A 57,671-nucleotide genomic window follows, 5' to 3' on the forward strand; every position below is an offset into this window, starting at 1 on the left:
ACGCCATCTGCCGATCGAAGAACGTCGGCTCCAGCGGGCGCATGTTCAGCAGCTCGGCGGTCTGCCGCGCGAGCTCGGTTACCGCCTCGCGACCTTGCGCAGAAACGGCCAGATTGGCGGTGACATTGACGTATTGCAGATCAATCAGATCGAGCAGCGGCGCGAGCACAACAGCAAGCGTAGTGGCCGACGGGCTCGGGCTGCTGACCTGGAATGGGCTTTTCAGACTGGCGAGGACTTCGGCATTGGCCTCCGGCACCACCTGCGGCGCCTGATCGGCCGGCAAGGCGCCGGACAGGTCGATCAACGAGCAGCCGGCAGCATGGGCGCGTGCCGCATAGCTCAGCGACACAGCGGCGCCGGCGGCGAAGAACACCAGTTTGACCTTGCTGAAATCGAACTCGTCGACCTCGCGCACGCGTACGTTTTTGTTGCGGAACAGCACCGAGCTACCGGCTGATTCACTGCTGGCCAGCAGGTGCAGGTTGCCGACCGGGAAGTCGCGTTCTTCGAGAATCTGTACGAGGGTTTCGCCGACAGTACCGGTGGCGCCGATAACGGCGATATCGAAAGTCTGGGTCATGGAGCTACCTCTGGCAAAACGGGGGAGCGGCACTTTACCGGGTGGGTGGCGCACAGGCAATTTCTGCAGGTTTTGCGGTGTCAGCACCGGCCCCTTCGCGAGCAAGCTCGCTCCCACATTTGAAATGCATTCCCCTGTGGGAGCGAGCTTGCTCGCGAAAAAGGCAGTACAGACACCCGAGAAATCCTTGGCATAAAAAAACCCGCACCTCTTTCAAGGCGCGGGCTCTTTCATCGCGTCAAGCGATCAACGCTCCAGCAGGATCCGCAGCATGCGCCGCAGCGGTTCGGCCGCGCCCCACAGCAGCTGGTCGCCGACGGTGAAGGCACCGACGAATTGCGAACCCATGTTCAACTTGCGCAGACGGCCGACCGGGACATTCAGGGTGCCGGTGACCTTGGTCGGGCTCAGCTCCTGCATGCTGATCTCGCGGTTGTTCGGCACCAGTTTGACCCAAGGGTTGTGCTGGCTGATCAGCCCTTCGATATCGGCGATCGGTACGTCTTTGTTCAGTTTGATGGTCAGCGCCTGGCTGTGGCAACGCATGGCGCCAATGCGCACGCAGATGCCGTCGACTGGGATCGGGCTCTTGAAGCGGCCGAGAATCTTGTTGGTCTCGGCCTGGGCCTTCCACTCTTCGCGGCTCTGGCCGTTCGGCAGTTCCTTGTCGATCCACGGGATCAGGCTGCCGGCCAGCGGTACGCCGAAGTTTTCCGTCGGGTACGCTTCGCTACGCATGGCCTCGGCAACACGACGGTCGATGTCGAGGATCGCGCTGGCCGGGTCGGCCAGTTGATCAGCGACAGCGGCGTGGGTCGCGCCCATTTGCTTGATCAGTTCACGCATGTTCTGCGCGCCGGCACCGGAGGCCGCCTGATAGGTCATGGCGCTCATCCACTCGACCAGACCGGCTTCGAACAGACCGCCCAGGCCCATCAGCATCAGGCTGACGGTGCAGTTGCCGCCGATGTAGTTCTTGGTGCCCGCGTCCAGCTGCTGGTCGATGACCTTGCGGTTGACCGGGTCGAGAATGATCACCGCGTCATCGTTCATGCGCAGGCTCGACGCCGCATCGATCCAGTAGCCCTGCCAGCCGGCTTCGCGCAGCTTCGGGAATACTTCGCTGGTGTAGTCGCCGCCCTGGCAGGTCAGGATCACGTCGAGGGTCTTCAGCTCGTCAATGCTGTAAGCGTCCTTGAGCGGAGCAATGTCCTTGCCCACGGACGGGCCTTGACCACCGACATTGGACGTGGTGAAAAACACCGGCTCGATAAGATCGAAATCCTGCTCTTCCAGCATCCGCTGCATGAGCACGGAACCGACCATCCCGCGCCAACCGATCAGACCTACACGTTTCATCGCAACTACACCTTCTTGAAAAGTGGGCCGCTGCTTTGTATTGAATTTCGCAGCGGGCCCGAGAGATTACAGATTCCGCAGCGCGGCGACTACTGCGTCGCCCATTTCCTGCGTACCGACTTTGGTACAACCGGCCGAGTGGATGTCGCCGGTGCGCAAGCCCTGATCGAGTACGACGCTGACGGCTTTTTCGATGGCATCGGCAGCATCGTGCAGATTGAAGCTGTAACGCAGCATCATCGACACCGACAGGATCGTCGCCAGCGGGTTGGCAATGCCTTGACCGGCAATGTCCGGCGCCGAACCGTGGCAAGGCTCGTACATGCCCTTGTTGTTGGCGTCCAGCGAGGCCGACGGCAGCATGCCGATCGAGCCGGTGAGCATCGACGCTTCGTCGGAGAGGATGTCGCCGAACAGGTTGTCGGTGACGATCACGTCGAACTGCTTCGGCGCACGCACCAGTTGCATGGCGGCGTTGTCGACGTACATGTGGCTCAGTTCGACTTCCGGGTAATCCTTTGCAACCTGCTCTACCACTTCACGCCACAACTGGCTGGACGCCAGGACGTTGGCCTTGTCCACCGAGCAGAGCTTCTTGCCGCGGACCATGGCCATATCGAAACCGACACGGGCGATGCGGCGGATTTCGCTTTCGCTGTACGGCAGGGTGTCGTAGGACTGACGCTCGCCGTTGTCCAGCGTACGGGTGCCACGCGGCGCGCCAAAGTAAATGCCGCCGGTCAGCTCACGGACGATGAGGATGTCCAGGCCGGCAACGATTTCCGGTTTCAGGCTCGACGCGTCGGCCAGTTGTGGATAGAGGATCGCCGGGCGCAGGTTACCGAACAGGCCCAGTTGCGCACGGATCTTCAACAGACCGCGCTCGGGGCGGATGTCACGCTCGATGGTGTCCCATTTCGGACCACCGACCGCGCCCAGCAGCACAGCATCGGCAGCACGGGCGCGTTCCAGGGTTTCGTCGGCCAGCGGCACGCCGTGCTTGTCGATGGCCGCGCCACCGATCACGTCGTGGCTCAGCTCGAAGCCCAGGCTGTACTTGTCGTTGGCCAGTTCCAGCACCTTGACCGCTTCGGCCATGATTTCCGGACCAATGCCGTCACCCGGGAGAATCAGAATCTGCTTGCTCATGCTTTCCTCGTGTCTTCAAGCGGTGCGCCACTGAACGGCGCGCCCGGAAAAATTCTTATCGCTCAGCCATCAGTACGATCACATCGGTACTGAACGAGCCGTCGGCATCAATTTCAAAATACTCACGCACCTCGTTGCCCATCGACTGCTGCAACTGGCGGATCGCCCCGCGCATCACCTCGGGCGTGCGCATGCGCTCGACCCAACTGCGGTACTCCAGACGCAAGCGCTGGCGCGTGGTGCTGCGCACATGCAGACCGGCTTCGCTGACCTGGCGCAGCCACTCGGCGGCGGAGTAGTCGCGGACGTGACTGGTATCGCGCAGTACTTCAACGCTTTGCAGGTAAGTGTCGAACAACGGACTGCCCGGTGACAACACATCGACGAACGCTGCCACCCCGCCCGGCTTGAGCACCCGGCGAACTTCGCGCAAGGCCAGGCCCAGGTCGCTCCAGTGATGCGCCGAATAACGACTGAACACAAAATCAAACTCGCCATCGGCGAACGGCAGGCGCTCGGCAGCGCCATTGACCGTGACGATATTGCTCAAGCCGCGATCGACGGCAGCGCCCGCAACCACATCGAGCATTTGCTGCGACAGGTCGTAGGCCACCACTTCCCTGACCAGCGGCGCCACATGAAAACTGACATGCCCGGCGCCACAGCCCAGATCCAGCACCCGTGCCGCGCCCTGCCCGGCCAGCTCAGCCTGCAGCACTGCGAATTCACTGCCTTGGGCGTGAACGGCGCTGCTCAGGTAAGCGGCGGCCTGTTCGCCGAATTGCTTTTGTACGACCTGAGTGTGTTGGGCGGTGCTGGTCATGGTCACATCCTGGTATCTATGTTGTTTGCGCTGCCGTCTTCGCGAGCAGGCTCGCTCCCACAGGGGAATGCATTCCAAGGTGGGAGCGAGCCTGCTCGCGAAGAGGCCCGCCCTGACTACATCAATCTCGAATCAGGCGTCGCGAAACAACCACGGCTGGCTAACCCGATGTTTCGCCTCGAACGTCGCAATCGCATCACCGTCCTGCAAGGTCAGGCCGATATCGTCCAGACCATTGAGCAGGCAGTGCTTGCGAAACGCGTCGATCTCGAAGCTGTAGACCTTGCCATCCGGGCGGGTCACGGTCTGCGCTTGCAGGTCGATCTGCAATTGATAACCCGGCTCGGCTTCAACCTGCTTAAACAGTTCATCAACTTCTGCATCGCTGAGGATGATCGGCAACAGGCCGTTCTTGAAACTGTTGTTGAAGAAAATGTCGGCGTAGCTCGGCGCGATGATGCTGCGAAAACCATACTCTTCCAGCGCCCACGGCGCGTGTTCACGACTTGAACCGCAGCCGAAGTTCTCGCGGGCGAGCAGCACGCTGGCACCCTGATAACGCTCGGCGTTGAGCACGAAATCCTTGTTCAACGGGCGCTTGGAGTTGTCCTGATACGGCTGGCCAACATCCAGATAACGCCACTCGTCGAACAGGTTCGGACCGAAACCGGTGCGCTTGATCGACTTCAAGAACTGCTTGGGAATGATCTGATCGGTGTCGACGTTGGCACGATCCAGAGGCGCGACAAGACCAGTGTGCTGGGTGAATGCCTTCATCTTTACTGTGCTCCTTGGATCAATTCACGAACGTCGATGAAACGGCCGTTCACCGCTGCTGCTGCCGCCATGGCAGGGCTGACGAGGTGGGTACGGCCACCGGCGCCCTGACGGCCTTCGAAGTTGCGGTTGGAAGTCGAGGCGCAGTGCTCGCCGGACTCCAAACGGTCCGGGTTCATCGCCAGGCACATCGAGCAACCCGGCTCACGCCACTCGAAACCGGCTTCGAGGAAAATCTTGTCGAGGCCTTCGGCCTCCGCCTGCGCCTTGACCAGACCCGAGCCCGGCACGACGATCGCCTGCTTGATGGTCGATGCAACCTTGCGGCCCTTGGCGATCACCGCAGCGGCGCGCAAGTCTTCGATGCGCGAATTGGTGCAGGAACCGATGAACACGCGATCGAGCTGAATGTCGGTGATCGCCTGATTGGCGGTCAAACCCATGTATTTCAGGGCACGGACAATCGAATCGCGCTTGACCAGATCCATTTCCTTCGCCGGGTCCGGTACGTTCTGATCAACAGCCAAAACCATTTCCGGGGAAGTGCCCCAGCTGACTTGCGGCTTGATTTGCGCGGCATCCAGCTCGACCACTGTGTCGAATTTGGCATCGGCGTCGGAGACCAGATCTTTCCAGGCTTCGACGGCCATGTCCCACTGCTCGCCCTTCGGCGCGAATGGACGACCCTTGACGTAGTCGATGGTCTTTTGATCCGCCGCCACCAGGCCTACGCGGGCGCCGGCTTCGATGGACATGTTACAGATGGTCATGCGGCCTTCGACGGACAGATCACGGATCGCGCTGCCGGCAAATTCGATGGCATGGCCGTTACCGCCGGCGGTGCCGATCTTGCCGATCACGGCGAGGACGATGTCCTTGGCGGTCACGCCGAACGGCAATTGGCCTTCGACGCGCACCAGCATGTTCTTCATTTTTTTGGCGACCAGGCACTGCGTGGCGAGCACGTGCTCGACCTCGGATGTGCCGATGCCGTGGGCCAATGCACCGAATGCGCCGTGGGTGGAGGTGTGCGAGTCGCCGCAGACTACCGTCATACCCGGCAAGGTCGCGCCCTGCTCCGGGCTGATGACGTGGACGATGCCTTGGCGAACGTCGTTCATCTTGAACTCGACAATGCCGTATTCATCGCAGTTGTCGTCGAGGGTCTGTACCTGCAAACGCGAAACCTGGTCGGCAATGGCCTCGATGCCGCCCTTGCGCTCCGGGGTGGTCGGTACGTTGTGGTCCGGGGTGGCGATGTTGGCATCGATGCGCCAAGGCTTGCGCCCGGCCAGACGCAGGCCTTCGAAGGCTTGCGGCGAAGTCACTTCGTGGATGATGTGACGATCGATGTAGATCAGCGCAGAGCCATCGTCGCGCTGCTTGACCAAATGCGAATCCCAGAGTTTGTCGTAGAGCGTTTTGCCGGCCATCAGACGGTTCCTCATCAGCTTGTTTCTATGCCCTGGGCTTATCAATAACCCTTTGGCTTGTGAGGCCGATCCTATGGGGTTAGATTAAATAACTCAAATTCATATTTTTTATGCTTTGGATAACCAACTGGAATGCGACATGGATCTGGCTAACCTCAATGCTTTTATTGCCATCGCCGAGACCGGCAGCTTCTCCGGCGCCGGCGAACGCCTTCATCTGACCCAACCGGCGATCAGCAAGCGCATCGCCGGGCTTGAGCAGCAATTAAAGGTGCGCCTGTTCGATCGCTTGGGACGTGAAGTCGGCTTGACCGAGGCTGGGCGCGCCCTGCTGCCACGGGCTTATCAGATTCTCAATGTGCTCGACGACACCCGCCGCGCCCTGACCAACCTGACCGGGGAAGTCAGCGGCCGTCTGACTCTGGCCACCAGTCACCACATCGGCCTGCACCGCTTGCCTCCTCTATTAAGGGAGTTCACTCGCCGCTACCCACAGGTCGCGCTGGATATTCAGTTCCTCGATTCGGAAGTGGCCTACGAGGAAATTCTCCACGGGCGTGCAGAACTGGCAGTCATCACCCTCGCGCCGGAGCCGCACACCCTGGTCAAAGCCACGCCGGTGTGGGACGACCCGCTGGATTTTGTCGTGGCCCCGGAGCACTCGCTGATCAACAACGGCGCCGTCAGTCTGGCGGACATCGCCGGCCATCCGGCAGTTTTCCCCGGCGGTAACACCTTTACCCATCACATCGTCCAGCGTTTGTTCGAAGCCCAGGGCCTGACGCCGAACATCGCCATGAGCACCAACTACCTGGAAACCATCAAGATGATGGTCTCCATCGGCCTGGCCTGGAGCGTGCTGCCGCGCACCATGCTCGATGAGCAAGTGGCAAGCATCGCATTGCCGGGCATACAGCTCACTCGCCAGCTAGGCTATATCTTGCACACCGAACGGACGCTATCGAACGCAGCAAGAGCCTTCATGGCCCTGCTGGATGCACAAATCGATCGGCCAGGGACTCCGGCCTGACTTGTGCTAATCCTATAGAGCCGCCCCCTGTGCCTAACGCCACTCAGCTCAAGGCCCGCTGACAATGCCGAAATCTGTTGACCGAATTCCGCCGATGCCGCGAATCCAGGCTGTTGATCCGCGCCATTCCGAGCAGAGCTGGGAAAGCGCGCCGCAATTGCTCGCCGCGCTCAACGGCGCGCGGCTCGGTGCCTGGTATTGGGACATCGAGCGCGGGCAGATCAGCTGGTCGCGGGGCACTCAGGCGTTGTTCGGGTTTGATCCACGACAGCCGCTGCCCGCCGACCTTGAGTACCTCGACCTGTTGCCGCCGGAAGACCGCGCGAAAACCGTGCGCGCCTTCCACGCGGTGATCGCCGGCGCGCCGCTGGAACAGGCGATGCATCACCGCATCCGCTGGCCCGACGGCAGCCTGCACTGGCTGGAAATCAGTGGCAGCCTATTGCCCGACAAGAACGGCCGGCCCCGAATGATCGGGGTGATTCGCGAAATCACCCACCAACGCCAACGCGAGCAGGCCCTGAGCAGCTCCGAGAAACGTTTCGCTACACTTTTCCACCTGTGCCCTAACATGGTTCTGCTGACCCGTCAGGAGGACGGTCTGATCAGCGAAGCCAATCAGTATTTCGAAAGCCTGTTCGGCTGGCCGGTGCAAAGCGCGATCGGCCGCACCACCTTGGAACTGGGCTTGTGGGTGCATCCGGAGCAACGCGCCGAACTGGTGAAAAAAACCAAGGCCAAAGGCGAGCTGATCAGCATGGAAGTGCAGTTCCGCGCCAGCAACGGCCAGGTCCACGACGGCATCCTCAGCGCGCAGAAAGTCGAGCTCGAGGGCCAGCCCTATCTGCTCAGCACATTTCTCGACACCACCGAACGCAAAGCCGCCGAACTGGCCTTGAAGGACAGCCAGGAACGCCTCGACCTGGCGCTGGATTCGGCACAACTGGGCACCTGGGACTGGCACATCCCCAGCGGCATGCTCTACGGCTCGGCGCGCGCTGCGCAATTGCACGGGCTGGAGCCCATTCCGTTTCACGAGTCTTTCGAGGAGTTTTTCGAAGGCGTCCCAGGCGAAGAACGCGACAGCATGCGCGACGCCTACCGCAGCCTGCGCGAAGGCCCCGCCGGCAATTATCAACTGACCTATCGCGTGCAATTGCCCGACGGCAGCTCGCGTTATCTGGAAAGCCGCGCGCGCCTGTATCGCGACGACAACGGCGCGCCGCTGCGCATGGCCGGCACGTTGCTGGACATCACCGACCAGGTCGAGCGCGAACAGCGTCTGGTGGCCTCGGAAGAGAAATTCGCCACGCTGTTTCAGGTGAGCCCCGATCCGATCTGCGTGACGCGCCAGGAAACCGGGGAGTTCATCGAGATCAATTCAAGCTTCAGCCAGACTTTTGGCTGGAGCGCCGCCGATGTGATTGGCCACACCGCCGAAGAAATCGGCCTGTGGGACGCCTCGGCAAAGAGCCTGCAACGCATCGAACGGGTGATTCGCGAACAAGGCCTGAGCAACGTGGCGATTCTGGTTCAGCACAAGGACGGCCAGTCGCTGACCTGCGTGATTTCCAGCCGGCAGATCAGCGTCGGCGATCAGCCGTGCATCGTCACCACCTTGCGCGACATCACCCAGCAACAGCGCTCGGAAGCGGCGCTGAAGGCCAGTGAAGAAAAGTTCGCCAAGGCATTTCACTCCAGCCCCGACGCCATCACCATCACCGAGCGCGACACCGGACGTTATCTGGAAGTCAACGACGGTTTCTGTCGCCTCACCGGCTACCGCGCCGACGAAGTGGTGGGCAAAACCGTTTATCAAGTGGGGATCTGGGCCGAAGAAAAACAGCGCTCGACGCTACTCGCCGAACTGCAGATCAAGGGCCGCGTGCATCATCAGGAAATGCTCGGGCGCAACAAGCGCGGCGAATTGCTCACCGTGGAAGTCTCGGTCGAGCCGATCACCCTTAACGAAACCGCCTGCCTGCTACTCACCGCGCGCGACGTCAGCCTGTTGAAGAACGCCGAAGCGCAGATCCGTCATTTGGCCTATCACGACCCGCTGACCAACCTGCCCAATCGCGCCTTGCTGATGGATCGCCTGAGTCAGCAGATCGCTCTGCTCAAGCGCCACAATCTGCGCGGCGCCTTGCTGTTTCTCGATCTCGATCACTTCAAGCACATCAACGATTCCCTCGGTCATCCGGTCGGCGACACCGTGCTGAAAATCATCACCGCACGGCTGGAAGCCAGCGTGCGCATGGAAGACACCGTGGCGCGCCTCGGTGGCGATGAGTTCGTGGTATTGCTCAGCGGACTCGAAGGGTCGCGCAGTGAAGTCAGCGAGCAAGTGCGCGCGCTGGCCGACACCATTCGTGAGCTGCTCTCGGAGCCGATGTTCCTCGATGGCCAGCGCCTGCAAGTGACACCGAGCATCGGCGTGGCATTGATTCCTGATCACGGCTCGACCCCGACCGACCTGCTCAAACGCGCTGACATCGCCCTGTACCGCGCCAAGGATTCCGGGCGCAACACCACGCAGATGTATCACAACACCATGCAGAAAGCGGCCAGCGAACGCCTGCGCATGGAGACCGACCTGCGGCTGGCGCTGTCACGCGGCGAGTTCAACGTGCACTTCCAGCCGCAAGTCGATGCCCGCGACAACCGCATCATCGGCGCCGAAGCCCTGGTGCGCTGGAACCATCCCGAACTCGGCGCGCAATCGCCCACCGAGTTCATCAAGGTGCTGGAAGACAGCGGCCTGATCCTTGAAGTCGGCACCTGGATCCTCGATGAAGCCTGCAATGCCTTCAAACAATTGATCGCACTGAAACTCGTCGACCCGCTCAACTTCAGCCTGTGCGTGAACATCAGTCCGCGGCAGTTCCGCCAGAACGATTTCGTCGAACGCATCGAACACAGCATGACCAGCCACGGCCTGCCCTGTTCGCTGCTGAAACTGGAAATCACCGAAGGCATCGTCATCCAGAATCTGGACGACACCATCAGCAAAATGCGCCGCTTGAAAAAGCTCGGCGTGAGCTTCGCCATGGATGATTTCGGCACCGGTTATTCGTCGCTGACTTATTTGAAGCGTCTGCCGGTAGACACCCTGAAGATCGACCAGTCGTTCATCCGCGATGCGACCACCGACTCCAATGTCGCGGAGATCATTCGCGCAATTGTCGCGATGGCCCGCAGCCTTGAGCTGGAAGTCATTGCCGAAGGCGTGGAGACATCGGCCCAACTGGCGTTTTTGCAAGGGCTGGACTGCCATTTGTATCAGGGCTATCTGCACAGCCGGCCGGTGGGGTTGGAAGATCTGAAAATTCTGCTCGAATAGCGGACGCAAAAAAGGGCGCCATCACTGGCGCCCTTTTTCGTTGCCCGGCGTTATTGCAGGACAGGCTGTTGCGCCCCATTGATCGGGATGCGCTTGGCTTTCGCTTCTTCCGGGATCACACGGAGCAGGTCGATGCTCAGCAGGCCGTTGCGCAGGGCAGCGTCCTTGATCTCGATGTGATCGGCCAGACGGAACGACAGCTTGAAGGCTCGCTGAGCGATGCCCTGGTGCAAGAACGTGACGCTCTCGTCGGTGTCGCGCTTGCCGCCACTGATGGTCAGTACACCCTTCTCGACTTGCAGGTCCAGGTCTTCTTCCTGGAAACCGGCGGCCGCGACGACGATACGGTATTGGTCATCACCGTGTTTTTCGACGTTGTAGGGTGGGTAGCTGCTGCCTGGCTCGTTGCGCAGTGCGGTTTCGAACAGGTCGTTGAAACGGTCGAAACCTACCGAGGAACGGAACAGTGGCGCGAGAGAAAATGCAGTACTCATGGTTCAAATCTCCTGAAAACAATCAGCAAGGTTTTGTGTCTCCGCGACCCGAATTCGGCATCGCGTACCCCTTAGATAGGGACCGCTGTTTTGATTTCAAGAGACTGTTTTCAGTTTTTTTACGCGGCCTCGACGAGCGGCAATCCGAGCAAACGCGAGACGTGATCAGGCTCGGTTTCGCGGCGCAGAACGGTGAAAAGCTCGGCGGCTTCCGGGTAGTTGCGCGTCAGCATGGCCAGCCATTGCTTGAGGCGACCGGGCGATTGGCGCGCGGTCATCTGCGCTTTGGCCTGCAGCCAGAAGTCCTGAATCAGCGGCATCAGCTCGGCCCAGGTCATCTCAACGACTTCTTCGCTGGCGCGAGCGGCAGCGATCTGCCGGGCCAGATCCGGGCGAGAAACCAGACCGCGACCGAGCATGATGTCTTCGACGCCACTGATTTCGCGGCAACGGCGCCAGTCTTCGACGCTCCAGATATCACCGTTGGCGAACACCGGCACCTTGACCACGTCTTGTACGCGCGGGATCCACTCCCAATGTGCCGGCGGTTTGTAGCCGTCCATTTTCGTCCGCGCATGTACGACGATGTGCTCCGCCCCGCCTTCGGCCAGCGCCGTGGCGCAGACCAGCGAACCGTCAGGACTGTCGAAACCCAGGCGCATCTTGGCGGTAACCGGGATATGCGCTGGCACGGCGCGACGCACGTGCTCGACGATCTGATTGAGCAGCTCCGGCTCTTTCAGCAGAACGGCGCCGCCACGGGATTTGTTGACGGTCTTGGCCGGGCAGCCGAAGTTGAGGTCGATCACTTCAGAACCGAGTTCGCAGGCCAGCGCGGCGTTTTCCGCCAGGCACACCGGATCGGAACCGAGCAACTGCACGCGCAGCGGCACGCCGGACGCGGTGCGGGCGCCGTTGAGCAGCTCGGGGCCGAACTTGTGAAAGTACGCCGGGGTGAGCAACTGGTCGTTGACCCGAATGAATTCGGTCACGCACCAATCGATGCCGCCAACGCGGGTCAGCACGTCGCGCAGGATGTCGTCGACCAACCCCTCCATGGGCGCCAGAGCAATTTGCATGGGGAAACACTACTTGAGGAAAAACGTGCGGCAGTTTACTGGATATCGCAGAAAACCGCAGATCCCTCGTAGGAGCTGCCGAAGGCTGCGATCTTTTGATCTTGATCTTGATTTGCAAAAAGCAAAATCAAAAGATCGCAGCCTTCGGCAGCTCCTACCGGACCGGGTCAGGCTGGAGTCAGGATCGCCGGGCCATAGCCTTCGATGAACTCGGCCGGCATGCGCTTGGGCTTGCCGGTCGACAGCTCGATGCAGACAAATGTGGTCTGCGCGCGCAACAGGGTGGCGTTGTCGCTGGGGCGTTTGAGCTGGAAATGCCGGGTCATTTTCAGGCGTTGATCCCAGTCGACGATCCAGGTCGCCAGCTGTAGTTCATCGCCTTCATAAGCCGCGGCCAGGTAATCGATTTCGTGGCGGACGACAGCCATCGCCCGATCCAGACGCCGGTACTCGACCAGGTCCAGGCCGAGGCGCTGCGAGTGGCGCCAGGCGCAGCGTTCAAGCCAGGTCACGTACACGGCGTTATTGGCGTGCCCGAGCCCGTCAATGTCCTCGGCGCCTACTTGCAGATCAATGGTAAACGGCGTTGCCCGATCCCAGCCCATGCCCCACTCCCGGTCAAAGTTTTCAACCGGGGCAGTGTAACGGAGCTCAGGCCGATTGGCGCGCCTGAAGGCTACGGCCGGCGAGCAGTGATAACACGCCATCAATCACTCGAGGGTCGGCCAGCACCCGTTGATGGCCACCACTCTCCAGGCGCAGCAGGCGGCTGTCGAACCACGCTTCGTGAATCAGTTGCGATTCCTTGACCGAGACGAAGTTGTCGTCCTCGGCGTGGACGATCAGGCCGGGCATATCCAGTTGATAGTGGGCAACGTCAAGCGTCGCGGCGCGCATGCCGACGTCCTGCTCGACCTGACGAATGAACGCCGAGCGCGCACGCGGCGGCATGCCGACCATGCGCGCGAATCCGCGCAGTACGCCGAGAATACGCGACGGTGCGGCGATGCTGACCAGGGTTTCGGTACGCAACCCCAATTGCACGGCGAGCATCGCGCTGGCGCCGCCCATGGAGTGGCCGATAACCGCTTGCAGCGGTGGCAATTCGGCAGCCGCTTCAAGCATGGCGCGGGCGAATAGCACCACATTGGCTTCTCGCCCAGGGGAGCGACCGTGGGCCGGGCCGTCGAGTGCCACGACTGTATAACCGGCATCGACCAGAGCGTGTATCAACGAAGCGAATTGGGTGGGCCGCCCTTCCCAACCGTGCATCAGCAACACCGTAGGGCCTTGGCCCCAGCGCAGCGCCGACAGGCCGAAGCGCAAGGTGATGCGCTCGGAACTCGCCAGCAGCGGCAGCTCCCAGTCTCGTAGCGGCAGTGCGCGGGGCGTCATGAACGCCAGGCGCATTTTGCTCGCCACCAGTTTCGGTGCAAACCAGCCCAAGGTACCGTTAACGCCACGAACCCACTTCAACGCGTTCATCGCACTCTCCTCAGGCTTGTTGCCTTCAGGTCAACGCACCGCCGACTTGGCAGCGCGCAGCAATCGATCGGATAACTCTCCCGGACCCAGCGCCCTGGCGAGGGCCAGACCACCTACCATCAGCGCGACATCAGCCAGAGCCTTGTCGGTGTCTTCAGGGCTGGCCGCCAGTTGCGCCACCATCAGTTCCAGATGCTCGTTCAGCGCAATGCGGAACGACTCCGGCAAACGCCCAAGCTCACCAATCGAGGCTGGGATCGGGCACGCCGCTTCGCTGGAGTCACGATGCTTGCGCGACAGGTAGAACGCAGCCACCAAGGCGCGACGTTCTTCGCCGGTCAGATCGGCATCCATGTCGGCGATCAGATCGCGACGCCGGCCCAGCAGCTGCTTGAACGCTTCGAGCATCATCGCGTCCTTGCTTTCGAAGTGCGCGTAGAAGCCGCCAACCGTCAGGCCGGCTGCGCCCATCACTTCGCCCACGCTCGGGTCGGCCGGGCCACGCTGGATCAGTGCGGCGCTGGCAGCCTTGAGGATGCGCTCGCGGGTTTGAGCTTTTTTATCGTTCATCGTTGCCTCCGAATATTACGACTAGAATATTATTCGCATAATAATATTCCGCAAGTCATGAATATGACCGCTGGTCTGAAGCACAGTGTAAGGAAAAAGGAGAGTTGGCCAAACGCCGGACAAACAAAAGGGCCATTCAATAATTGAATGACCCTTATAAAATCCCGCAGAGCGGGTAATCGTGGCGTCCCCTAGGGGACTCGAACCCCTGTTACCGCCGTGAAAGGGCGGTGTCCTAGGCCACTAGACGAAGGGGACACAAACCCTTCTATACAACTGATCAGTGCTGAGAGCTGATCGATTCAAGGCCGGTGTGGCCAGACCTTGAACTGTAAAATTGGTGGAGCTAAGCGGGATCGAACCGCTGACCTCCTGCATGCCATGCAGGCGCTCTCCCAGCTGAGCTATAGCCCCGGATTTTTCGCCTCGCGGCGGAGTGATCTCTTGCAACATCACTTCTGTAAAACTGGCGTCCCCTAGGGGACTCGAACCCCTGTTACCGCCGTGAAAGGGCGGTGTCCTAGGCCACTAGACGAAGGGGACGCAAACCCTTCTATACAACTGATCAACGCTGAGTGTTGATCGCTTCAAGGCCGGTGTGGCCAGACCTTGAAGTGTAAATTGGTGGAGCTAGACGGGATCGAACCGTCGACCTCTTGCATGCCATGCAAGCGCTCTCCCAGCTGAGCTATAGCCCCTCATCGCTGAGGACGGGGCGAATCTTAAGGGCGTATCGAAAGCCTGTCAAACTTATTTTTGAAAAATTTCAAAATTTTTTGCCGGGATAACAATCACTTACCGCCCTCCCCCGTAAATTCGGGAGAAACGCCGAAGGCAGGATCAAAAGATCGCAGCCTTCGGCAGCTCCTACAGAGAAGCAAAAGCAATCAAGCGATGGCGCCCAGCAGCTTTTCCCACTCTTTGTTTTCTTTCTTCGACACGCCGCCCAGCAGGTCAATCGCCTGGCGCAAGCGGAAACGGGTCAGGTCCGGGCCCAGGATTTCCATCGCATCAAGCACCGATACCGAACTGGCCTGCCCGGTGATCGCAGCAAACATCAGCGGCATCGCGTCGCGCAGTTTCAACTCAAGGGATTCCACCACCGCCTGAATCGTCGCGGTGATGCTGTCCTTTTCCCACTGACGCAGGCTTTCCAGCTTCCACAGGATCAGCTGCATCAACTGGCGGACCTGATCGCCAGAGAGCTTTTTCGACTCAAACAGCTTGGCATCCGGGTTAACGCCGCCGGCAAAGAAGAATCCCGCCAGCGGTGCGACCTGGCTGAAGGTTTCGACGCGACCCTGCACGTGCGGCGCGATCTTCATCATGTATTCGGAATTGAACGCCCATTTCTGCACGCGTGCGGCAAATTCTTCAACTGGCAGATCACGCAGCCACTGGCCGTTGAGCCAGGACAATTTCTCGATATCGAAGATCGGCCCGCCGAGGGAAACGCGTTTGAGGTCGAAATTGTCGACCATTTCCTGCAGGGAGAACTTCTCGCGCTCGTCCGGCATCGACCAGCCCATTCGGCCGAGATAGTTGAGCATGGCTTCCGGCATGAAGCCCATGCGCTCGTAGAACGTTACCGAGGTCGGGTTCTTGCGCTTGGACAGCTTGCTCTTGTCCGGGTTACGCAGCAGCGGCATGTAGCACAGCTCCGGTTGTTCCCAGCCGAAGTATTCGTACAGCAAAATCAGTTTCGGTGCCGATGGCAGCCATTCTTCGCCACGCAGGACGTGGGTGATGCCCATCAGATGGTCATCGACCACGTTGGCGAGGAAGTACGTCGGCAGGCCGTCGGTCTTCATCAGCACTTGCATGTCCATGCGATCCCACGGGATCTCGACGTCGCCACGGAGCATGTCCGGCACCACGCAGACGCCTTCGCTCGGCACTTTCATGCGGATCACATGCGGTTCGCCAGCGGCCAGGCGCGCCGCGACTTCTTCTTTCGACAGCAGCAGTGCGCGGCCGTCGTAGCGCGGGGTTTCGCCGCGAGCCATTTGCTCGGCGCGCATCTGATCGAGTTCTTCAGCGGTGCAGAAGCACGGGAACGCATGGCCCATGTCGACCAGTTGCTGGCAGTACTTCTGATAAATATCGCCGCGCTCGCTCTGTCGGTATGGGCCGTGCGGACCGCCGACATCCGGGCCTTCGCTCCAGTCGATACCGAGCCAGCGCAGGGCGTCGAAGATCTGCTGTTCGGACTCGCGGGTCGAGCGCAACTGATCGGTGTCTTCGATGCGCAGGATGAATTCACCGCCGTGCTGCTTGGCAAAGCAGTAGTTGAACAATGCGATGTAAGCGGTACCTACGTGGGGGTCCCCGGTAGGCGATGGCGCGATGCGAGTGCGGACGGTGGTCATGGCATGTCTCGAAAAAATGAAGAGCAGAACAATCAAGCGGCGAATGGTAACAGGCGACACCGGCCCCGCTCCAGCGGGCAGGGTATTTAAGCCGGAAACGGGATCTCGCTTATGCCGAGTCGCCCCCATTCGCGAGCAAGCTCGCCCCCACATTGGATTTGCGTACCCTGTGGGAGCGAGCTTGCTCGCGAAGCGGCTGGTCAGGCGACGATGATCAAACGGTCAGCAATCGTTCACGCAGTTTGGCAATCTCGTCGCGCATCTGCGCCGCCGCTTCGAACTCCAGATCCCGGGCCAGCTGATACATCTTCTCTTCCAGCGCGCGGATGCGCTTGGTGATTTCGCTGGGCGAGCGCAGTTCGGCTTCGTACTTGGCGTTCTCTTCGGCGGCCTTGGCCATGCCTTTGCGCTTCTTGCTGCGCGAGCCCGGTACCGTGGCGCCTTCCATGATGTCGGCGACGTCCTTGAACACGCCTTTCGGAGTAATGCCGTTTTCCAGGTTGAAGGCGATCTGCTTCTCGCGACGGCGCTCGGTCTCGCCAATCGCCCGCTCCATCGACCCGGTCATGCGATCAGCGTAGAGAATCGCCCGGCCATTGAGGTTACGCGCCGCGCGGCCGATGGTCTGGATCAGCGAGCGCTCGGAACGCAGGAAGCCTTCCTTGTCGGCATCAAGAATCGCCACCAGCGACACTTCCGGCATGTCGAGGCCTTCACGCAGCAGGTTGATCCCGACCAGTACATCGAACACGCCGAGGCGCAGATCGCGGATGATCTCGACGCGCTCAACGGTATCGATGTCCGAGTGCAGGTAACGCACGCGCACGCCATGGTCGGCGAGGTAATCGGTGAGGTCTTCGGCCATGCGCTTGGTCAGCGTGGTGACCAGCACGCGCTCTTCGATCGCCACACGCTTGGTGATTTCCGAGAGTAAGTCGTCGACTTGGGTCAGTGCCGGCCGCACTTCAACCTGCGGGTCGACCAGACCGGTCGGCCGTACCACCTGCTCGACCACGCGCCCGGCGTGCTCGGCTTCGTAGTTGCCGGGGGTTGCGGAAACGAAAATGGTTTGCGGGCTGACCCCTTCCCATTCGTCGAAACGCATTGGCCGGTTGTCCAGCGCCGATGGCAGGCGGAAACCGTACTCGACCAGAGTTTCCTTGCGCGAACGGTCGCCCTTATACATCGCGCCAACCTGCGGCACGCTGACGTGAGATTCGTCGATTACCAACAGCGCGTCGGCGGGCAAGTAGTCGTAAAGCGTGGGTGGCGCCGCGCCGGATGGCCGCCCGGACAGGTAGCGCGAGTAGTTCTCGATGCCGTTGCAGTAACCCAGTTCGAGGATCATCTCGAGGTCGAAACGGGTGCGCTGCTCCAGACGCTGGGCCTCTACCAGCTTGTTGTTGCTGCGCAGGTATTCGAGACGCTCCTGCAGTTCGACCTTGATGCCTTCGATGGCGTCGAGCAGGGTTTCACGAGGTGTCACGTAGTGACTCTTCGGATAAAAGGTGAAGCGCGGCATCTTGCGGATGACTTCGCCGGTCAGCGGATCGAACGCGGAAATGCTCTCGACCTCATCATCGAACAGCTCGATGCGGATCGCTTCCAGATCGGATTCCGCCGGGAAGATATCGATCACGTCGCCACGCACGCGGAACGTTGCCCGGGCGAAATCCATATCGTTGCGGGTGTATTGCAGATCCGCCAGGCGCCGCAGCAGCGCACGCTGATCGAGCTTGTCGCCGCGATCAACGTGCAAGACCATTTTCAGATAGGTTTCCGGGCTGCCGAGACCATAGATGCACGACACCGTGGTGACGATGATCGCGTCCTTGCGCTCCAGCAGCGCTTTGGTCGCGGACAACCGCATCTGCTCGATGTGGTCGTTGATCGATGCATCCTTCTCGATGAAGGTGTCGGACGACGGCACATACGCTTCGGGCTGATAGTAGTCGTAGTAGGAAACGAAATACTCCACCGCGTTGTTCGGGAAGAACGCCTTGAACTCCCCATATAACTGCGCGGCCAGGGTCTTGTTCGGCGCCAGCACCAGCGTCGGACGCTGTACCTGGGAGATGACGTTGGCGATGCTGAAGGTCTTGCCCGAGCCGGTCACACCGAGCAGTGTCTGGTGCGCCAGCCCGGCATCAATGCCCTCAACCAACTGGCGAATGGCTTCCGGCTGATCGCCGGCAGGCTCGAAGCGGGTGACTAGCTGGAATTCCGACATACACACCTCTGGAATCGTGGCGTTCCGCGTCAGACGGAGCACCACGAGGACGACCGCAAACGACCGATGTCGCGCAAGAAAAAACCTGGATTGTGCTTAATGTGGTGGCGATTGCCTGACCTTTCAAGGCAAACGTCCTACATCCGGTAAAGACTCTGACAAACTCAATCGACTAACGGTCAAGAAATAATCGGAAAAACTTACCGCAAAAGCCGATTCGCCTGTCGCCATCGCGCGGTGATGGCCTCTATACTAGCTCCCCGTTTGTGCACCGCTCTAGTGCATTCGGCTGGAGCGCGACACGTCCCTCCACTCTCCATTCAGAGCCGCCGTAATAATGAGCCTGTTCTCCGCTGTCGAAATGGCACCCCGCGATCCAATCCTGGGCCTCAACGAAGCATTCAACGCCGATACCCGGACCACCAAGGTCAACCTGGGCGTGGGCGTGTACTGCAACGAAGAGGGGCGAATTCCACTGCTGCGCGCGGTGATCGAAGCCGAGACGATTCGCGTCGCCCAACACGCTTCGCGCGGCTACCTGCCGATCGATGGCATCGCTGCCTACGACCAGGCCGTGCAGAAACTGCTGTTCGGCAACGACTCGCCGTTGATCAGCGCCGGTCGCGTCATCACCACTCAGGCTGTCGGCGGGACTGGCGCACTGAAAATCGGTGCCGACTTCCTCAAGCAACTGCTGCCGAACGCTGTCGTGGCGATCAGCGATCCAAGCTGGGAAAACCACCGCGCGCTGTTCGAGACCGCTGGTTTCCCGGTGCAGAACTACCGTTACTACGACGCTGCCACCCATGACGTGAACCGTGCCGGCATGCTTGACGACCTCAACGCCCTGCCGAACGGCTCGATCGTTGTCCTGCACGCCTGCTGCCACAACCCGACTGGCGTCGACCTGACCCCGGCGGACTGGAACAAGGTACTGGAAGTGGTCAAAGCCAAAGGTCACGTGCCATTCCTCGATATGGCTTACCAGGGTTTCGGCGACGGGATCGATGAAGACGCCGCCGCTGTGCGCCTGTTCGCCGAATCCGGTCTGACCTTCTTCGTCTCGAGCTCGTTCTCCAAGTCGTTCTCGCTGTACGGCGAGCGCGTCGGCGCGCTGTCGATCATCAGCGAATCGAAAGAAGAAAGCGCGCGCGTGCTGTCGCAGGTCAAGCGCGTGATCCGCACCAACTATTCCAACCCGCCGACCCACGGCGCCAGCATCGTTGCTGCCGTGCTGAACAGCCCGGAACTGCGCGCGCAGTGGGAAGCCGAACTGGCCGAGATGCGTCTGCGCATTCGCGGCATGCGCGAGCAGATGGTTGCCCTGCTGGCGGAAAAAGCCCCGGGCCGCGATTTCAGCTTCGTCGGTCGTCAGCGCGGCATGTTCTCCTACTCCGGCCTGACCACTGAACAAGTGCATCGCCTGCGCAACGAGTTCGGCATCTACGCCCTGGACACCGGCCGCATCTGCGTGGCTGCCCTGAACCAGAGCAACATCAAGGCTGTGACAGACGCGATCGTTCAGGTCATCTGATTTTCGCGGCGTGATCAAAAAACGGGAAGCCTTGAACGGCTTCCCGTTTTTATTTGTCTCTGGATGATGTCCGCACCCTCTAGACTGCACACAAATCAGAACCGTAGGAGCTCGTAGGAGCTGACGAGTGAAACGAGGCTGCGATCTTTTGATCTTGTTTTTAAGATCAAGATCAAGATCAAAAGATCGCAGCGTTCCGCAGCTCCTACCGGTTTTGTGTACACCCGAGATTTTTGAAGAGAACCCACATGAAAAACGACAACCTGCGCGCCGACCGTGACGATCTGGATGATTTCATCCCGCGCGCTCCGGCCAAGCGTGAAAAGAGCCTGGTGCTGCAAGTCGCCACCGGGGTATTCCTCGGCGGCCTGGCCCTGTGGCTGGTGCAACTGGCGGCGACGGCGGCCTATGCCAAGCTGATGCTCGGCACGATCACCTTCGGCAGTTAAGCCAGTTCGGCCGAGCGCTGAGCGGCGGCGTCGTCGTAAATCACATACAGCGATTCGGCGATCTGGCTCTTGATGGCCTTGCTGCTTTCGAGGCCGAGGACGAAACCTTCGGCCTTGCCGCCCGCGCGATTCAATTCTTCGGCGGTACTGGCCCCGGTGATTGCATCGAAGAGTTTTTCGGCGTGCGGGCCGATGCCTTTGGGCAGGCTGATCTGTGCGGTACTCATGCGAGCACCTCGGTGTAGCGAGTGATTTGAATCATTGGCGCGTACCTTTGCGGCGAATGGCCGGCAGCGCGTGTGACCACTTCCGGGCTGCCATGGTAGACCCCTGAGGCCATTCTGGTAACCGCCAATCGCTGACAAAATGCCGTCCGTCCCGACGAATCGCAAAAGTTGCCAGGCGGCGCTTGACTTCTCTTTTTGAATCAGTAACATACGCACCAATTCCGCAATAGCTCAGTTGGTAGAGCAAGTGACTGTTAATCACTGGGTCCCTGGTTCGAGTCCAGGTTGTGGAGCCAAATAGCAAAGCCCCTGAATCGCAAGGTTCAGGGGCTTTTTTGTGGGCGCCTGAAAAGATCAAAAGATCGCAGCCTTCGGCGGCTCCAACAGGGAAACGCTGATCCCGATGCAGGAGCTGCCGAAGGCTGCGATGTTTTAATCTGCAAACGAAAAGGCCGATCTGTACAACCAGATCGGCCCTTCTGTATTCAGCAGCGGTCAGACATGTTCGCTGCTTTTCACCTGCACCTTCGGCGCGCCATGCCCATGGTCGTGGTCATCCGGCTCGATCACCGGTACCTCCTTGCCATCGCAATCATGCAGCTTGCCATCGCTGAAGTAATCGCCTTCGCGCAGCGCGGCCAGATCGCGATAACGCAGGGTGCGCTCTTCCGCTGCGGCAAACACCGACTGCTGATCCGAGTTGCCAGCCGTGAAGTGATTGAACGCCAGGTTGAGCAGGATCGCCATGATTGCCGACGAACTGATGCCCGAATGGAAAATCGTCGCGAACCAGCTCGGGAAATGATCGTAGAAGTTCGGCGCGGCGATCGGGATCATGCCGAAACCGATCGAGGTGGCAACGATGATCAGGTTGACGTTGTTGCGGTAATCGACCTTCGACAATGTGCGGATGCCGCTCGCGGCCACGGTGCCGAACAGCACGATTCCCGCGCCGCCGAGTACCGACGTCGGCACAGCGGCAATCACCCGGCCCATGAACGGCAGCAACCCGAGCACCACCAGGAACACGCCGCCGGTGGCGACCACGAAACGGCTCTTGATCCCGGTCACCGCCACCAGGCCGACGTTCTGCGCGAAAGCACTTTGCGTGAACGAACCGAAGATCGGCGCAAACATGCTCGACAGCATGTCGGCACGCAGGCCGTTGCCCAAGCGCTTGGAATCCACTTTGGTGCCAATGATTTCACCGACGGCAAGGATGTCCGCCGAGGTTTCCACCAGGGTCACCATGACCACAATGCACATCGACAGAATCGCGGCGAAGTGGAAGGTTGGCATGCCGAAGTGGAACGGCGTCGGGAAGCCGAACATCGGGCCGGTGGTGACACTGGAGAAATCCGCCATGCCGAGGAACACCGCCAGCACCGTGCCGATGACCATGGCCAGCAGAATCGACAGCCGCGAGATAGTCGAGCTGCCGACCTTGCTCAGCAACAACACCAGCACCAGCGTGACCGCCGCCAGACCGATGTTCTGCATGCTGCCGAAGTCCGGCGCGTGGCTGTTGCCGCCCATCGCCCAGCGTGCGGCAACGGGCATCAGCGTCAGGCCGATGGTGGTGATCACGATGCCGGTGACCAGCGGCGGGAAGAACTTGGTGATACGTGAGAACACAGGCGTGATCAGCAAGCCGATCAACGAGGCGGTAATCACCGCGCCCAGCACCGATTGGAAACCGCCCTCCCCGCCGCTGCTGACAATCGCGACCATGGTCGCCACGCCGGAGAACGACACGCCCTGAACCAGCGGCAGCTGACAGCCAAAAAACGGCAGACCCAGGGTTTGCAGCAGTGTCGCCAGCCCCCCCGCAAACAATGAAGCAGCAATCAACAGACCAATGTCCGCCGGCGACAGACCGGCCGCCTGGCCAATGATCAGTGGCACCGCAACGATACCGCCGTACATGGTCAGAACATGTTGCAGGCCGTAAGCCATATTCGCGCCGACCCCGAGGTTTTCGTCCTCGGGCCGTTGGTGTGAAACATGGGGCGTTTTCATGGTGGGGGGTTCCCTGGTTTTTGTTATGCGCACACTGTATTCAATACTCAGGACAAATGTCTATAGAGTTGTATACAACTTGCCAGTCACATAATGGTTAGGTAGCCATCCAACCTCCTAGCCTGCACTTCTCGCCCCAACAAATCCGGCAACACATCCCCGCTGCGTCCGCGCCAGTGCCCACTAGGCTGAAGTGTTCACGGCGACCGACGGTGCAGTCGCGCTCTTTTTTATACATATAAAGTATGCATAATGAAGTCATTCAAGATTCAGTACGACAAAAGCAAGAACGCAGCCAACAAACTCAAGCACAAAGGCATCAGCCTCGCCGAAGCCGAACCCGTTTTTTACGACGAACGCGCACTGACACTTGAGGACAACGACCATGACGAACAACGCTGGATCACGCTCGGCCTGGATGCAAAGGGTCGTGTGCTCGTCGTGGCTTACAGCTACCGCGAAGCCAACGTTGTTCGAATCATTTCTGCACGTCTCGCCACACCCAGCGAACGGCGCGCATATTTACAGGAGGCTTGAACGATGAAAGACGAATATGACTTTTCTGCAGGCAAACGCGGCGCAGTAGCGCCGAGCAAGGGCAAGACGCGCATTACCATCATGCTTGATGACGCGGTGATCGAAGCGGCGCGTACCGCCGCAGAAACCGAGGGATTTGGCTACCAGACCGTGATCAACAACACCTTGCGTCATGCCTTGCTGGAAGGTAACCGCCAGCAGGAACGCGTTGACGATTCAGGTCTGTCAGGCCAGTTCAAGAAAGGCATCACGGCCACCGACCTGAAAAGCCTGGAGAGAAAGCTGTCGGCCGCGATCGGGGAAATTCGCCGCGTGCTGGAGCCTGACGTGAAACCCTAGACCGGTACTGGCGCGATTACCCGGGCCAGCGCTTGCCGCACACCGGGTGAATCAGGCACCTGTAGATCAAACTCATGCCGCAACAACCCCATCAACTCGTCGACGTCCGCCACTTCGCGCCGCTGACTTTCTGCCCCCATAGGGTGAATGGCAAAACTGCCGTTGTTCAGGGTCTTGCGCCAGCCATCGCCGGTACGCGCGACCATCAGGCGCTGGGCGAAAGGTGATTCTGGATGGGTCGAGACGTACCAGTTGCCGACGGTGTAATCGATGTCTTCCTGGCGCTGCAGATCGAACAGGTACATCGGCCGCCACTCTCCTGCGACCTTGGCGCGCAGCAAGTAGCCATCGATCTGCTTGTCGATGCGGTAGGGTTCGTGCGCAGTGGACTGCTCATCTTCGCTGTCGAGCAGCAACGGTGCCGTCGGCACCATGCCGCCGAAGCCGACGTCGGCGATATACCGAGTACCGTCGATGGTGACCAGGCTCAAGCGATGCGTGCGCGCCGTCCAACTGCCTTCCGGTTGATTCATCACCACGCGACCGCTGATGCCGCGCGCTTCAAAACCCAGTTCAAGCAGCAGCGCATAGAACAAATGGTTGAGCTCATAACAGTAGCCGCCCCGCCCATGCCGTAGCACCTTGTCTTCGATAGAGACCAGGTCGATGAGCACCGGCTCTGCACTGATCGTGGCCAGATTTTCGAAAACAAACTCAGCGGTATGGCGCAGCTGCAATTGACGCAACGTGTCCAGCGTCGGTGGTGGCGCTGTGTCGAAACCCAGGCGTTGCAAGTACAGATTGGTATTGGTCAGCCGTGGCGCACTCATTGCTTGGTCCTTATGCATGGGGCCGCAGAACACTGCGTGAATGTTGCCCTGTATACGGGATCAAGCACGGCTTCCGACAATTGATTTCGCCAATCGCTCGATCAGCGCTTTTTCCGCGAGCCGATGCGAATCCATGTCGGTGCGTGGTCACTGGCGTGCGGCTCATTGCGCACCCAGGCGTCGACGCCGGCGTCGTGCAGATACGGACTCAACGCCGGGTTCAGCAGCAGGTGGTCGATGCGCAGGCCGGAGTTGGTTTGCCAATGATTGCGGAAGTAATCCCAGAAGGTGTAGAGGCGTTCTTCGGGATACACGTGGCGCAGGGAATCGGTCCAGCCCTGGTCCAGCAGCCGCTGGTAGCACTCGCGGCTTTCGGGTTGCAACAAGGCATCCTTGAGCCAGGAACGGGTGTTGTAGATGTCCATGTCGGTGGGCACGACATTGAAGTCACCGGCCAGCACCACCGGGTGGTCGCTGCTCTGCAAGTCTTGGGCGTATTTGATCAGGCGCTCGAACCAGGCCAGTTTGTAATCGAATTTCGGCCCCGGCTGCGGGTTGCCATTGGGCAGATACAGGCAACCGACCAGCACACCATGCACCGCTGCTTCGATATAGCGGCTGTGCGTGTCATCGGGATCGCCGGGCAAACCACGCCGACTTTCCAGCGGCTGCGCATCCCGCGCCAGAATCGCCACGCCATTCCATGACGCCTGGCCCTGCCAGATCGCTCCGTAACCGGCGGCTTCCAGTTCTGCGGCGGGAAACGCGCTGTCCACAGACTTGAGCTCTTGCAAGCACGCGATATCCGGCTGCTCGCGCTTGAGCCAATCCAGCAGATTCGGCAGCCGCGCGCGCATGCCGTTGACGTTGAAGGTGGCGATTCGCAGGTTTTTCATCGTCCGCAACTCCTGCCCGGTGGGATTGAGAATTGTGACCCTGAGAGCGCCGCGCAGGTTGCATCGAATGATAAAAGGACAGCTCAGACGCGATTACGCAACCACTGCAGAAAGCCTCTTTTCGGCGCGACTACGGGCGCTTCCTCGGTCAGCGATTGCGCCTTGTGCAGGCGGAAATCGAGCAATGCCTGCATGGCATCGTGGATGTCGTGGCGGGCGTCCAGACAGGGTTTCAGGTAGGACTTCTCGATGCGATACAGGGCGCAGAAAGTCTTCGCGGAAAAATCCGCCGGCAGCGCGGTGTCGGAGAGAATCCCGGCCTCGCCGATCACCTCACCCGGCCCCATGCGCCCGGATTCCAGGGGCGCACCATGGCGCTTGAGCGTCACCGAAACCACCCCGGATTCAATGATGAACAAATGATCGCTGACCTCCCCGCCCGCCAGAATCGTCTCGCCGGCGCGGAAGGTTTGCAGGGTCATGTTCTGGCTGAAGGTGTCTTTCTCTTCCTCGCGCAGGGTCGAGAAGATTGGCGAGCTTTCCAGCAACGCCCGTGGCCGCGACAGCTGCGGCGCGGCGCTGGTTTCGTTGTTCGACAGCAGATTGACCCCGGAGGCCTGCAAATGTCGGTAAGCGAGGTCGAACAGCTGATTGCGCACCACGCGCTTCTCGCCCATCGAAGCGACAAAACCGCTGATCTCGTATTCGGCGCCGCCGCTGGCAGAACTCTTCAACGACACGCTGGGCGCCGGTGTGTCGAGCAATTGCCGGCAGCCTTGCATCGCCCGCTCCAGCGCCTCGATCACCGAACTGGGCCGGGCATGGGGGCTGACGGGCACGCTCACCGAAACACCGAACATGTTGCTCGGCCGACTGAAGTTAATGATCTTGGCTTTGGCCGCCAGCGAATTGGGAATCACTGCCATGCTGCCCTGACTGGTCTGCAGACGCGTAGCCCGCCAGTCGATGTCGGTGACGCGGCCCTCGGTGCCGTCGATCGAGATCCAGTCATCGAGTTGATAGGGCTTGGTGGTGTTGAGGACGATCCCGGAGAATACGTCGCTCAAGGTGCTCTGCAAGGCCAGACCGACAATGATCGCCAACGCGCCGGAGGTCGCCAGCACGCCTTTGACCGGCAGATCGAGCACGTATGCCAGCGCCGCAATGATCGCGATGAGAAAAATTACCGCCCCGAGCAAGTCCTGCAATAGCCGGCCGGTATGGCCGACCCGTTGCATCATCACCGCACCGATCAACACCGTCAGGGTGCGCGCGCCGAACAGCCACCAACCGATCTGCAACCCGGTCGCAGCCAGGTGCAACGGTACGTTGTCAGCCCAAGGAGCCGGCTCCATCGGGTTGAGGCCTTCGTTGAACAGAACAATGCTGAACAGGGCGAAAATCAGCACCCGCACCAGCAGTTTCCATTCGCTGCCGCGAGAGCTGATCAGCCGCCACAGGCCCAGATCGAGCAGAATCAGGATCAATGCGCAAAACAACGGGTGTTCGGTCAGCAGAGACAGCATCAAACAACTCCGACAAAGGCCAATCGCGAGAAGATCGCACAGATTGGCATAGTGTAGGAGCAATTGATTTCAGCGGATGAACAGCGTCTCCAAAACGCTGAACAACCTGTGGGAGTGAGCCTGCTCGCGAAGGGGTCCTGTCAGTCAATACTTCTTCGACCGAATCAGAGCATTCGCGAGCAGGCTCGCTCCCACAGGGGTGTTTCAGTTGCCAGTAAAGCTCGGGTCAGGGGTGCATCTGGCCAAAGCGCCCGGACTGGAAGTCGGCAAAGGCCTGGTGGATTTCCTGCTCGGTGTTCATCACGAACGGGCCGTGGCCGACGATCGGTTCGTCGATCGGCTCGCCGCTGAGCAGCAATACCACCGCGTCTTCGCTGGCTTGCAGGGTGAGTCGATCACCGTCGCGTTCGAACAGCGCCAACTGCCCGACTCCCACCGATTCCGTGCCGTTGACCTGCACCGAGCCCTTCAACACCACCAGCGCGGTGTTACGTCCTTCGTGCAAATCAAGCGTCAGCAACTTGCCGGCATTGAGGCGCAGATCCCAGACGTCGATGGGCGTGAACGTCCGCGACGGGCCGGTGTGCCCGTCGAATTCACCGGCGATCAGACGCAGGCTGCCGGCGTCGTCCTTGAGCGCGATGTTCGGAATATCCCGATCGAGAATGGTCTGGTAACCCGGCGCGGCCATTTTGTCCTTGGCCGGCAGGTTGACCCACAGCTGGACCATTTCCAGCTTGCCGCCGGTTCTGGCGAAGTTCTCCGAATGAAACTCCTCATGGAGGATGCCGGATGCTGCGGTCATCCACTGTACGTCGCCCGGGCCGATCGTGCCGCCACTGCCAGTGGAATCACGGTGCTGCACTTCGCCGTCATAAACGATGGTCACGGTTTCGAAACCACGGTGCGGGTGCTGGCCGACGCCACGCTGTTCTGTGGTAGGGGTGAATTCGGCGGGTCCGGCGTGATCGAGCAGCAGGAACGGGCTGATGTGCTTGCCCAGGTTGTCGTAGGAAAACAGCGTGCGCACCGGGAAACCATCGCCGACCCAATGGCCGCGCGGGCTGGTGTAGATGCCGATGATGTTTTTCATGGGGTCTCCAATGTGTCATTGCATTGGATTCAGCCTAAAGGCATATCGAATATTCGACTAGAGGGTGTAAATCGGCCTGAGTGTTCCATGTGCAGAACAATCAGCCGGTGGCGCCTTTCGCGAGCAGGCTCGCTCCCACAGGAGAACGCATTGCCTCAGAGACAGCGCGCGAGGCCGTGCATGGCTTCGCGCAACCTGTCGATGGCACGGTTGATAGCCACGTTATCACTGTCTCGACAAGCCATCTCCAGGTCAGCACACGCCGCAACAACCCGCGCAGCCCCGACCATCTGCGCCCCGCCCCTGATGCGATGGGCCAACTCGCGCAAGTCTTTGCGATCGCTTGCCTGCAATAGATCCAGCGCCAGCAGATCGTCGCGCAGACTGTTACCGACTTCCTTGCGCAAGCGTTCGATCAACGAGTGATCGGCACCGGCCATCTGTTCGAGGGCACTCAGATCAATCTCGACAGGCTCGGCGGCCGGCGGGTGATCCTCGTGCGGCTCGCAAGAGTGGGCGCCGTTCAAGGCTTCAGCCAGATCGTGCAAGCGAATCGGTTTGAACAGGCAGCCGTCCATGCCGGCATCCAGACACCGCAGACGCTCTTCGATCTGCGCGTTGGCGGTAAAACCGAGAATCAGGCAGCACCTGCGTCCGGTGGCGGCTTCTTCGTCGCGAATCGCCCGCGCCAGTTCATAGCCGTTGCGTCGCGGCATGTTGCAGTCGGTGATCACCACATCGAAGGCCTGGGTTCGCCAGCGATCCAGCCCCTGTTCACCATCGCCGACGTCTACCGTGCGATGCCCGAGTTCGCTCAGTTGCCAGCACATCAGCAAGCGGTTGACCGGGTGATCGTCCACCACCAGCACGTTCAATACGCAGGTGGCGGGCGCCGTGTCGGGCGTTGCCGCGGTGGTCGCCATCGCGGTCAGCAGTGGCAACTGCAGGTTGATTTCCACGCGTGTGCCTTGCCCGGGATCGCTGTCCAGACGCAACGTGCCGCCCATCATTTCGCAAAGGTTGCGACTGATCACCAGCCCCAGACCGGACCCGCTGCGCGCCGCTTGTGGACTATTGCCCGCTTGAACGAAGGGATTGAACAGGCGCTTTTGATCGGCGGCACTGATACCGATGCCGCTGTCTTCGATAAGCACTCGCACATTCACTTGCTCGTCCGATATCGCACCGATCTGCAGTTGCAGGCCGACCTCGCCGGTCTCGGTGAATTTGATCGCATTGCTCAGCAGATTCGACAGCACTTGCTTGAAGCGCGTCGGATCGATCAGCAGGTCCACGTCGGCGCGCGGGTCAAGTTCGATGCGCCACAACAAGCGCTTCTGTCGCGCCAGCCCTTCGAACACCCGGCATACCGATAACACCGTCTCCCGTAAATTGGCCCGCTCGGGGGCGAGGGACATATGCCCCGACTCGATGCGGGCGATGTCGAGAATGTCACCGATCAATGCCAGCAATTGCTGGCCGGCATTCGAGGCCACCTGAATCGCCAGACGATCGGTCACGCCCTCTTCCGCACGCTTGAGGGCCAGTTCGAGCATGCCGATCAACGCGTTCATTGGTGTGCGGATCTCATGGCTCATGGTCGCCAGAAAAGTGCTCTTGGCCCGATTGGCCTCGTCCGCCGCATCCTTGGCCTGTTGCAGCTGCAGCAACCACTGTTGACGCTGGTGAATCTGCCGACGCTGCCAGCCGATCCAGAGCATTGCCAGCAGGAGCAAGGCCGCTGCGCCGGCGAAGCCCAGCAGAATCTCCTGACGGTGGCGCAGCCAGTAGCTGTCCTCGACCACCACATCGTGGCTCCAGCGCTCGACCAGTTCATCCATCTGCTGCGGCGCGATGCTCAGCAACGCCTTGTTCAGGATCGAGTGCAGTAGCGCCGACTGCGGCGCTGTAGCCAAAGCGATACGCGCCGGCTGGTCGCCAACGGTGCCGGTGATACGCAGGCGATCGCGATACTGCCGGGCGATCAGAAAACGCGCCACCAGCAACGAGCTCACCGTCACGTCGACCTGTCCCTTGGCAATCAGCGCCATGCCTTCGGCGGGGCTTTTGACCTCGACCAGACGCAGACCGGGCACGCGTTGCAGCAGGTAATCGCGCAATGGGTGGCCGCGATAGATGGCCAGACGTTTGCCGTTCAAAGCGTCGAGCGGTAGCGGATGCGGGCCATTCGCCGCGCCGACCAGCACAAATGGATTGTTCAGATAAGCGCGGGTGAATTGCAGTTGCGTTTCACGCTCAGTGCTGGGCGTCACCACTGGCAGGACATCAAGCTCACCAGCCTGCAGCTGCTCGAACTGGTCGTTGAGCGAGCTGCCGCGCACGATCTCGAAATGGAGGCCACTGCGTTGCGCAATCAGGCTCAATAACTGCGCCGACAATCCGCTGAAACGCCCGTCGGCCCCGAAAAACGCCAGGGGCGCAAAGTCATCGACAGCGCCCACGCGTACCACCGGGTGCTGATCCAGCCATTGCTGCTCGGCGGCGCTGAGTTGCACCCGGGACTGTTCGGCCATCTCGGCGAGGCCGACACTCCAGCGCTGTTCGATCAGATGCCGACGCTCCATAGGCACGGCCAGCAAGGCCTTGTCGACGATGCGTTTGAGCACCACGTCGCTGCGCAACAGCGCAAACGCGAACGGATTGGCGTCAAGCCCCGACGGCCCGGCCAGTTGCAGGTCGTTGCGATAATTGGTGTTGATCAGATAGTTGGCGCTGATGAAGTCGCCCAGGTACACGTCGTCGGCACCGAAGGCGACCGCGCCGAGTGCATCCATTGCCGACGCATAAAGCTGCACGTCGGCGCCGGGATAAAACGCCTGAACATGGGCCAGCGGCAGGTAGTCCTCGACCATGGCGATGCGCTTGGCTGAAAGATCAGCCGGGAGCTTCTCGTCGTGGCGCGTGATCAGCATTGGCTGATCTTCAGCGTACGGCCGCGACAGGATAAATGCCGGGTCAGCCGCTTCGAAACTGTTCGACGTGCCCAACAGATCGACATCGCCGCGCTTGAGTGCCGCCATCAGCGCAGGTCGATCGGCGAAGCGCCGCACTTCAATTCTGATGCCCAGCAGTTGCGCCAGCAGATCGGCGTAATCGGCCGTCAGACCTTCGAGCTCGTACTGATTGCGGGTGATTTCGAATGGCGGGTAATCCGGCCCGGAGATGCCCATGCGCAACACCGGATGCTCATGCAGCCATCGGCGTTCCCGATCATCGAGGCGAACCTGGACATTGCCCGGTTCAAGGCGGGCCAGCACCTCCAGTGTCTGCGGCTGTGCGTTTGCACCGACCGACGTTGCAAGTGCCAGCCACAGCCATAAAGTACGCAGTCCCTGCGTCATGTCGGGGGCACTCAGATCAGGTGATTGCGCTTGGCGAATTCGCGCAGGAGCACCAATGAACCCAGGCAGAGTTTAGACATCATGCGGGTTTTGTAGGTGCTGACGGTCTTGTGGCTCAAGTGCATCTCCTGGGCAATCGCCTTGTTCGATTTGCCCAGTGCCAATTGCACGAAGATACATAACTCACGATCGGAAAGCTGATCGATCATCTGCTTTTCAGTCCGTTGCGTGGCGTTGAACAGAGCGCCGCTGTTCGGCAACGCAGAAAAATAAGTGTGCCCGGACATCAGTGCCTTGATGGCCTCGTGCAGCAGCGTCAGCTGGTTGCTTTTGGTAACGTAGCCTCTCGCCCCCGCACGCAGGCAGCGCTCTTGATAATGCGTCGGCTCATGCATGCTGAACACCAGAACTCGACATCGCGCCGTCGGAGCCTTGATCTGGATCCGCGTCAGCACCTCCAGTCCGTCCATGGACCCGAGTGCGAGATCGAGCACTACCAGATGCGGATCATGTTCGCAAATCAACGGCACGACCTCATTGCCATTGGACGCCTCATGAATTTCGCTGAAACCTAGAGCTTGCAAGACGATTCGGATAGCCGCGCGCACTACGGGGTGATCATCAACGATCAGCGCTGACTTCATTGGCACTCCTGCACAATCGTAAAAGACACCGCACCAACCCGTTTCGGAGTCGGTGGCTGCGCCGGCACTGTTACATGGATGGACAAGGGAATCACCTGTCAGGTCTGACAGTTGTGCAGTCTGGGTTTTTATGCATTGGCATGGCGCAACAACCACTGTGAGCCAGGCGTTGCCTGGCGTTCGCCGGCTGCGTCGACCCTTGCCATCACCTTCCCGACGAGCTGTGAATTCGGCAGTTGCGCCGGGCTGATCTGCACGTTTTCCTGAGCGAAGCCTGCCAGCGCCTGCAAAGGTGCTGACTGTTCGTTGTAGATCAGGGCGTGGCGAACCTGTGGGTTATCGAGCAGAAAGCCCAGCAGGTCCAGGGTGCCTGCCGCCAGTTCGGCATTGATCACCAGCACATCGAACGGCTCACAGCCGTAGTCGACCAGGGTCAACAATTCGCCGAGACTCTGCACCGGGGCCACGCGGTAGTAGCCGAGCGCATTGAACAGACGCTCGATTTTCATGCGATGAAAATGCTGCGGATCGGCGATCAGGATGCGCAACGCTTTGTTGCTCATGGTCATTCTCCCGGTGAGGTTTGGGGAGGGGCAAGACTACGCAAGCGTCGAGGATAGCTCTGTAGGACTTTTCCTAAAAAGCAGGTCATTCATCCGGCGGCCCTGACGCACCAATATCCCCTGTGGGAGCGAGCCTGCTCGCGAAGGGTATACCTGTCAGAGATGTATTGACTGACACGACGCCTTCGCGAGCAGGTTCGCTCCCACAGGGGAAAGCATTCCATGGCGGTTATTGCCAGCCAAACCGCCGGATGTAGAAGCCCTTCACCGCCTGGGTCAGGGCCATGTACGCCAGCAGGATCAGTGGCAGAAACACGAAATACAGCGACGGCAATGCCTGCAATTTGAAGTAATGCGCCAGCGGCCCCATCGGCAAAAAGATGCCCACCGCCATGATGATCGCGGTCATCACCATCAGCGGCATGGCTGCACGGCTTTGCAGGAATGCAATCTTCGGCGTGCGGATCATGTGCACGATCAGCGTCTGCGTCAGCAACCCGACCACGAACCAGCCGGACTGGAACAGCGTCTGGTGATCCGCGGTGTTGGCATCGAACACGTACCACATCAAGGCGAACGTGGTGATGTCGAAAATCGAGCTGATCGGGCCGAAGAACAGCATGAAGCGCCCGACATCTCCCGGTTGCCAGCGTTGCGGTTGTTTCAGCATCTCTTCATCGACGTTGTCGAACGGAATGGCGATCTGCGAAATGTCGTAGAGCAGGTTCTGCACCAGCAGGTGCATCGGCAGCATCGGCAGGAACGGAATGAACGCACTGGCGACCAGCACCGAGAACACGTTGCCGAAGTTGGAACTGGCGGTCATCTTGATGTACTTGAGCATGTTGGCGAAGGTCCGACGTCCTTCGAGCACGCCCTCCTCCAGCACCATCAAGCTCTTTTCCAACAGGATGATGTCCGCCGCTTCCTTGGCGATATCCACTGCGCTGTCGACGGAAATTCCGATATCGGCGGTGCGCAGCGCCGGCGCGTCGTTGATGCCGTCGCCCATGAACCCGACCACATGGCCATTGCCCTTGAGCACACGGACGATGCGCTCCTTGTGCGACGGCGTGAGTCTGGCGAAGACGTTTGTGCTCTCGACCGCCACGGCCAGTTCGGCATCGCTCATGCGCTCGAGGTCGTTGCCCAGCAGCAAACCCTGTTGGGCGAGGCCGACTTCGCGGCAGATCTTCGCCGTGACCAGTTCGTTGTCACCGGTCAGCACCTTCACCGCCACGCCATGCTCGGCCAAGGCCTTGAGCGCCGGCGCGGTGCTTTCCTTCGGCGGGTCGAGAAACGCCACGTAACCGATCAGCGTCAGCGCCTGCTCATCCGCCAGGCTGTAAATCTCCCGACCTTCGGGCATTGCACGAGCGGCGACCGCCACCACGCGCAACCCTTCGGCGTTGAAGGCGGCGGTGACCTGGCGAATCCGCGCCAGCAATTCATCGCTCAAAGCCTCATCAACTTCGCCATGACGCACGCGACTGCACACCGCCAGCACTTCCTCGACCGCGCCTTTGCAGATCAGCTGATGTGGCTGATCGCGGCCCTCCACGACTACCGACATACGCCGGCGATTGAAGTCGAACGGGATCTCGTCGACCTTGCGAAACGCCGTGCCGACTTTCAATTCACGGTGGATTTCCACGTGTTCGAGCACGGCGACATCCAGCAGGTTTTTCAGGCCGGTCTGGTAGTAGCTGTTGAGGTAGGCCAGTTCCAGCACTTCGTCCGAGTCTTCGCCCCAGACATCGACATTGCGCGCGAGAAAGATCTTGTCCTGAGTCAGGGTGCCGGTCTTGTCGGTGCACAGCACGTCCATGGCGCCGAAGTTCTGGATCGCGTCGAGGCGTTTGACGATGACCTTTTTACGCGACAGAAACACTGCGCCTTTGGCCAGGGTCGAAGTGACGATCATCGGCAGCATTTCCGGGGTCAGGCCGACGGCAATCGACAGCGCGAACAGCAGCGCTTCGGTCCAGTCGCCCTTGGTGAAACCGTTGATGAACAGCACCAGCGGCGCCATGACGAACATGAAACGGATCAGCAACCAACTGACCTTGTTGACGCCCTGCTGGAACGAGGTCACCGCCCGGTCAGTCGCACCGACCCGTTGCGCCAGCGCACCGAAGTAGGTGCTGTTGCCGGTGGTGAGAATCAGCGCAATCGCGCTGCCGGAGACAACGTTGGTGCCCATGAACAGAATATTGTCCAGCTCCAGCGGGTTACGCGTGTCGCGATCGGTGTGCCGGGTGAATTTCTCCACCGGCATCGATTCGCCGGTCATCGCTGCCTGACTGACGAACAGGTCCTTGGCGCTGAGCACGCGGCAATCGGCGGGAATCATGTCGCCGGCCGAGAGCACGATCAGATCGCCGGGCACCAGTTGCTTGATCGGCAGCTCCCGGCGTGGGCCATCCCGGCGCAGCACCGTGGCGGTGTTGCTGACCATGGCTTTGAGCGCATCGGCGGCCTGATTGGATTTGCTCTCTTGCCAGAAGCGCAGCAGCGTCGACAGCACCACCATGGAGAAAATCACCACGGCCGCCTTGAGGTCTTCGGTCAGCCAGGAGATCACCGCGAGCAACGTCAGCAGCAGGTTGAACGGGTTTTTGTAGCAGTGCCACAGATGGGTCCACCACGGCAGCGGTTGCTCGTGTTCGACCTCATTGAAGCCATGACGCGCGCGCAGTGCATCGGCCTCAACCTCGGTGAGCCCCTCGCCGTGGGTGCCCAGTGACGACAGCAACGCAGCACTATCGGCATGGGCGGCAGCGACCAGCGTACTGGCCAGCGTCGGCGGCACTTCACGGCTGACGGTGGTGTCGTTGATCGAGTCCAGCAGCGCCAGACGACGAAAGTGTCGGGCGATATGGCGGCTGCGCAGAAAGCCTGCGAAAAATTCCTTGAGCGTAAGTTTCATGGCTGTGTCCCCTGTGGTCAGCCGGGAAGCCGTCGAGCAGGTACCGCCGCGCCCTGGCACCGGGACAACCGGCACGGCAAGGCGTGGCGCGCCCGTCGGGAATGACAGGCGTGTCGATAGGCGGCGATGACGATTGAGGTCGTCAGCACGCTTGGTTCAGCGTCGTTGAGAAGGACGTCGAGACACGATCCAGAACTGGCCGTGCACGGGATGCCGCTGCTCGCTGTTACGGCGAGACAACGGCAGGGAAAGACTGCGCGTTATCTTGCCGAGAATCTGCCGGTGTTCGAGACCGGCCGACAACTGTCACTCGAACAAGTACCCACTGTGGGTCTCCGCAATTGATGAAAACGCGCGCAGCTTACGCCCGGAGCAAAACGGCTGGAAGAGGTGTTGGCGGGGAATGTGAGGGGTGTTCAGGAGGGGTTCAGGATTCAGCTTTGCGGTGCTGGCAAGGGCCCCTTCGCGAGCAGGCTCGCTCCCACATTTTGCCCTGCGTTCACAGAACCATTGTGGGAGCGAGCCTGCTCGCGAAGGCGGTATGTCAGGCAATGCAGACTCAGCTGGCAGTGGCCAGCAACAGTTCCGCCACCGAGCGGCTATGCCCGCGCTGTTTGCCATGCTCATACAGCGAGCCGGCGATTTCATCGGCGCGAATCGGCAGTACCGACAGCAGCGTATCGCTCAGGCCATGGCTGGCCTGGCAGAAGCCCTGCATATAAATGCCAGCCTTGCAGCGCTCGTCGGTGATCAGTTTGTAGTTGCGATCGACTTCGAATTCGCCGAGGTACTCCTCCAGCGGCGCGAGCAGTTTGCGATGCATCTGCCGCTCGTAACCGGTGGCCAGCACCACGGCGTCGTAAATCCGTACTGTGACTTCGCCAGTGGCATTGTTGCGCACCGCCAGCTCGATGCCGTTTGCCGTGGCAGTGGCGCTCTCGACGGTGGTCAGGGTGCGGAACGCGTGGCGGGCAATCCCGGAAACCTTCTGCCGGTAGAAGATGCCGTAGATGCGTTCGATCAAGTCGATGTCGACCACCGAATAGTTGGTGTTGTGGTACTCGTTGACCAGCCGCTCGCGCTCGACGCTGTTCTGCTGGAACACCAGATCGGTGAACTCCGGCGAGAACACTTCGTTGACGAAGGGGCTGTCGTCCGCAGGCTTCAAAGCCGAGCCGCGCAGAATCATGTCGACCTGCACCGACGGGAACGAATCGTTGAGGTCAATGAAGGCTTCCGCCGCGCTCTGCCCGCCACCGATGATCGCGATGCTCATCGGTTGATTGTTCACACACGGCTGCCTGGCCATTTGCGACAGGTATTGAGAATGGTGGAACACCCGGTGATCACCCTTCAACGCCTTGAATGCCTCCGGAATGCGCGGTGTGCCGCCGGCGCTGACCACCACCGAACGCGTGGTGCGCACGAACTGCTGGCCATCGCTGCCCCGGGAAATCACGCGCAAGGCTTCCACCTGCTGGTTGTGCAGGACCGGTTCGATGAACTGCACTTCTTCACCGTAACGGCTCTGCTCGGTGAACTGCCCGGCAACCCAGCGCAGGTAGTCGTTGTACTCCATGCGGCATGGATAGAAGGTGCCGAGGTTGATGAAATCGACCAGACGTCCGTGGTGTTTGAGGTAATTGACGAACGAGTAAGGGCTGGTCGGATTGCGCAGGGTCACCAAATCCTTGAGAAAGGAAATCTGCAACTCGCTCTGCGTCGACAACGTGTTGCCGTGCCAGCTGTAATTGGCCTGCTTGTCGAGGAACAGCACATCCAGCTCGCCCTGGGTCGCGCCGCGTTCCTGCAAAGCGATGGCCAGTGCCAGGTTCGAAGGGCCGAAACCGACGCCGATCAGGTCGTGAACGATGGGCGTTGCATTTGCCTGTGTCATTTCCAGTGTCCTCTGGATGAACCCCTCAACGCGGGGAAAAAAGCCTGGGTGGCCTGACCGGCCTGAATCAGGTCAGCAGGTCGTCTGTTGAGTAGGAACGAGGACGATGAGAGGAAATTTAACCGGCGCGGATCACTGGCCATCCCATTGCTGGATGCGCAAGCGGCAATGCTTCATGGCGTTAACGATGTGTTTTTCCACCAGTGCGCGGGAGATGCCGAGGGTCTGGGCGATTTCCGGATGGGACAGGCCTTCGATCTTGCGTAGCAGAAAACTGTCGCGGCACAGCGGCGGCAACTCGGCCAATGCGCGCTGGAGCATTTCCAGACGCTGGCCGTGATCGAGGGTGCCGTGGGGTGACGGGGTGAAGTAGCGCTCTTCGTTATCCAGCACGTCCAGCGATTCAACCTGGCGCAGCGCATTGCGGCGGTGATCGTCGATGACCAGGTTCAGCGCGGTGCGATAAAGGAAGGCCCGTGGCTGTTCGATCGGCACTTCGCTGGAGCGCTCCAGCACGCGTACATAGGCGTCATGCACCACATCCTCGGCGACCTGACGGTTGCCCAGTCTGGCGTTGAGGAAACACACCAGCTCACGATAGTAGTTTTCCAACATGACTCCCGACCGCATCGATGCCGTATCTGTCCTTGAGCGCACTGATCAGACCTGCGGATGACGCAGTAGCAAGATAGTGGCAACTTGAAGTGCGTAATTTATAGTAATTCTCATATAGATTTAAAGAGCTGATTCCATATCCCGGACAAATAGTGCTCGCCCGGCACGCGGTGACTCGAGGTGTCTGCGGCTAAATTCCGTGGCCCATGCCTCGTTTACAGGACAGCCCCTGTGTCTGTCGTGCCTTGCGACGGGCCGCAACCACTGGCCGGAACCCTGCATGAATCGTCCCCGCCCCGCCCGTCGCACGCTGTTCGCCGCCCTCTGTCTGATTCCCGTGATCGCCGTTGCTGCCTGGCAAGTGCTGCCACCCGGTCGCGACGCCGTTGCCACCGTGCAAGTCAGCCGGGGCGATATCGAAAACAGCGTAACGGCGCTCGGTACCTTGCAACCGCGCCGCTACGTGGATGTCGGCGCGCAGGCCTCGGGGCAAATTCAGAAGATTCACGTCGAGGCCGGTGACGCGGTCAAGGAAGGCCAGTTGCTGGTGGAAATCGACCCGTCGACGCAGAAAGCCAAGCTCGATGCCGGACGCTTCTCCATCGAAAACCTCAAGGCGCAGTTGCAGGAGCAACGTGCCCAGCACGATCTGGCGCAGCAGAAATACCAGCGCCAGCAGAAACTCGCCGCTGGTGGCGCCACCCGCGAGGAAGACGTGCAGACCGCCCGCGCCGAGGTGCGGGCGACCCAGGCGCGCATCGACATGTTCCAGGCACAGATCCGTCAGGCCCAGGCCAGCCTGCGCAGTGACGAGGCCGAACTCGGTTACACGCGCATCTACGCGCCGATGAGCGGCACCGTTGTCGCCATCGGTGCGCGGGAAGGCCAGACCCTCAACGCTCAGCAACAGACCCCGCTGATCCTGCGTATCGCCCGACTGTCGCCGATGACGGTATGGGCCGAAGTTTCGGAGGCCGACATTGGCCATGTCAAACCGGGCATGACCGCCTATTTCACTACTCTCAGCGGCGGCAATCGGCGCTGGAGCAGCACCGTGCGGCAGATCCTGCCGGTGCCGCCGCGCCCGCTCGAACAGAATCAGGGCGGCAGTCCTACCAGCGGCCGCAGCGGCAGCGAACGCGTGGTTCTCTATACCGTGCTGCTCGACGTCGACAACGCCGATCACAGCCTGATGACCGACATGACCGCCCAGGTGTTCTTCGTCGCACAACAGGCGCAGGACACCCTGACCGTGCCGAGCGCCGCCCTGCAACCGGGTTCGCGTCCACAGTGGCAGCGGGCGCAGATCGTCGCTGCCAACGGTGACATTCAAACGCGGGAAGTACGCACCGGCATCAGTGATCGCCTGCGCACTCAGGTGCTGGAAGGTCTGGCCGAGGGCGAGCATATTCTCAGCGCGCCGGCCAGCGGTCATGGAGGCTGAATGCACACGCCTCTGATCGACCTGCGGCAGATCCGCAAAGCCTACGGCGGAGATGACAGCCCGCGGGTGGAAGTGCTGCGCGGGATTGATCTGTCGATCCACGCTGGCGAGTTCGTCGCCATCGTCGGCGCCTCCGGTTCGGGCAAATCGACACTGATGAACATCCTCGGCTGCCTCGACCGCCCCACCAGTGGCGAATACCGCTTCGCCGGGGAAAACGTCGCGCAGCTGGACAGCGATGAACTGGCCTGGCTGCGCCGTGAAGCCTTCGGTTTTGTCTTTCAGGGCTATCACCTGATCCCATCCGGCTCGGCGCAGGAAAACGTCGAGATGCCGGCCATCTACGCTGGCACCCCAGCCGCCGAGCGGCATGCCCGCGCCTTTGCGCTGCTGGAACGTCTCGGTCTCGGCACTCGCACCGGCAACCGTCCGCATCAGCTTTCCGGCGGGCAACAACAGCGGGTGTCGATTGCCCGCGCGCTGATGAACGGCGGCCACATCATCCTCGCCGACGAGCCGACCGGCGCCCTCGACAGCCACAGCGGCGCCGAGGTGATGACCCTGCTCGACGAACTCGCCGATCAGGGCCATGTGGTGATCCTCATCACCCATGACCGCGAAGTGGCACAACGAGCCAAACGCATCATCGAAATCCGCGATGGCCTGATCATCAGTGACAGCGCCGAGCACGCGTCCGCCCCACCTGCGGCCAATCCCGGCGCGCTGCAAGCGGTCGACCTGCGCCAGCGCCTGAGCAGCGGCAGCAATGAGACCGGCGCCTGGAAAGGTGAATTGGTCGACGCCGTGCAAGCCGCGTGGCGGGTGATGTGGATCAACCGTTTTCGCACGGCGCTGACGCTGCTCGGCATCGTCATTGGCGTGGCCTCGGTGGTGGTCATGCTCGCCGTCGGCGAAGGCAGCAAGCGCCAGGTCATGGCGCAAATGGGAGCGTTCGGCTCCAACATCATTTACCTCAGCGGCTCGGCACCGAACCCGCGCACGCCCGAGGGCATCATCACCCTCGACGACGTCGCCGAACTGTCCGCCCTGCCCCAGGTTGAACGAATCATGCCGGTCAACGGCTCGACTGCCGGCGTGCGCTTTGGCAATGCCGACCACAGCAGTTACGTCGGCGGCAACGGCACCAATTTCCCGGTGATTTTCAACTGGCCGGTGATTCAGGGCAGTTACTTCACCCAGGCCGATGAAGACAGCGCCGCCGCTGTCGCGGTGATCGGCACCAAGGTCCGCGACAAGTTGCTCAAGGATGTCGCCGACCCGATCGGTCAATACATCCTCATCGAAAACGTGCCGTTCCAGATCCTCGGCGTGCTCGCGGAAAAAGGCGCCAGCTCTGGCGATTCGGATAGTGACAACCGCATCGCCGTGCCCTATTCGGCAGCGAGCATGCGCCTGTTTGGCAGTCGCAATCCGCAATACGTGGTGATCGCCGCCAAGGACGCGCGCAAGGTCAAGGACGCCGAACAGGCGATCGAGCAGGCAATGCTGCGCCGCCATCACGGCAAGAAGGATTTCGAGCTGACCAACAATGCCGCGATGATTCAGGCCGAGGCGCGCACGCAAGGCACGCTGTCGCTGATGCTGGGTGCGATTGCGGCAATTTCCCTGCTGGTCGGCGGCATCGGCGTGATGAACATCATGTTGATGACCGTGCGCGAACGCACGCGGGAGATCGGCATTCGCATGGCCACCGGCGCGCGTCAGCGCGACATCCTGCGCCAGTTCCTCACTGAAGCGGTGATGCTGTCAGTGGTCGGCGGCATTGCCGGGATCGGCCTGGCGCTGCTGGTCGGCGGCGTGTTGTTGCTCAGCGGTGTGTCGATTGCCTTTCAGGCGCTGGCGGTGATCGGCGCGTTTGCCTGTGCGCTGGTCACCGGTGTCATTTTCGGCTTTATGCCGGCCCGCAAAGCTGCCCGGCTCGACCCGGTCACGGCCCTTACCAGTGAATGATCGACCTATGAAAGTGCGACTGACGTTTCTCGCCGCCAGCCTGTTGCTGGCGGCCTGCAGCAGCCCGGCGCCGCGCATCGACAGCGGCGTGCAGCCACCAAGCGCGTGGCAATCCGCCGACAGCCACGGCGCATTGCAAAGCAATCGGCAATGGTGGACGCAGTTCGGCAGCCCTGAACTGGAGCGGCTGGTGGAACAGGCGCGGCTGGGCAGCTACGACCTCGCCGCCGCGATGGCGCGGGTCCGACAGGCTCAGGCCAGCGCAACCATAGCCGGCGCCCCGCTGCTGCCGGAGCTCAAGGCCGGATTGAATGCCAACCGGCAGAAACTTATCCACGGCAAGGGTTACAGCCAACTGGATGTCAGCCCTGAGAATCGTTCGCTGGATTATTACGATGCCGAGCTCAGCGCCAGTTACGAGATCGATTTCTGGGGCGGCAATCGAGCCGCGCGCGACAGTGCCGCGTTCGCTGTGCAGGCCAGCGAGTTCGACCGCGCCACCGTCGAGCTGACCTTGCTCAGCGGCGTCGCCAACAGTTACACCCAAGCTTTGGCCCTGCGTGAGCAGGCGCGCATCGCCGAGCTCAATCTGACCAATGCGCAGAACGTACTGCATCTGGTGCAGACCCGTTTTGACGCCGGCAGCGCCACTGCGCTGGAAGTGGCCCAGCAGAAAAGCCTGGTGGCCGAACAACAGCGCCGCCTGCCGCTGGTGCAACAACAGGCCCGCGAAGCATTGATCAGCCTCGCCGCCCTGCTCGGCCAGCCGGTGCAAGCGCTGCCGTTGCCCGAGCAATCCTTCGCCCAATTGCACTGGCCGGACATCGCCAGCGGCGTGCCGAGCGATTTGCTCAGCCGCCGCCCGGACATTGCCAGTGCTGAAGCCAAGCTCGCGGCAGCCCAGGCTGATGTCACCGTCGCCCGCGCCGCGATGCTGCCGAAAATCACCCTGACAGCCAGCCTCGGCAGCGGCGCCGACCTCGCCGCCGACCTGCTGCGCACGACGTTCTACAACCTGTCCTCGGGGCTGACCGCGCCAATCTTCAACAACGGCCGCCTCAGCGCCGAACGCGACAAGGCCAAGGCCCGCCAGGATGAGCTGCTGGAAACCTATCGCGGTGCGATCATCAACGGTTTCGCCGACGTCGAAAAAGCCCTTAGCAGCATCCGTGGCCTCGACGAACAGCGGCAATGGCAAAGCGAAGAACTGACCCAGGCACAAACCGCCTTCGACATCGCTCAGAGCCGCTACCAGGCCGGCGCCGAAGACCTGCTCACCGTCCTGCAAACCCAGCGCACGCTGTATGCCGCGCAGGATCTGAACGTGCAACTGCGCCTGGCGCGGTTGCAGGCGAGCATTGCCTTGTACAAAGCGTTGGGTGGTGGTTGGCAAGAGACCTGACAGCGACGCGGCGACTGGACTGACGCCTTCGCGAGCAAGCTCGCTCCCACAATGGAACTGCGCACAGATCACAATTTACGGCACAACAAAGCCTCCCCCCTGTAGGAGCTGCCGAAGGCTGCGATCTTTTGATCTTGATCCTTAAATGCAAGAGCAAAAGATCGCAGCCTTCGGCAGCTCCTACAGTGATCGCGCCAACCATGAGGCCGAGTGTCAGCTCGCCTGCTTTTGATCTTGATCCACCAGCGACGTCGGAAGGCTGAGTGAAGGGATTGATCCGGGCGTGGGAGCGCAGCGACCGTCTGGCGCAGCCAGACACAGCGGAAGGAGGTGCAGCGAAGCAAACCGGAGCCGCTGCGCCCGGATCGATCCCGCAGCGAAGGAACCCCGAGCCCGCGAGGGGCCGAACGTAGGAGCAAGCCTTTTGGGTTACCTTTTTGGCGTTTGAAAAAGGTGACCCGCCGTAAGGGCGGAACCCTAAGCCGCCGTTACCGCAGCAATGGATATGTACTCACTCAAAAAATACCCCACGCCCCAAAAAAAGCTTTCGCGAGCAGGCTCACTCCTACAAGAGCAAGAGCAAGAGCAAGAGCAAGAGCAAGAGCAAGATCAAGATCAAGATCAAGATCAAGATCAAGATCAAAAGATCGCAGCCTTCGGCAGCTCCTACAGGGATCGCGCCAACCATGAGGCCGAGTGTCAGCTCGCGTGCTTTTGATCTTGATCCAGCAGCGACGTCGGAAGGCTGAGTGGAGGGATTGATCCGGGCGTGGGAGCGCAGCGACCGTCTGGCGCAGCCAGACACAGCGGAAGGAGGTGCAGCGAAGCAAACCGGAGCCGCTGCGCCCGGATCGATCCCGCAGCGAAGGAACCCCGAGCCCGCGAGGGGCCGAACGTAGGAGCAAGCCTTTTGGGTTACCTTTTTGGCGTTTGGAAAAGGTGACCCGCCGTAAGGGCGGAACCCTGAGTAGCCGTTACCGCAGCAACGGATATGTACTCACTCAAAAAGCCTCCCACCGCCTGAAAAAACTTCGCGAGCAGGCTCACTCCTACAAGGGATTACGATCTGTTCAGAGTATGTGTTGAACCAATCTAGAGCTGGCGGCCCTTGACCTTCAGATGCCGCGCATACCACGGGCGCTGCGGCACTTTGCGGAACAGGTCGGTCATGTTGTCTTCGTCGCCGAAGGTGATGCGCAGTGCCAGTTTCATGGTCTCCGGATCCATCTCCACTGAGCGTCCGACTTGCAGGCCGGGCACGGTACTGCAGCCGTGGGTGTCGGGGCCGAGCCAGGGGTCGGCAACTTCCACCCAGCGTCCCGGTGCAAACCACGGCACGCCGTTGACTTCCAAACGACTCACTTCGCCCGGATGAAAACGTTCATGGGCGCGGAACCAGTCTTCCAGGCGATCATCAATCCAGCCGTGGAAACGCCAGAACACCGGGTTCACATGGGAGGAAAACGGATCACCGAGAAAGTCGTTTTCCGGCGCATACCAGCGCGCGGCGAAATCCGCCTGATCGCGTGCCATCGGCACCGGAATGTCGTTGGACGGATCACGCGCCACCGAAGCCCAGCGCATGTGCAGCCAGTCGTGCAGGCCCAGTTCGACTTCCGAACCGAACTGGCCAAGCGTCAGTTTCGACAAATAACGCGGATCACGGTACTGCGATTCCCAGACCAGAAAATTGCTTTGAAAAGTCTCCGCCGCTTTGATGTCGCTGACCCATTTGGTGTACTCGTCATCGCCCTCGGCCAGCCAGGTCGGCGGCAGGGAATTGCCGTCGTGATTGTCGAAATAACGCGCGAAGCCCTGCCGGTCACGCTCCAGCTCAGGCTGCGGCTGCGGGAACGCCGACCACGAAGGCAGATCCTGCATCGAGCGGGCGATGCCGAGCATGTGCCGGTGCATGAAGAAAAAGTCCACACCCGAACCGTTGCGATCCTTACTCGGCCCACGGGCATCGCGCTCCTTGTCGCGCGGCCCGGGCTGCCAGCCGATACCGCGCAGGGCTTCGCGTTTTTTCTCTGAAAGCTTGTGCCACTTGTCGCGAGTGGCGTGCCAAAGCTGATGGAACAGACGATGTTCGGGCGCCACCAGCCAGGCCAGCAGTCGCGGATTGAGCCCGGTGCGTTCGCGGGCTTCGGGAAAACGCCGTTTGATGGCGATGAACTGATTGTCCAGCTCGGGCAACGCCAACGGCCGGTCCAGGCGCAAAACCTGCCCGGTGAACGTGGCGCTGCCGGCATTGCCGAACGCTGCCCAGACCTCGTCCAGTTTGACTTTGAATTCATACACCGGTGGCGCTAAAGGCGCATCGGTGCGCAGCAGGCGCCAATACATCTCGGCACCGTTGCCCGGCGCCAGATCGCCGATCACTTGATAACGCGCAGGCCCCTCGGCACGCAGATTGGTCCCGGTGTCGAGATAGCCGCGCAATCCGCGCCCGCGGTGAGCGATGTCGAGAAACAGCTCCAGGCCTTGCGCCGGCAAACCATCGAGCCCGGCCGCCGCACCGGTAAAGCGAATGTCCCAGACCCCGCGCAGATTGTCCGCCAGTTGTTGCCCGGCGGTGTCCGCCAGATCGACCGTGGCCTCGCCCGGGGTGATCGGAAACTCCTCGCGAGTCAGTTCACGATGTGCATAAAAAGCGGCAGGCAGAGCGGCGCCCGTGAGTGCCATGCCCGCCATGAACCAGCGTCGAGAGATCGTCATTGCCCTACCTGTGTCAGCCATGAAGCAGGCTTTATCCAAGCTAGAACGTTTGCTCGCCGGGGAAATTTACGCCGCCGGCAAAACATCGCTGCGCCGCTGCCCGGCATTTGTAACGCCCGCCTAAATTAGCCACCCGGCCACTCGTTCTTCCCAGATAGCAAAGGCCCCTGCGCCTGTACCTCGACGGCGAACCTGAATGAGATGGCAATGACAAAACCGCGTTGGAAAAAGGCTTTATTCATCGGCCTGCCACTGGCCCTGGCGATCAGTGCCAGCGCAGGATTTCTGGCCTGGGATTACTGGAACAACCCCGGCTACCCGGTGAAGGTGATGAAACAGGCGACGGAGTTGCAGGATCGCCTGCTGTCGTTCGACAGTCACATCACCGTGCCGCTGAGTTTCGGCAGCCACGACCACGAAGCCGACAAGGACGGCTCGGGCCAGTTCGACCTGGTCAAGGCCAATCGCGGGCGCCTGTCCGGTGCGGCGCTGACGGTGTTCGGCTGGCCGGAAATGTGGAACGGCCCGAACGCCCCGCACCGCCCGACCGAGGGTTTTGTCGAAGAGGCGCGCAACCAGCAGGAAGTGCGCTACAAGATCATCTCCGGGATCGTGCGCGACTTCCCCAATCAGGCCGGCATCGCCTACACGCCGGATGATTTCCGCCGGCTGCACGGCGAAGGCAAGTTTGCGATCTTCATCAGCATGCTCAACGCCTACCCGCTGGGCAATGACCTGAGCAAGCTCGACCTATGGGCCGGGCGCGGCATGCGCATGTTCGGTTTCAGTTACATCGGCAACAACAGCTGGGCCGACTCGTCGCGACCGCTGCCGTTTTTCAATGACTCGCCCGACGCCCTCGACGGCCTCTCGGATATCGGCAAACAAGCGGTGCAACGCTTGAACGATCTGGGCGTGATCATCGACGTTTCGCAGATGTCGAGCAAAGCCCTCGAGCAAGTCGCCGAACTCAGCCGCACACCGCTGGTGGCCTCGCACTCGGCGCCAAGGGCGGCTGTGGATATCCCGCGCAATCTCAGCGACAAAGAGCTGCAACTGATCAAGAACAGTGGCGGCGTGGTGCAGGTCGTCGCCTTCTCGCAGTACCTGAAACCGCTGACCCAGGGCACGCAGGACAAACTCAATGCGTTGCGTGCGCGCTTCGATCTGCCGCCACTGCCCAACCTCGCCATGGCGCTGATGCCCGGCGATCCGATCATCACTGCCTGGTCGGAACAGAAGCTCGGCCAGTACGCCAGCGGCCTCTACGCGATCCTCGAAGAAGAACCGAAAGCCACCCTCAAGGATTTCGGCGATGCCATCGATTACACGGTGCGCAAAATCGGTATCGACCACGTCGGCATCGCTTCGGACTTCAACGATGGTGGCGGGATCAAAGGCTGGGAAAACGTCGGTGAAATTCGTAACGTCACCGCCGAACTGCTGCAGCGCGGCTACTCCGAGGCGGACATCGCCAAGCTCTGGGGTGGCAACTTCATGCGCGTCTGGGATCAGGTGCAGAAAGCCGCGAAACCGGCTCTGGCGTCGCGCCAGGAGGTGGCCCGGCCATGACTGACCGTCGCACTTTTCTCAAGCAGGCCGGCCTGCTCGCGGCCGCCCTGCCCCTGGGCGCCAGCCTGACTGCACCGGCGGCCATCGCTGCGCCGGCCGCTGCGTCGCGGGATAAATGGGCGCAGTTGCGTCAGTTGTTCGATCAGGATCCCCAGGCGATCCACTTCGCCAATTTTCTGGTCACCTCGCACCCGAAACCGGTGCGCGAAGCCATCGAACGCCATCGCGCGGCGCTGGATCTGAATCCGGGTCTGGCGATGGATTGGGATCTGGGCGTCACCGAGAAACGCGAAGAAAACGTGCGCCACTGGGCCGGCCAGTATCTGCAAGCCAAACCGGCGCAAATCGCCCTGACCGGCAGTACCACCGAAGGCCTGGCGATGATCTACGGCAGCGTACAGGTGCGCGCGGATCAGGAAATCCTCACCACGGTTCACGAGCATTACTCGACGCGCAATATTCTCGATTTCCGCAGCCGTCGCGATGGCACGCGCGTGCGCAAACTCACCCTGTTCGAAACTCCGCAGAGCATTTCTCTGGATCAGGTGCTCGACACGATCAATCGCAATATCCGCTCCGAGACTCGCGTGCTGGGCATGACCTGGGTGCATTCGGGCAGCGGCGTGAAGCTGCCGATCAGCGAGATTTCGCGGCTGGTCGATGAGCACAACCGCCAGCGCGACGACAAGGATCGGCTGATCTACGTGGTTGACGGTGTGCACGGTTTCGGTGTCGACGACCTGAGTTTCCCGCAGATGAACTGCGATTTTTTCATCGCCGGCACCCACAAATGGCTGTTCGGCCCGCGCGGCACCGGCATCGTCTGCAGCCGCATGGAAGAACTGAAATACGTCAGCCCCAGCGTGCCGACCTTCTCCGAGGCCACGGCTTTCTCGACCATCATGACCCCGGGCGGCTACCACGCCTTCGAGCATCGCTGGGCGCTCGACGAAGCCTTCAAGTTGCACCTGCAACTGGGCAAGGCCGAGGTGCAGACGCGCATTCATCAGCTCAACAGTTACCTCAAGCAACGCCTGCAGGAGCACCGCAACATCGAGTTGGTGACCCCGCTCGACTCGCAGTTCTCCGCCGGTTTCACCTTTTTCCGGATCAAGGGCCAGGACAGCGATGAAGTGGCTGCCTGGCTGATGCAGAACCGGGTGATCTGCGACGCGGTCAGCCGCGACGTCGGGCCGGTGATTCGTACCGCGCCGGGCTTGCTCAACAGCGAGGCCGAGGTGGATCGCTTCATGAACATCCTCGGCAACAAGCTGCGCGCCTGATCCTCGACTGCCGTTTTCCTTCCAAAGAGACGACCCATGCAAAAGCCTCACGCGTCACTCCTCTCCAAAGCCCTGCCCGCACTGGCCCTGAGCGTCCTCTGCGGCGCACTGATGCCCGGCACTGCGCTGGCGGCGACCGCGCCCGCAGCGGGCAAAGTGTTCAAGGACTGCAAGGACTGCCCGGAAATGGTCGTGCTGCCGACCGGCAGCTACACCATGGGCACGCCGGACGATGAAGTCGGCCGTCAGCCCGATGAAGGCCCGTTGCACACGGTGACCTTCAGCAAACCGTTCGCCATCAGCCGCTCGCAGGTGCTGGTGGGCGAATGGGACGCCTATGTGCGCGAGACCGGCAACAAGCCCTACGACTTCGATGACCGCCCCGGCCGCCGCTGCACCGCCGGCAAGCCCGAATTCAAACAGACGCCACGCGACCCGGCGGTGTGCATGAACGTCGCCGAAGCCCAGGGCTACATCGACTGGCTGTCGAAAAAGACCGGCCACGCCTATCGCCTGCAAAGCGAATCGATCCGCGAATACGCCGCCCGTGGCGGCAGCACCGGGCCTTTCCCGTTCCCGTTCGATGAGGGCAAGGATTACCAGATCTCCAAACACGCCAACACCTACGGCGCGGCCGACGGCTACAACTTCACCTCGCCGGCCGGCACCTTCCCGGCCAACGCCTTTGGTGTGTTCGACGCCCACGGCAACGTCTACGAATGGACCGCCGACTGCTATCACCCGGACTACTCCGGCGTGCCCGCCGACGGTCGCCCGTGGACTCAGGAAAACTGCGAGCGCCAGGTCATGCGCGGCAACGACTGGGGCGAGGCGCCGATCTTCTCCCGCTCCGGCAACCGCAACAGCAGCTGGCCGACCAGCAAGGGTGACTGGCTGGGCTTTCGCGTAGTGCGCGATCTCTGACACTGCCCTCGACGAGCGCAGCCCGTCTGCGCTCGTTTAAAGAAACTCCGCGACCATTCGTTTTCCTTAAGTACCGGCACTCCCTCCGCATCGAAGCAGGAATCCTCCATGACCAAGCCTACGCGTGGGGCGATCAACGAATTGTTCGCCCTGCTCAAGCCCTTCCGCCTGATCGTCTCGGCGTCCATCGTGCTCGGCATGCTCGGCGGCCTCAGCGTCACCGTGCTGCTGGCGACCATCAACAACGCCCTGCACTCCGATGACGGCCTGACCCGCACGGTAGTGATGATCTTCGCCGGACTCTGTGCCCTGGCCCTGCTGACGACGATTCTGTCGGACATCGGCACCAACTACGTCGGCCAGCACATCATTGCCAAACTGCGCAAAGAGCTGGGGGAAAAAGTCCTGTCGGCGCCGATCGACCAGATCGAACGCTATCGCAGTCATCGCCTGATCCCGGTGCTGACCCACGACGTCGACACCATCAGCGACTTCGCCTTCGCCTTCGCGCCGCTGGCCATCTCGATGACCGTGACTCTCGGTTGCCTCGGCTATCTGGCCATGCTGTCGTGGCCGATGTTCCTGATGATGCTGGTGGCCATCGCCATCGGCACCACCATCCAGGCAATTGCGCGGGCCAAGGGCATGCGCGGTTTCTACGCTGCCCGCGACTCCGAAGACGAACTGCAAAAGCACTACAACGCAATTGCCGAAGGCGCCAAGGAACTGCGCATCCACCGCCCGCGCCGCCAGCGCATGTTCGTTGCCGGCATTCAGAAAACCGCCGAGAAAATCTGCGACACCCAGATCAAATCGATCAACACCTTCGTCATCGCCAAGTCGTTTGGCTCGATGCTGTTCTTCGTGGTCATCGGCATGGCCCTGGCTCTGCAGTCACTGTGGCCGAGTGCCGACAAAGCGGTGATGAGCGGCTTCGTTCTGGTGCTGCTGTACATGAAGGGCCCGCTGGAACACCTGATCAGCACCCTGCCGATCATCAGCCGTGCGCAGATTGCCTTCCGCCGCATTGCCGAACTCAGCGAACAGTTCTCCTCGCCGGAACCGCACCTGTTGCTGCAGGATCAGGGCAGCAAGCCGGCCGCCGTCAACAGCCTGGAACTGCGCAACGTGCGCTACGCCTTCCCGGCGGTGGAAGGCAGCGAGCCGTTCCGCCTCGGCCCGGTGAACCTGCGCATCGAACAGGGCGACATCGTGTTCATCGTCGGTGAAAACGGATGCGGCAAAACCACGCTGATCAAATTGCTGCTGGGCCTGTACGCGCCGACCGAGGGCGAAATCCGCGTTAACGACGAGCTGATCACTGCGGTCAACCGCGATGATTATCGGCAGAACTTCACCACGATCTTCGCCGACTACTACCTGTTCGATGACCTGATCCAGGGCGATCGTGAAGTGCCGCAGGATGCCACCCGCTACCTCGAACGTCTGGAGATTGCGCACAAGGTCAGCGTGCGCGACGGCGCCTTCAGCACCACCGACCTGTCCACCGGCCAGCGCAAACGTCTGGCACTGGTCAACGCCTGGCTCGAAGAACGCCCGGTGCTGGTGTTCGATGAATGGGCGGCGGATCAGGACCCGACCTTCCGGCGGATCTTCTATACCGAGCTGCTGCCCGACCTCAAGCGCCTGGGCAAAACCATCATTGTGATTTCCCACGACGACCGTTACTTCGACGTCGCCGATCAGCTCGTGCGCATGGAGGCCGGCAAGGTCCAGAGCGAACTGCAACCCGCCTGATCGAGGTAGCCGCGAACGAGCCGGAGAAAAAACTTTTCCGGTTTGCCGCGGCTTCCTCGTCTTAATGAGATGAATAAGAACCATTAACAACTATACCTGCCAAGGTCTTAACCTCATGTCCGCATCCCGTTTCATGCTTCGCCCTCTGACTCGAGCCCTGCTGATGCACGGCGCGACCCGCACTCGCCTGGCCGGTAGCGGCCTGGGTCTGGCACTGACCCTCGCAGCGGCGCCCTATGTCCAGGCCCAGGAATGGACCCTGAACATCCCTGCCCAACCGCTGGCCCAGGCCCTGCAGACCCTCGGTCAGCAGACCAGCCTGCAAATCGTCTACAGCCCGGAAAGCCTGCAAGGCCTGCGCTCCAGCGCCCTCAACGGCCGCTATCAGGACGACGAGTCACTGAAGGCGATGCTCAGCGGCACCGGCATCCGTTATCAGCGTGACGGCAACACCGTCACCGTGCTCGGCCCGGCCACCAGCGGCAGTGCGATGGAACTGGCCCCGACCAACGTCAACGCCAACCGCCTCGGCGCCACCACCGAAGGCAGCAACTCCTACACCACCGGCGGCGTGACCATCGGCAAGGGCGTGCATTCGCTCAAGGAAACGCCACAGTCGGTCACGGTGATGACCCGCAAGATGCTCGATGACCAGAACCTCAACACCATCGAACAGGTGATGGAGAAGACCCCGGGCATCACCGTTTACGACTCGCCCATGGGCGGCAAGTATTTCTACTCGCGCGGCTTCCGCATGACCGGCCAGTACCAGTACGACGGCGTGCCGCTGGACATCGGCAGCAGCTACGTGCAGGCGGACAGCTTCAACAGCGACATGGCCATCTATGACCGCGTGGAAATCCTCCGCGGCGCGGCCGGCATGATGAAGGGCGCGGGCGGCACCGCCGGTGGCGTCAACTTCGTGCGCAAGCGCGGCCAGGACACCCCGCACACGCAGCTGTCGTTGTCGGCGGGCACCTGGGACAACTACCGCGGCCAGGTCGACACCGGCGGCCCGCTGAACGACGCCGGCACCGTGCGTGGTCGCGCTGTCGTCACCCAGCAGACCCGGCAGTATTTCTACGATGTGGCTGAACGCCGCGATCAGATCTACTACGGCGCACTGGACTTCGATCTCAGCCCCGACACCACCCTCGGTCTGGGCATGGCCTATGAAGACGTCGACGCCACCCCGTGCTGGGGCGGCCTGCCGCGCTACGCCGACGGCTCCGACCTGCACCTGAAACGCTCCACTTGCCTGAACACCTCGTGGAACAACCAGCGCAGCAAACGCGCCACCTACTTCGCCGACGTCAAACACCAGTTCAACGATGACTGGTCGCTGAAAGTCGCCGGTGTCTACTCTCGCAACACCCAGGACATGGAATATTCCTTCCCGAGCGGCACCGTGCCATTGGGCGCCACTGCCACCAATACGCTGATGCTCGGCAGTACCTATGACTACGACCAGCGCGACTACGGTTTCGATGCCTACGTCGACGGCAAATTCGACGCCTTCGGCCAGGAGCACGAACTGATCGTCGGCGCCAACGCCAGCCGTTCGCACAAGGACGACTTCTACGCGGTGGCGGCATTGCCACAGCGCCAGAACGTGTTCAACCCGAACCACAACATCCCGCAGCCGGACGAAAGCTACTACCTGGCCAACGCCTCCCGTGGCGGCCCGGTGGACATGCACATCAAGCAATACGGTGCTTACTCGATCGCCCGCCTGAAACTCGCCGACCCGATGACACTGGTGCTGGGCAGCCGGGTCAGCTGGTACAAATCCGACACCGATTCGGTGCAGTACTTCCGTGGCGAAGGCACCGAGGTCAACACCAAGTCCACCGAATCCGGCCAGGTCACGCCGTTCGCCGGCCTGCTCTACGACCTCAACGACAACCTGACCGCCTACGCCAGCTACACCGACATCTTCACCCCGCAAGGCTCGTACAAGACCATCGATGGCAGCACGCTGAAACCGCTGATTGGCCAGAGCTACGAGCTGGGGATCAAGGGTGAGTGGTTCGACGGTCGCTTGAACACCACGTTCAACCTGTTCCGCACCATTCAGAAAGACGCGGCCCAGGATGACCTGCGCTGCGAAGACAGTTCCTGCTCGATCAACTCGGGCAAGGTCCGCGCCCAGGGCTTTGAAGCTGAAGTCAGCGGTGAAGTGATTGACCGTCTGCAATTGCTGGCCGGTTATACCTACACCCAGACCAAGGTGCTGGAAGACGCCGATGCGACTCAGGATGGCGCGGTCTACAACTCTTACGTGCCGCGCCACCTTTTGCGTGTGTGGGGTGATTACGCCCTGAGCGGGCCGCTGGATCGGGTGACGATTGGTGCGGGTGTCAATGCGCAGACGGGCACCTACCGGGTTTCGCCTCTGGGCGGGGACAATGTCGATGGTGCGGGTTATGCGGTCTGGAACGGTCGCATTGGCTACCGGATTGATGACACCTGGTCGGTGGCGTTGAACGGGAACAACCTGTTTGACAAGCGTTATTACGCGACCATCGGGACCGAGGGGTTCGGTAACTTCTACGGTGAACCGCGGAATTTTGTGATGTCGGTGAAGGCTGATTTCTGATTTTTTGATTTGAGCTGTGAAAGAGCCCCGCATTCTGAGATGCGGGGCTTTTTTGTTTTTTGGGATTGGGATTGGGATTGGGATTGGGGGCATATCCGTTGCTGCGGGTGCTGCCGCTGGCGGTTTCGCTCTTACAGCGAGTCCCTTTTTCAAACGCCAAAAAGGAACCAAAAGGCTTTGCCCCGGCGTACGGCCCGCTCGCTGGGGCTCGGGGTACCTTCGTTACGGGACCGATCCGGGCGCAGCGTCTCCGGTTTGCTCCGCTGCACCTCCTCCCGCTGTGTACGACTGCGTCGTACGGTCGCTGCGCTCCCACGCCCGGATCGATCCCGTAACGAAGCCTGCCGAAGGGGCAAAAGATCAAAAGCCGAAGCAAAGCAAAAGCTAGATCAAGAGCCAGATCAATAGCCAGATCAATAGCCAGATCAATAGCCAGATCAAGAGCCAGATCAAAAGATCGCAGCCTTCGGCGGCTCCTACAGTTGGATCGCGTGAACTCGATAGAAATTGGTTGCCTCGCAGATCGCCATCGCGAGCAGGCTCGCTCCTACAATTGGATTGAATACATCAGCGAGAAACAGGTCGGCTGTAAGGCCGCCTTCGCGAGCAGGCTCGCTCCCACAGAAAACGCAAGATCAAAAGATCGCAGCCTTCGGCAGCTCCTACACAATGAGCGTTAGCTCGAGTGCTTTTGATCTTGATCCACGGGCGACGTCGGAAGGCTGAGTGGAGGGATTGATCTGGGCGTGGGAGCGCAGCGACCGTCTGGCGCAGCCAGACACAGCGGAAGGAGGTGCAGCGAAGCAAACCGGAGCCGCTGCGCCCGGATTGATCCCGCAGCGAAGGAACCCGAGCCTGCGAGGGCCGAACGCAGGAGCTAGCGTTTTTTGCTTACTTTTTTAGGCGCTTGTAAAAAAGTAAGTCGCCGTAAGGGCGAAACCGCCAGCAGCAACACCAAAAAAAACGGATATTCACCCAATCCAAAAAGCCCGCGCAAGCGCCCCACCAACCCGCGAATAAACATCCAGAACCCCAGGCACCACCGACCCCAACCGCAACAAATCATGGGTCAACCCACCACAAACCTCAACCTCGACCTCAACCCCCTGCCCGCGCAGCTTATCAACATACGCCTGCCCCTCATCCAGCAACGGATCAAACCCGGCCAATACCACAATGGCCGGCGCAACCCCGCGCACATCCTCCGCCAGCAACGGCGAAAAACGCCAATCCAGATAATCCTCCGGCCCACGCGCATAGTGCTGATAAAACCAGTCCAGCGTCTCGTTCTCGAGCAAGTACCCCTCGCCAAACAACAGACGCGAATCATGCACTCGCGAAGCGTCGGTCACCGGATAACACAACAACTGCGCTCTGGGTGCAATGGCCACCGTGTGCGGCTGCCGCACCGCCTGAATCGCCAGCACCGTCGCCAACGTAGCGCCCGCGCTATCACCGCCAAAGGCGACCCGCGAACAATCCAGGCCCAGGCTCGCAGCCTGTTCGGCCAGCCACGACAAAGCGTCCTCGCCATCCTCCAGCGCCGCCGGAAAGCGATGCTCCGGCGCCAGCCGATAACCGACCGAGAGCACCGCACACGGCGTGCGCTGGCAAAACTCGCGGCAGACGCCGTCGTGGGAATCCAGACTGCCGACCACAAACCCGCCACCGTGGAAATACACCAGCACCGGCAGCGGCGACTCAACGCCGTTGGGCCGATACAAACGCAAGGCCAGTGCCGCGCCGTCCCGGGCCAATGTTTCGATCTCGGTGACTTCAAGGTCCTGCGGCGCCGGCCAGCGCAGTTGCGCGGTGGTCTGTTCGAATGTGGTGCGGGCCTCGCTCGGGGTCAGTTGGTGCATGGCCGGCAGCCCGGCGTCCTGGCTGTCTTGAGCCAGGTCCAGAAAAGCTTCCAGATCAGGGTGTAACGACATCGATAAGATCCTTTATCCGCAAAAAACCGGGCGCGCCTCGGCAGCGCCCGCACAAAAGAGCGATTAACCCGCCCGTGCCATGCAGTGCTCGATCAACGCTTCAAGCTCACGCTGGTAATCGCTCATCAGCGCATCCATGGTGCCGGCGCGGTAGCGCTGGTTGCTGTAGATGCAGCGCAAGGCCAGTTGCCCGTCATAGACCTGACCGACGATTTCCAGCCAGTTGCCCAGGTTCGCCTTGAGGCTGTAGTTGTCGCCGGTTTCTTCCAGTGCCGGCACCAGCAACGCCTGTTCATCGAAGCTCTGGTCGAACTGCCCGAGGTAGTTGAACGTCACCCGCGCCTGCGGCAAACCGGCGAGTTGCGCGCAGATGTCCGGCCCGGCCAGATGACGCAGCACGCCATAGCCGATGCCCTTCTGCGGTACACCCGCCAGTTGCGCCTGCACATCGATGATCGACTGGCCAATGTCGTCGCTGTCCGGGCGCAAACGCACCGGGAACATGCTGGTGAACCAGCCGAGGCTGCGGCTCAGGTCGATCGATTCGAAGAGGTCTTCGCGACCGTGCCCTTCAAGCAGAATCAGCGCCGACGGTTGCTGGCTCCAGCGGCACAGCGCACGGCTAAGTGCCGACAACAGCAGGTCATTGATCTGCGTGCCGTACACCGCCGGGGCTTGTTTGAGCAGTTGTTCGGTGTGCTCGCGCGACAGCTTGAGCCGTGCCTGCGCCTGTTGCCGCACGAGGTTCTTGCCGCGCGGGTTATCACACGGCAGGTCGACACCCGGTTGATCCAGTTGCTCCAGCCAATAAGCCAATTCCTGCTCGGCAATCACCGGCGCCTGCGCCTGCAATGCCTCGGCAAACGAACGATAACTGCTGGTGCGAATCGGCAACTGCGCTGGCAGCCCCTGCACGCAAGCCTCATAAGCGACTTTCAGATCGTCGAGCAGAATCCGCCACGACACGGTGTCGACCACCAGGTGATGAATCACCACCAGCAAGCGCGCCTGGCCATCCGGCAAGGCCACATGCATGACCCGCCAGACCGGTCCGTCATCGAGTTTGAGGCTGCGCTGCCCAAGGTTGGCCAAGGCTTCGACCTCGTCGCTGTTTTGCGCTTCACGGCGCCACAGCACAGCCTCGTCTGACGCGCGGGTGCTGTAGCGCTGCAACCAGCGACCGCCGTCGTTGGAAAAACGCAGGCGCAGCGAATCGTGATGTTGTTCGATCAAGCCCAGTGCCTGTTCCAGTGCGTCGAGATCCAGTGGCTGACGGGCGCTGAGCAGCAACGACTGGTTGTAGTGATGCGCCTCGGCCATGCCTTCGGCGAAGAACCATTCCTGAATCGGCAGCAGATTGAACGCGCCTTCTGCTGCCACTTGGGTCAGGTCTGGCAGCGCTTGCCCAGCGCCCTCCTTCACCACCTGCTGCTCGACGATGCCGGCGATGGTCTGATAGCGCATCAGATCGCGCAGCTTCAGCTCCATCTGCAGGGTCGGATGGTTTCTCACCCGCGAGATCACTTGCAGGCTGAGGATCGAGTCGCCGCCCAGTTCAAAGAAGTTATCGCTGATACCGACCTGCTCGACCTGCAGCACCTGCGCCCAGATTTCCGCCAACAGGGTTTCCTGCTCGGTGCGCGGGGCAAGATATTCGTCGCTTTTGAATTGCGGTTCAGGCAGCGCCTTGCGATCGAGTTTGCCGTTGGGCGTGACCGGGAACGCGCTGAGGCAGACGATCTGCGCCGGCACCATGTATTCCGGTAGCGAGGCGCGCAGCCCGGCCTTGAGTTCATCGCCGATGTCTTCACCGCTGGCGGTGACCACGTAGCCGATCAGTTGCTTGCCGGAGGCATTGTCGCGGGCAATCACCAGCGCATCG

The 57,671-nt window shown here is 60.9% G+C and carries 42 protein-coding genes and 5 tRNA genes (2 of these 47 running past the window's edge); 15 read left to right on the forward strand and 32 right to left on the reverse strand.

From position 1 onward, the window contains the following. From AC0Z4S_RS19875 to leuC, 6 genes are all read right to left on the reverse strand, one after another. Nucleotides 1-583, reverse strand: the 5' portion of a protein-coding gene (locus AC0Z4S_RS19875; protein WP_485624320.1) for an aspartate-semialdehyde dehydrogenase. The gene continues 428 nt to the left of window position 1, outside the view; the window shows 583 of its 1,011 coding nt (coding positions 1-583); the start codon lies at nt 581-583; its stop codon lies off the left edge, out of view. Between the two features lie 246 nt (nt 584-829). Beyond that, nucleotides 830-1,942 carry an aspartate-semialdehyde dehydrogenase gene (gene asd, locus AC0Z4S_RS19880; RefSeq protein ID WP_071171651.1) on the reverse strand — a complete coding sequence of 371 codons (1,113 nt, stop codon included), beginning with the start codon at nt 1,940-1,942 and terminating at the stop codon, nt 830-832. 66 nt (nt 1,943-2,008) lie between these two features. After that, entirely contained in the window at nt 2,009-3,091 is a 1,083-nt protein-coding gene (gene leuB / locus AC0Z4S_RS19885) for a 3-isopropylmalate dehydrogenase (protein ID WP_485624321.1), read from the reverse strand. A 55-nt stretch (nt 3,092-3,146) separates the two neighbouring features. Further along, complete coding sequence (locus AC0Z4S_RS19890; RefSeq protein ID WP_485624322.1) at nt 3,147-3,914, reverse strand: class I SAM-dependent methyltransferase; 768 nt, start codon at nt 3,912-3,914, stop codon at nt 3,147-3,149. 132 nt (nt 3,915-4,046) lie between these two features. Continuing rightward, entirely contained in the window at nt 4,047-4,691 is a 645-nt protein-coding gene (leuD, locus tag AC0Z4S_RS19895; protein WP_024012386.1) for a 3-isopropylmalate dehydratase small subunit, read from the reverse strand. A gap of 2 nt (nt 4,692-4,693) precedes the next feature. Further along, nucleotides 4,694-6,124 carry a 3-isopropylmalate dehydratase large subunit gene (gene leuC / locus AC0Z4S_RS19900; protein ID WP_041478531.1) on the reverse strand — a complete coding sequence of 477 codons (1,431 nt, stop codon included), beginning with the start codon at nt 6,122-6,124 and terminating at the stop codon, nt 4,694-4,696. Nucleotides 6,125-6,263: 139 nt separating this feature from the next. Between leuC and AC0Z4S_RS19905 the strand changes: the two genes are divergently transcribed. Together AC0Z4S_RS19905 and AC0Z4S_RS19910 are read left to right on the forward strand one after the other, a co-directional pair. Further along, nucleotides 6,264-7,154, forward strand: coding sequence for a LysR family transcriptional regulator (locus AC0Z4S_RS19905; RefSeq protein ID WP_042609424.1), 891 nt, complete (start codon nt 6,264-6,266; stop codon nt 7,152-7,154). A 64-nt stretch (nt 7,155-7,218) separates the two neighbouring features. Beyond that, the gene (locus AC0Z4S_RS19910) at nt 7,219-10,497 is read left to right on the forward strand and encodes a PAS domain S-box protein (protein WP_485624324.1); all 3,279 of its coding nucleotides are present in this window, start codon (nt 7,219-7,221) and stop codon (nt 10,495-10,497) included. Nucleotides 10,498-10,547: 50 nt separating this feature from the next. On the opposite strand, the gene AC0Z4S_RS19915 is transcribed toward AC0Z4S_RS19910, so the two are convergent. The 11 genes from AC0Z4S_RS19915 to uvrB form a co-directional block, all read right to left on the reverse strand. Beyond that, nucleotides 10,548-10,991 (reverse strand): Hsp20 family protein, encoded by a 444-nt coding sequence (locus AC0Z4S_RS19915; protein ID WP_039762036.1) that lies wholly within the window; start codon nt 10,989-10,991, stop codon nt 10,548-10,550. A gap of 119 nt (nt 10,992-11,110) precedes the next feature. Next, complete coding sequence (locus AC0Z4S_RS19920; RefSeq protein WP_485624325.1) at nt 11,111-12,070, reverse strand: tRNA dihydrouridine synthase; 960 nt, start codon at nt 12,068-12,070, stop codon at nt 11,111-11,113. A gap of 167 nt (nt 12,071-12,237) precedes the next feature. Continuing rightward, complete coding sequence (locus AC0Z4S_RS19925; RefSeq protein WP_122610307.1) at nt 12,238-12,675, reverse strand: acyl-CoA thioesterase; 438 nt, start codon at nt 12,673-12,675, stop codon at nt 12,238-12,240. Nucleotides 12,676-12,721: 46 nt separating this feature from the next. Further along, a complete protein-coding gene (locus tag AC0Z4S_RS19930; protein ID WP_485624326.1) occupies nt 12,722-13,555 on the reverse strand; it encodes an alpha/beta fold hydrolase in 834 nt (277 codons plus the stop codon). A 30-nt stretch (nt 13,556-13,585) separates the two neighbouring features. Continuing rightward, on the reverse strand, nt 13,586-14,125 hold the full coding sequence (locus AC0Z4S_RS19935; RefSeq protein ID WP_016773921.1) for a TetR/AcrR family transcriptional regulator: 540 nt from the start codon (nt 14,123-14,125) through the stop codon (nt 13,586-13,588). 182 nt (nt 14,126-14,307) lie between these two features. Continuing rightward, nucleotides 14,308-14,383, reverse strand: a tRNA-Glu gene (locus AC0Z4S_RS19940). 80 nt (nt 14,384-14,463) lie between these two features. Then, nucleotides 14,464-14,539, reverse strand: a tRNA-Ala gene (locus AC0Z4S_RS19945). A 53-nt stretch (nt 14,540-14,592) separates the two neighbouring features. Further along, a tRNA-Glu gene (locus AC0Z4S_RS19950) sits at nt 14,593-14,668 on the reverse strand. A 79-nt stretch (nt 14,669-14,747) separates the two neighbouring features. Then, nucleotides 14,748-14,823, reverse strand: a tRNA-Ala gene (locus AC0Z4S_RS19955). Nucleotides 14,824-15,012: 189 nt separating this feature from the next. Beyond that, nucleotides 15,013-16,494 carry a glutamate--tRNA ligase gene (gltX, locus tag AC0Z4S_RS19960; RefSeq protein ID WP_016773920.1) on the reverse strand — a complete coding sequence of 494 codons (1,482 nt, stop codon included), beginning with the start codon at nt 16,492-16,494 and terminating at the stop codon, nt 15,013-15,015. 214 nt (nt 16,495-16,708) lie between these two features. Then, nucleotides 16,709-18,724 carry an excinuclease ABC subunit UvrB gene (uvrB, locus tag AC0Z4S_RS19965; RefSeq protein WP_042609418.1) on the reverse strand — a complete coding sequence of 672 codons (2,016 nt, stop codon included), beginning with the start codon at nt 18,722-18,724 and terminating at the stop codon, nt 16,709-16,711. A 337-nt stretch (nt 18,725-19,061) separates the two neighbouring features. Between uvrB and AC0Z4S_RS19970 the strand changes: the two genes are divergently transcribed. Together AC0Z4S_RS19970 and AC0Z4S_RS19975 are read left to right on the forward strand one after the other, a co-directional pair. Beyond that, nucleotides 19,062-20,258, forward strand: coding sequence for an amino acid aminotransferase (locus tag AC0Z4S_RS19970; protein WP_016773918.1), 1,197 nt, complete (start codon nt 19,062-19,064; stop codon nt 20,256-20,258). Nucleotides 20,259-20,506: 248 nt separating this feature from the next. Next, nucleotides 20,507-20,707 (forward strand): hypothetical protein, encoded by a 201-nt coding sequence (locus AC0Z4S_RS19975; protein WP_016773917.1) that lies wholly within the window; start codon nt 20,507-20,509, stop codon nt 20,705-20,707. Here AC0Z4S_RS19975 and AC0Z4S_RS19980 read toward each other — a convergent pair. Beyond that, entirely contained in the window at nt 20,704-20,934 is a 231-nt protein-coding gene (locus AC0Z4S_RS19980) for a hypothetical protein (protein WP_042609416.1), read from the reverse strand. The genes AC0Z4S_RS19975 and AC0Z4S_RS19980 overlap by 4 nt on opposite strands. Nucleotides 20,935-21,154: 220 nt before the next feature. Between AC0Z4S_RS19980 and AC0Z4S_RS19985 the strand changes: the two genes are divergently transcribed. Beyond that, a tRNA-Asn gene (locus AC0Z4S_RS19985) sits at nt 21,155-21,230 on the forward strand. A gap of 199 nt (nt 21,231-21,429) precedes the next feature. Here the strand turns inward: AC0Z4S_RS19985 and AC0Z4S_RS19990 are convergent. Then, nucleotides 21,430-22,953, reverse strand: a complete 1,524-nt coding sequence (locus tag AC0Z4S_RS19990) for a nucleobase:cation symporter-2 family protein (protein WP_485624327.1) — start codon at nt 22,951-22,953, stop codon at nt 21,430-21,432. A gap of 252 nt (nt 22,954-23,205) precedes the next feature. On the opposite strand from AC0Z4S_RS19990, the gene AC0Z4S_RS19995 reads away from it, so the two are divergent. Further along, complete coding sequence (locus AC0Z4S_RS19995; RefSeq protein ID WP_253500702.1) at nt 23,206-23,490, forward strand: BrnT family toxin; 285 nt, start codon at nt 23,206-23,208, stop codon at nt 23,488-23,490. Between the two features lie 3 nt (nt 23,491-23,493). After that, nucleotides 23,494-23,829: a BrnA antitoxin family protein gene (locus tag AC0Z4S_RS20000; RefSeq protein ID WP_253500701.1), complete on the forward strand. Its 336-nt coding sequence runs from the start codon at nt 23,494-23,496 to the stop codon at nt 23,827-23,829. Here the strand turns inward: AC0Z4S_RS20000 and AC0Z4S_RS20005 are convergent. From AC0Z4S_RS20005 to AC0Z4S_RS20050, 10 genes are all read right to left on the reverse strand, one after another. Next, complete coding sequence (locus AC0Z4S_RS20005; RefSeq protein ID WP_485624328.1) at nt 23,826-24,659, reverse strand: arylamine N-acetyltransferase family protein; 834 nt, start codon at nt 24,657-24,659, stop codon at nt 23,826-23,828. The two genes, AC0Z4S_RS20000 and AC0Z4S_RS20005, sit on opposite strands and share 4 nt — an antisense overlap. A gap of 101 nt (nt 24,660-24,760) precedes the next feature. Continuing rightward, nucleotides 24,761-25,555: an exodeoxyribonuclease III gene (gene xth, locus AC0Z4S_RS20010; RefSeq protein ID WP_485624329.1), complete on the reverse strand. Its 795-nt coding sequence runs from the start codon at nt 25,553-25,555 to the stop codon at nt 24,761-24,763. A gap of 83 nt (nt 25,556-25,638) precedes the next feature. Beyond that, a complete protein-coding gene (locus tag AC0Z4S_RS20015) occupies nt 25,639-27,081 on the reverse strand; it encodes a mechanosensitive ion channel domain-containing protein (protein ID WP_485624330.1) in 1,443 nt (480 codons plus the stop codon). Nucleotides 27,082-27,307: 226 nt separating this feature from the next. Further along, nucleotides 27,308-28,174, reverse strand: a complete 867-nt coding sequence (locus AC0Z4S_RS20020; protein ID WP_485624331.1) for a pirin family protein — start codon at nt 28,172-28,174, stop codon at nt 27,308-27,310. 155 nt (nt 28,175-28,329) lie between these two features. After that, entirely contained in the window at nt 28,330-31,536 is a 3,207-nt protein-coding gene (locus AC0Z4S_RS20025; protein WP_485624332.1) for a transporter substrate-binding domain-containing protein, read from the reverse strand. A gap of 11 nt (nt 31,537-31,547) precedes the next feature. Next, on the reverse strand, nt 31,548-32,180 hold the full coding sequence (locus tag AC0Z4S_RS20030) for a response regulator transcription factor (protein ID WP_253500695.1): 633 nt from the start codon (nt 32,178-32,180) through the stop codon (nt 31,548-31,550). A gap of 128 nt (nt 32,181-32,308) precedes the next feature. After that, nucleotides 32,309-32,743, reverse strand: a complete 435-nt coding sequence (locus AC0Z4S_RS20035) for an ANTAR domain-containing protein (RefSeq protein WP_485624333.1) — start codon at nt 32,741-32,743, stop codon at nt 32,309-32,311. Between the two features lie 229 nt (nt 32,744-32,972). Continuing rightward, on the reverse strand, nt 32,973-35,672 hold the full coding sequence (mgtA, locus tag AC0Z4S_RS20040; protein ID WP_485624334.1) for a magnesium-translocating P-type ATPase: 2,700 nt from the start codon (nt 35,670-35,672) through the stop codon (nt 32,973-32,975). Between the two features lie 559 nt (nt 35,673-36,231). Beyond that, a complete protein-coding gene (locus AC0Z4S_RS20045; RefSeq protein WP_485624335.1) occupies nt 36,232-37,569 on the reverse strand; it encodes a lysine N(6)-hydroxylase/L-ornithine N(5)-oxygenase family protein in 1,338 nt (445 codons plus the stop codon). 132 nt (nt 37,570-37,701) lie between these two features. Then, complete coding sequence (locus AC0Z4S_RS20050) at nt 37,702-38,184, reverse strand: sigma-70 family RNA polymerase sigma factor (protein WP_041478511.1); 483 nt, start codon at nt 38,182-38,184, stop codon at nt 37,702-37,704. Between the two features lie 280 nt (nt 38,185-38,464). Here AC0Z4S_RS20050 and AC0Z4S_RS20055 point away from each other — a divergent pair, with 280 nt between their 5' ends. From AC0Z4S_RS20055 to AC0Z4S_RS20065, 3 genes are read left to right on the forward strand one after another with little or no spacing between them, the layout of a single operon-like run. Beyond that, nucleotides 38,465-39,628 carry an efflux RND transporter periplasmic adaptor subunit gene (locus AC0Z4S_RS20055; RefSeq protein ID WP_485624336.1) on the forward strand — a complete coding sequence of 388 codons (1,164 nt, stop codon included), beginning with the start codon at nt 38,465-38,467 and terminating at the stop codon, nt 39,626-39,628. Next, a complete protein-coding gene (locus AC0Z4S_RS20060) occupies nt 39,629-41,599 on the forward strand; it encodes a MacB family efflux pump subunit (RefSeq protein WP_485624337.1) in 1,971 nt (656 codons plus the stop codon). Nucleotides 41,600-41,606: 7 nt separating this feature from the next. Then, nucleotides 41,607-43,001 carry an efflux transporter outer membrane subunit gene (locus tag AC0Z4S_RS20065; protein ID WP_485624338.1) on the forward strand — a complete coding sequence of 465 codons (1,395 nt, stop codon included), beginning with the start codon at nt 41,607-41,609 and terminating at the stop codon, nt 42,999-43,001. A 1,092-nt stretch (nt 43,002-44,093) separates the two neighbouring features. On the opposite strand, the gene pvdP is transcribed toward AC0Z4S_RS20065, so the two are convergent. Beyond that, the gene (gene pvdP, locus AC0Z4S_RS20070) at nt 44,094-45,719 is read right to left on the reverse strand and encodes a pyoverdine maturation tyrosinase PvdP (RefSeq protein ID WP_485624339.1); all 1,626 of its coding nucleotides are present in this window, start codon (nt 45,717-45,719) and stop codon (nt 44,094-44,096) included. Between the two features lie 207 nt (nt 45,720-45,926). On the opposite strand from pvdP, the gene pvdM reads away from it, so the two are divergent. The 5 genes from pvdM to AC0Z4S_RS20095 all read left to right on the forward strand — a co-directional run bounded on the left by pvdM (nt 45,927) and on the right by AC0Z4S_RS20095 (nt 53,855). Next, complete coding sequence (gene pvdM, locus AC0Z4S_RS20075) at nt 45,927-47,291, forward strand: pyoverdine-tailoring dipeptidase-like protein PvdM (RefSeq protein ID WP_485624340.1); 1,365 nt, start codon at nt 45,927-45,929, stop codon at nt 47,289-47,291. Continuing rightward, entirely contained in the window at nt 47,288-48,574 is a 1,287-nt protein-coding gene (pvdN, locus tag AC0Z4S_RS20080; protein WP_485624341.1) for a pyoverdine-tailoring periplasmic protein PvdN, read from the forward strand. Before pvdM ends, pvdN begins: the two co-directional genes overlap by 4 nt. A gap of 36 nt (nt 48,575-48,610) precedes the next feature. After that, nucleotides 48,611-49,498 (forward strand): dihydropyoverdine dehydrogenase, encoded by an 888-nt coding sequence (pvdO, locus tag AC0Z4S_RS20085; RefSeq protein ID WP_485624342.1) that lies wholly within the window; start codon nt 48,611-48,613, stop codon nt 49,496-49,498. Nucleotides 49,499-49,606: 108 nt separating this feature from the next. Continuing rightward, entirely contained in the window at nt 49,607-51,256 is a 1,650-nt protein-coding gene (locus AC0Z4S_RS20090; protein WP_485624343.1) for a cyclic peptide export ABC transporter, read from the forward strand. Nucleotides 51,257-51,371: 115 nt separating this feature from the next. After that, the gene (locus AC0Z4S_RS20095) at nt 51,372-53,855 is read left to right on the forward strand and encodes a TonB-dependent siderophore receptor (RefSeq protein ID WP_485624344.1); all 2,484 of its coding nucleotides are present in this window, start codon (nt 51,372-51,374) and stop codon (nt 53,853-53,855) included. A gap of 971 nt (nt 53,856-54,826) precedes the next feature. Here the strand turns inward: AC0Z4S_RS20095 and AC0Z4S_RS20100 are convergent. Together AC0Z4S_RS20100 and AC0Z4S_RS20105 are read right to left on the reverse strand one after the other, a co-directional pair. Next, on the reverse strand, nt 54,827-55,789 hold the full coding sequence (locus AC0Z4S_RS20100) for an alpha/beta hydrolase (protein WP_485624345.1): 963 nt from the start codon (nt 55,787-55,789) through the stop codon (nt 54,827-54,829). Between the two features lie 63 nt (nt 55,790-55,852). Continuing rightward, nucleotides 55,853-57,671 carry the end of a non-ribosomal peptide synthase/polyketide synthase gene (locus tag AC0Z4S_RS20105; RefSeq protein ID WP_485624346.1) on the reverse strand. 10,496 nt of this gene lie beyond the right edge of the window, so only the last 1,819 of its 12,315 coding nucleotides appear in the window; its start codon lies off the right edge, out of view; the stop codon is at nt 55,853-55,855.

It is taken from the genome of Pseudomonas sp. 1L-B-1-E-C1 (genome assembly GCF_057291835.1).

What these genes read in the sequence shown, in the direction of transcription:
- AC0Z4S_RS20025 (WP_485624332.1), bottom strand. Translation starts at nt 31,536, where the DNA reads ATGACGCAGGGACTGCGTACTTTATGGCTGTGGCTGGCACTTGCAACG.
- AC0Z4S_RS20035 (WP_485624333.1), bottom strand. Translation starts at nt 32,743, where the DNA reads ATGAGCAACAAAGCGTTGCGCATCCTGATCGCCGATCCGCAGCATTTT.
- AC0Z4S_RS20050 (WP_041478511.1), bottom strand. Translation starts at nt 38,184, where the DNA reads ATGTTGGAAAACTACTATCGTGAGCTGGTGTGTTTCCTCAACGCCAGA.
- AC0Z4S_RS20030 (WP_253500695.1), bottom strand. Translation starts at nt 32,180, where the DNA reads ATGAAGTCAGCGCTGATCGTTGATGATCACCCCGTAGTGCGCGCGGCT.
- AC0Z4S_RS19905 (WP_042609424.1), top strand. Translation starts at nt 6,264, where the DNA reads ATGGATCTGGCTAACCTCAATGCTTTTATTGCCATCGCCGAGACCGGC.
- AC0Z4S_RS20020 (WP_485624331.1), bottom strand. Translation starts at nt 28,174, where the DNA reads ATGAAAAACATCATCGGCATCTACACCAGCCCGCGCGGCCATTGGGTC.
- leuC (WP_041478531.1), bottom strand. Translation starts at nt 6,124, where the DNA reads ATGGCCGGCAAAACGCTCTACGACAAACTCTGGGATTCGCATTTGGTC.
- asd (WP_071171651.1), bottom strand. Translation starts at nt 1,942, where the DNA reads ATGAAACGTGTAGGTCTGATCGGTTGGCGCGGGATGGTCGGTTCCGTG.
- mgtA (WP_485624334.1), bottom strand. Translation starts at nt 35,672, where the DNA reads ATGAAACTTACGCTCAAGGAATTTTTCGCAGGCTTTCTGCGCAGCCGC.
- leuB (WP_485624321.1), bottom strand. Translation starts at nt 3,091, where the DNA reads ATGAGCAAGCAGATTCTGATTCTCCCGGGTGACGGCATTGGTCCGGAA.
- pvdM (WP_485624340.1), top strand. Translation starts at nt 45,927, where the DNA reads ATGACAAAACCGCGTTGGAAAAAGGCTTTATTCATCGGCCTGCCACTG.
- AC0Z4S_RS20100 (WP_485624345.1), bottom strand. Translation starts at nt 55,789, where the DNA reads ATGTCGTTACACCCTGATCTGGAAGCTTTTCTGGACCTGGCTCAAGAC.
- AC0Z4S_RS20045 (WP_485624335.1), bottom strand. Translation starts at nt 37,569, where the DNA reads ATGACACAGGCAAATGCAACGCCCATCGTTCACGACCTGATCGGCGTC.
- AC0Z4S_RS20000 (WP_253500701.1), top strand. Translation starts at nt 23,494, where the DNA reads ATGAAAGACGAATATGACTTTTCTGCAGGCAAACGCGGCGCAGTAGCG.
- AC0Z4S_RS19995 (WP_253500702.1), top strand. Translation starts at nt 23,206, where the DNA reads ATGAAGTCATTCAAGATTCAGTACGACAAAAGCAAGAACGCAGCCAAC.
- AC0Z4S_RS19975 (WP_016773917.1), top strand. Translation starts at nt 20,507, where the DNA reads ATGAAAAACGACAACCTGCGCGCCGACCGTGACGATCTGGATGATTTC.
- AC0Z4S_RS19915 (WP_039762036.1), bottom strand. Translation starts at nt 10,991, where the DNA reads ATGAGTACTGCATTTTCTCTCGCGCCACTGTTCCGTTCCTCGGTAGGT.
- gltX (WP_016773920.1), bottom strand. Translation starts at nt 16,494, where the DNA reads ATGACCACCGTCCGCACTCGCATCGCGCCATCGCCTACCGGGGACCCC.
- AC0Z4S_RS19935 (WP_016773921.1), bottom strand. Translation starts at nt 14,125, where the DNA reads ATGAACGATAAAAAAGCTCAAACCCGCGAGCGCATCCTCAAGGCTGCC.
- AC0Z4S_RS19890 (WP_485624322.1), bottom strand. Translation starts at nt 3,914, where the DNA reads ATGACCAGCACCGCCCAACACACTCAGGTCGTACAAAAGCAATTCGGC.
- AC0Z4S_RS19925 (WP_122610307.1), bottom strand. Translation starts at nt 12,675, where the DNA reads ATGGGCTGGGATCGGGCAACGCCGTTTACCATTGATCTGCAAGTAGGC.
- AC0Z4S_RS19970 (WP_016773918.1), top strand. Translation starts at nt 19,062, where the DNA reads ATGAGCCTGTTCTCCGCTGTCGAAATGGCACCCCGCGATCCAATCCTG.
- leuD (WP_024012386.1), bottom strand. Translation starts at nt 4,691, where the DNA reads ATGAAGGCATTCACCCAGCACACTGGTCTTGTCGCGCCTCTGGATCGT.
- AC0Z4S_RS20060 (WP_485624337.1), top strand. Translation starts at nt 39,629, where the DNA reads ATGCACACGCCTCTGATCGACCTGCGGCAGATCCGCAAAGCCTACGGC.
- pvdN (WP_485624341.1), top strand. Translation starts at nt 47,288, where the DNA reads ATGACTGACCGTCGCACTTTTCTCAAGCAGGCCGGCCTGCTCGCGGCC.
- AC0Z4S_RS20090 (WP_485624343.1), top strand. Translation starts at nt 49,607, where the DNA reads ATGACCAAGCCTACGCGTGGGGCGATCAACGAATTGTTCGCCCTGCTC.
- pvdO (WP_485624342.1), top strand. Translation starts at nt 48,611, where the DNA reads ATGCAAAAGCCTCACGCGTCACTCCTCTCCAAAGCCCTGCCCGCACTG.
- AC0Z4S_RS20055 (WP_485624336.1), top strand. Translation starts at nt 38,465, where the DNA reads ATGAATCGTCCCCGCCCCGCCCGTCGCACGCTGTTCGCCGCCCTCTGT.
- AC0Z4S_RS20065 (WP_485624338.1), top strand. Translation starts at nt 41,607, where the DNA reads ATGAAAGTGCGACTGACGTTTCTCGCCGCCAGCCTGTTGCTGGCGGCC.
- AC0Z4S_RS19980 (WP_042609416.1), bottom strand. Translation starts at nt 20,934, where the DNA reads ATGAGTACCGCACAGATCAGCCTGCCCAAAGGCATCGGCCCGCACGCC.
- AC0Z4S_RS20095 (WP_485624344.1), top strand. Translation starts at nt 51,372, where the DNA reads ATGTCCGCATCCCGTTTCATGCTTCGCCCTCTGACTCGAGCCCTGCTG.
- AC0Z4S_RS19910 (WP_485624324.1), top strand. Translation starts at nt 7,219, where the DNA reads ATGCCGAAATCTGTTGACCGAATTCCGCCGATGCCGCGAATCCAGGCT.
- pvdP (WP_485624339.1), bottom strand. Translation starts at nt 45,719, where the DNA reads ATGACGATCTCTCGACGCTGGTTCATGGCGGGCATGGCACTCACGGGC.
- xth (WP_485624329.1), bottom strand. Translation starts at nt 25,555, where the DNA reads ATGAAAAACCTGCGAATCGCCACCTTCAACGTCAACGGCATGCGCGCG.
- AC0Z4S_RS19930 (WP_485624326.1), bottom strand. Translation starts at nt 13,555, where the DNA reads ATGAACGCGTTGAAGTGGGTTCGTGGCGTTAACGGTACCTTGGGCTGG.
- AC0Z4S_RS19920 (WP_485624325.1), bottom strand. Translation starts at nt 12,070, where the DNA reads ATGCAAATTGCTCTGGCGCCCATGGAGGGGTTGGTCGACGACATCCTG.
- AC0Z4S_RS19990 (WP_485624327.1), bottom strand. Translation starts at nt 22,953, where the DNA reads ATGAAAACGCCCCATGTTTCACACCAACGGCCCGAGGACGAAAACCTC.
- AC0Z4S_RS20005 (WP_485624328.1), bottom strand. Translation starts at nt 24,659, where the DNA reads ATGAGTGCGCCACGGCTGACCAATACCAATCTGTACTTGCAACGCCTG.
- uvrB (WP_042609418.1), bottom strand. Translation starts at nt 18,724, where the DNA reads ATGTCGGAATTCCAGCTAGTCACCCGCTTCGAGCCTGCCGGCGATCAG.
- AC0Z4S_RS20015 (WP_485624330.1), bottom strand. Translation starts at nt 27,081, where the DNA reads ATGCTGTCTCTGCTGACCGAACACCCGTTGTTTTGCGCATTGATCCTG.